The sequence below is a fragment of the Streptomyces sp. RLA012 genome, assembly GCF_056270325.1.
The window spans coordinates 8,355,634-8,411,720 of record NZ_JBWDPA010000002.1 but is presented as its reverse complement, the minus strand read 5'-3'; the positions used below and the strand labels follow the sequence as shown (position 1 = coordinate 8,411,720).

Below are 56,087 nucleotides of genomic sequence, written 5' to 3'. Positions count from 1 at the left end.
TCGACGAAGGTGTCCGCGTCGGCACGGGCGGTGAACCGGATGACGGTCAGGGAGTCGAAGGTCTCGTCCCCGCGGGTCAGATCGAGTTCGATCCCGTAGTGGTGGACGTCGAGGAGCTGGGCACGGGTCTGCGCTTCGTCGCGCGTCAGTACGGACATGGGGACATGCTGCCTGATGGCTCCGACAGGGCACAGAGGTGGACCGGTATGCGATGTTTGCCCCTGCCCTTTCACGCCGGGTGCGTCCGGTGGTCAGGGGGTGCGCCCCTGTTCCCGTGCGCCGGTGTGGCCGTCGCGTTGCCCGGGGACGCGGGTGTCGGGGTGCGGGCGGCCCGGGGCGGGCGGCGCCGTGTGTTCCTTGAGCCGGGTGCGCAGCTCGCGCACCTCCTCCTCCAGGGCCCGGCGGCGCTGGTGGGTGTCGTACAGGTAGCGGACCTTGGTGCGCAGGGCCCAGGGGTCGACGGGTTTCATGACGAGGTCGGCGACGCCGAGGCCGAAGGCGGTGGCGGACAGTTCGGTGTCCGGGCCGAAACCGGTGAGCAGGATGATCGGAATGTGCTGGGTCTGTTCCAGGCGGCGCATGTAGCGCACGACGTCGAGGCCGCTGACGCCGGGCATGCGCACATCGAGGAGGAGCAGTCCGACGTGGCCGCGCAGGACTTCCTTGAGGGCGCCGTCGCCGCTGGTGGCGCGGGTCATGAGGTGGCCGAGCGGGGCGAGGGCGCTTTCGAGCGCGTAGAGCGTGTCCTCATGGTCGTCGACGATGAGGATCCTGGCATCCGACGGCATGGCCCGACATCCCCTCGATCGGGCACACACCGGCCTGGGCCGTACGGACGGCCGGCGTGCGCCCTCGGGCCCGTACGGACGGGTGGCATGTGCCCCTGGCCTGATACCTGACAGGGAGTGCTCACGCAGGATGCACGCTGGGGGCGCCCGGTGTCACTCCCCCGTGGCCGTGCCGGGCTGTCCGGCGCCGTCCGCGATGCGCTCGTGGTGGCGGATGACCTCGGCGATGATGAAATTCAGCAACTTTTCCGCGAAGGCCGGATCCAGCTTGGCGTTCTCGGCGAGGCTGCGCAGCCGGGCGATCTGGTGGGCCTCACGGGACGGGTCGGCGGGCGGCAGCTGGTGCGCGGCCTTGAGATGGCCGACCTGCTGGGTGCATTTGAAGCGTTCGGCGAGCATGTGGACGACGGCGGCGTCGATGTTGTCGATGCTGTCGCGCAGCCGGGCGAGTTCGGCCCGCACGGCGGGATCGACCTCGCCGCCCGGCCCGTCGGCCGCGTCATGGGTGCCGTTGGTGTTGCTGGTGGTCATGAGGACCCACCCTACGTGGCGTGCAGGCGCTCGATCATGGGCGGATCGTCGGGGTCGGGTATGCGGTGGCTCCAGCCGCCGGGGAGGGTGCGGCCCTGCTGTTCGCGGAAGCGGACCGGGGGGATGCCGACGCGACGGGTGAACAGCCGGGAGAAGTAGGCGGGGTCGTCGTAGCCGACCCGTCGGGCGACGGCGCCGACGGGCAGTTCGGTGGCGGCGAGGAGTTCCTTGGCGCGGCCCAGGCGGATGCCGAGGAGGTAGTCCTTGGGGCTGCAGCCGGCGCCGCGCCGGACCGCGGCGCGCAGTTCGGCGGGGGTCATGCCGTGCCGGGCCGCGTGTTCGGCGACGGACAGGGGCTGGAAGGCGTCGCGGGCGAGGGCGTGCAGGACCGGGTCGCCGTCCGGGGCGAGGTCGGCGCGGGCGCGGCGCAGGGCGACGAGGAGTTCGTGGACGGCGGCGCCGGTCTCGACTTCGAGGAGGGGGTTGCCGCGGCGGGCGGCACGGGCGATGCGGCCGACGGTGGCGCGGGCTCCGGCCGCGTCGGAGAGCGGCACGACGGGACGGTCGGGTTCGATGTAGCCGAGTTCGGTGTACGTGGCGGTGGCGGGCCCGGTGAAGTCGACGAAGCACTCGTCCCAGCTCGGGTCGGGCCCGTAGTGGTGGGGTACGCCGGGGGTGAGCCAGAGCAGGGCGGGCGCGGTGACGGCGTGGCGCTGTCCGTTCGGGGCGCGGAACCAGCCGCCGCCCGCGCTGACGACGACGGCCACGTGGTGGTCGAGGGTGCGGGGGCCGACCGTGGGCAGTTCGCCGTGCTGGAGGCCGACGCCGAGGCAGGCGAGGCCGAGCCGGTGGTGGGCGGGAGCGGGCGTGAAATACCGCATCCAGGTGTGGTACATCGCGCTCCCCCTCCTCCCACCCCCGCGGCCGGCGTCCGGCTTCCCCGTCCTCGCCCTCGCCCTCACGTCCGGCGCCCTCGTCCCGCTCGCGCCGTCGGCGTCACTCTTTGGTCCAACCAGAGCCGATCTTTGTCCATGGACGCGGTCACCGCCAGGGGTGAGGGTTGGGCGCATGAGCGAGTTCACGGTGGGGGACACGGATTTTCTGCTGGACGGGCGACCGGTGCGGCTGCTGTCCGGCGCGCTGCACTACTTCCGGGTGCGTGAGGAGCAGTGGGGGCATCGGCTGGGGATGCTGCGGGCGATGGGGCTCAACTGTGTGGAGACGTACGTCCCGTGGAATCTGCACGAGCCGCGCCCGGGCGAGTTCCGTGACGTCCGGGCGTTGGGCCGGTTCCTGGACGCGGCGCGGGAGGCGGGGCTGTGGGCGATCGTGCGCCCGGGCCCGTACATCTGCGGGGAGTGGGAGAACGGCGGGCTGCCGCACTGGCTGACGGGGCAGCCGCGCACCCGGGACGAGGAGTATCTGGGGCATGTGGAGCGCTGGTTCCACCAGGTGCTGCGCGAGATCGTGCCGCGGCAGATCGACCGCGGTGGCCCGGTGCTGATGGTGCAGGTGGAGAACGAGTACGGCAGTTACGGCTCCGACCAGGTGTATCTGCGCCGTCTGGCGGAGGTGCTGCGCGCCGAGGGGGTGAGCGTCCCGTTGTTCACCTCGGACGGCCCCGAGGACCACATGCTCGGCGGCGGCTCGATCCCCGGCGTCCTCGCGACGGCCAACTTCGGCTCCCGCGCGCGTGAGGCCTTCGAGATCCTGCGCCGGCACCGGCCCGAGGGTCCGTTGATGTGCATGGAGTTCTGGTGCGGCTGGTTCGACCACTGGGGTGGCGAGCACGTGGTGCGGGATGCCGGGGACGCGGCGGAGGCGCTGCGCGAGATCCTGGAGTGCGGGGCTTCGGTCAACCTCTACATGGCGCACGGGGGGACGAACTTCGCGGGCTGGGCGGGCGCGAACCGGGGTGGCGGCGCGCTGCACGAGGGTCCGCTGGAGCCGGACGTCACTTCGTACGACTACGACGCGCCCGTCGACGAGCTCGGGCGCCCCACGGAGAAGTTCTGGCGCTTCCGGGAGATCCTGGCCGAGTACGCGGACGGGCCGTTGCCCGATCTGCCGCCCGCGCCGACGCCGCTCGGCGCGTCGGCGGCGGTGGCGCTTCGGGAGTGGGCGTCCCTGGACGCCGTACTGGAGACGCTGGGGGGCCCGGCGGCCGAGTACCCCGTCCCGCCGACCTTCGAGGAGCTGGACGTGGACCGGGGCCTGGTGAAGTACGAGGTGACCGTCCCCGGCCCGCGACAGCCGTACCCGCTGCTTCTGCGCGGGCTGCGGGATCTGGCGGTGGTGTACGTCGACGGGGTGGCGGCCGGGGTGCTCACCGAGGACGAACCGCGGCTCAAGGAGCCCGTCGCGGGGCACGCGCGCGTGGAGATGTGGGTGGAGTCCCTGGGGAGGGTCAACTACGGGCCGCGCTCGGGCGAGCCGAAGGGCATCACCGGGGGGCTGCTGCACGAGCGGCAGTATCTGCACGGGGTACGGGCACGGGGGCTGCGACTGGACTCGCTGGACTCACTGGACGACGTCGACCCGGTCCCGTTCGGCGAACTCCCCGCGGACGGCGCCCGCGGCCTGTACCGGGGCACCGTCACGGTGCGCGGCGCCGGGGACGCCCTGCTCGAACTCCCGGGCTGGACCAGGGGGTTCGTGTGGATCAACGGCTTCGATCTGGGCCGCTACTGGTCCGTGGGCCCGCAGCGCTCGCTGTACGTCCCGGGTCCTGTGCTGCGCGAGGGTGTCAACGAGGTGTGGGTGCTGGAGCTTCAGGAGGCTCCGCGGCTTCCCGAGCCGTCGTCGTCGCCGGTGCTGCGCGGCCCGGCCCGGGGCTGACGGTCGGGGGCCGGGCCCGGACCCACCTCCTTCCGCGCGCACAGCAGGACACGACACGCGCGGCAGGACACGCAGGGCAGGGCGCCCGCGACCGTGGCAGGCCGCGGACGCCCACAAACCCGCGTGTGGCGTCAGAGGGTCAGAGCGTTGCCGCGGCGCTGGCTATGGCCGATGCGAACGTCGAGACCTCGGAGTAGACGCCCGGGGCGTTGGCGCGGGCGCAGCCGATGCCCCAGCTGACGATGCCGACCTGGATCCAGGCGTTGGCGCTGTCCCGGCGGAACATCGGGCCGCCGGAGTCGCCCTGACAGGTGTCGACGCCGCCCGCCGCGTAGCCGGCGCAGATCTCGTCGCTCGCGACGAGGCCGCTGTAGCCGCTGTAGGCACGGCAGGTGGCGTCGCTGACGAACGGCACGGTGGCCTTGAGCAGGTAGCGCTGCTGGGCGCCGCCCTCGGAGGCCGAGCCCCAGCCGGCGATGGTGAAGGTGCCGGTGTTGTACGTCGTGGTGGTGGCGATCTTCAGGGTGGACTGCGTGGTGATGGGCGAGGCGAGCTTGATGAGCGCCCAGTCCTTGCCGTTGCCGTTGTAGCCGGGGGCCCGGTAGACGTAGGTCGACTTGACCTGGACACGGCCGGTGGTGGACTGGAGGTCGACAACACCGGCGGTGGCGGTGATGCTGGTGTTGGCGCCGGTGCCGGTCACGCAGTGCGCGGCGGTGAGCACGATCTGCTGGGTGTAGAGCGCGCCGCCACAGCCCATGGAGAGCCGGACCATGAACGGGAACTCACCCTGCGCGGCGCGGGTGCCGCCGACGACGGGCGCGGGCGCGGCCTGCGCGCTGGAGAGGGGCTGGAGCGAGACGGCCGCGAGGAGGACGGCGCCGACGGCGAGCGCTCTCTTGACGCCGGTGAATCTCTTCAGAAACTTCAACGTGCTTCCCTTCGTGGGGGGTTGAACGTGCGGCGGGGAGCCGCACGTCACGCACAGCACTGGGCCGCGGCACCGGTGGCGCCGACCGACCCGGGCTTATGGCATGTTCCTGCCAAGCTGTTGCGGATTATGGAGAGCACCCCGCAACCCCGGCAAGGGCCCCATTCCGGCCACACCCGGTCCACCGCGCCCGCCCGCACCCCGCCGCCCGGCGGGCCCCGGCCTACAGTGGAAGTCAGTTCCGGCGTCTTCAGGGGGTGCGGACGTGGCGAACGGCGGACCCGTCAAGCACGGCTACCCGCATCTGGACAAGGTGCGGGCCTCGATCACCGCGCTCTACAAACGGCTCTCGTACGACACCGTCCACACCTTCGCGACCAGCCTGACCGGCGCCGCCGTGGCCTTCGGCGACACCGACGACCTGCACCTGGGCGCCCAGCGCGTGGCCCGCGAGATGGTGCATCACTACCACCTCCCGGACGCCCGGATGATCGTCGGCTTCCGTGAGATGGAGCTGGCGGCGAACGTCGAACTGACCGCGGGGCCCGAGTACTTCATCGAACTGAACGACCGCTTCCGCACCCACCGCCGGGACATCGGCGCCGCCCTCGCCCACGAGGTCATGCATGTCTACCTGCACCGCCTCGACCTCTCCTTCCCCGGCACGGCCGACAACGAGATCCTCACGGACACCGCGGCGACGTACCTCGGGGCGGGCTGGCTGCTTCTCGACGCCTACCGCGAGGACGAGATGACCTCGCAGAAGTTCGGCTATCTCACCCCGGAGGAGTTCGGCTACGTCCTCGCCAAACGCGCCCTGGTCTTCGGCGAGGACCCCTCCATCTGGTTCACCAGCCCGCAGGCGCACGACGCGTACAAGAGGGGCATGGCCAAGGCTCTCGGCGACCAGCAGCAGCCCCCGCTGACCGCGGCCGGCTGGGCGGGCCGCCGCCGTTACGCGAAGGACCGCCGCCACGCCCAGGACCACCACGCCCCGGCCCCGCACCCCGGGGTCGCCTACGCGTTCACCCCCGACAGCCGGGGCCCCCTGCGCGTCTCCTTCCCCTGCCCGACCTGCCACCAGCGGATCCGGGTGCCGGTACGCGGCCGGGTACGGGCACGCTGCGCGCTGTGCAGGACGGTGCTGGAGTGCGACACGTAAGGCACGCGGTAAGGCACGTAAGGAACGTGAGGGGTGAGACAGAACACCCCAAAAGGCTTTGCCTCGCGCGTCCTTCGCAAGCGAGGGTCGAAGGATGAGCACGAACGACCCCACGGCGCGCCTCTTCACGGCCGTGTACGAGGGTGACGAGGACACGGTGGTACGGCTGCTGCGCTCCGGCGCGAGTCCGGAGTCGGTGGACGAGGACGGCCAGACGGCGCTGTATCTGGCGGCGGTCAGCGACCGGCCCGGCGTCGTACGACTGCTGCTGGCGGCCGGGGCCGCGCCCGACCGGCTCAGCCAGGGCACCGACGCGCCGCTGTGCGGGGCGGCGTGCGGCGGACACACGGAGGTCGTACGGGCCCTGCTGTCGGCCGGGGCCGGTCCGGACACGGTGGAGGAGTTCGGGTTCACGGCGCTGACGTGGGCGGTACGGCTGGGCCGGGTCGCGGTGGTGAGGGAACTGCTCGCGGCCGGTGCGGCCCCCGACCGGCCGGGCCCGACCGGTGAGCCCCCGCTCGTCGAGGCCGCCCGCCGCGGCTCGCCCGGCTGCGTACGCGCCCTGCTGCGCCAGGGGGCGCGGGCGAGGTCGGCGGCCCTCGCGGAGGCACACCGCTGGCTCGCCCTCGACGTGGAGAGCGAACTGCGCGCGGGTCTGGAGCGGTCCTACGGTCCCGGCCACCCGTCCGCCACCCACTGCCACCGGGAGGACGGCGGCGTCACGGTCACCGTCCAACTCCTCGGCCCGGCGGGCGCCCCCGTCGCCGGCGACGACCAGCAGACGGGCCACGCCGCGATAGTCACTCTGCTCGAAGCCGCCCTCGGCATGGCCGCCCCCGCCGTCGAACTGGCCGCCCGCGCCCTGCGCTGCGCCGACCCCGGCAACGACGACTGGACCGAGGCGGCGACGGCACTCGGCCGTCGTACGGACGACGACACGTTCCGGGCGGCGGTCCAGTGGTGCCGCGGCACCGACCCGCTCCGGCAGGCCTTCGGGGCGGATGTACTGGGGCGCTCGCGCACCCCCCGCGGCCTGCCGGTGCTGCGCGCGCTCTCCCGCGAGACCTCGGTCCCCGCGGTCGCCCGCGCCGCGGTCACAGCCCTCGCCCGGTACGGCGACCCGGCCGCCCTCCCCGAGATCCTCCGCCACGCGGGCCACCCCGAGGCCGAGGTCCGCCGAGCCGTCGCCACCGCCCTGCGCGCCCTGCCGCCCGCCGACCACCCCGAGGCGGTCGAACACCTGCGCGCCCTCGCCGAGGACTCCGACGCGGAGGTCCGCGACCGGGCGACTCGCACGTCGGCGGGACCGGGGCGGGGGATCAGGGAGGCCCGAGAGACCCGGGAGACGCGAGAGGCCCGCGAGGCCAGGGCGGCCCGGGAGGCTCGGGACGTTTGAGGTCGCGCACCCGCGACACCCGCCACACCCGCTACCCCGCCCCGTACACCGCCCCCGGGACCTCCGCCCGCGCCAGCAGTTTCAGCGCCGTGTCACCGGCCTCGGACGGAGTCCAGCGGGCTCCTTTGTCCGCGGTCGGCCCCGGTCGCCAGCCCTCCATGACGGTGATGCGGCCGCCCTCGGTCTCGAAGACGCGGCCGCTGACGCCGGCGCTCGCGTCCGCCCCGAGCCAGACGACCAGCGGCGACACGTTCTCGGGTGCCATCGCGTCGAAGGAACCGGCGTCCGGGGCCGCCATCGTGTCCGCGAAGGCGCGTTCGGTCATCCTGGTGCGGGCCGCGGGGGCGATGGCGTTGACCTGGACGCCGTAGCGCCCCAGCTCGGCCGCGGCGACCAGGGTCAGCCCGATGATCCCGGCCTTGGCGGCGCTGTAGTTCCCCTGCCCGACCGAGCCCAACAGCCCCGCCCCGCTGCTGGTGTTGACGACCCGGGCCCGCGGCGGCCGTCCCGCCTTCGCCTGGGCCCGCCAGTGCGCCGCCGCGTGCTTCAGCGGCAGGAAGTGCCCCTTGAGGTGGACGCGCAGCACCGCGTCCCAGTCGTCCTCGTCGAGGTTGACGAGCATCCGGTCGCGCAGGAACCCGGCGTTGTTGACGAGGGTGTCGAGACGGCCGTACGTGTCCACAGCGGTACGTACGAGGGATGCGGCGCCGTCGGTGGTGGCGATGTCGCCGCCGTGGGCCACCGCTTCCCCGCCCGCGGCACGGATCTCGTCCACGACCCGTCCGGCCGGGCCGTCCGGTCCTGGCGTGCCGTCCAGCCCGACCCCGAGGTCGTTCACGACGACCCGTGCCCCCTCGGCGGCGTACCCGAGGGCGTGCGCGCGGCCGAGTCCGCGCCCCGCGCCCGTGACGATCACGACTCGCCCCTCGCACAGCAGCGGTGCACGTGCACTCATCTCAGTCCTCCTTGTTGGCTGTCGCGGCATCGAGGAAGGCCGGTCGCTCCCCGCCCCCGTGGACGAGCAGGGAGGCTCCGCTGATGTACGCGGCGGCGTCCGAGGCGAGGAACACCGCTGCCTCGCCGATGTCCGAGGGCTGGGCGAGCCGGCCGAGCGGCACGGTCCGGGAGACCGCCGCGATGCCGTCCTCGCCCCCGTAGTGCAGATGGGACAACTCGGTGCGGACCATGCCGACGACGAGGGTGTTGACCCGGACCTCGGGGGCCCACTCGACGGCCATCGAACGGGCCAGGTTCTCCAGCCCCGCCTTGGCCGCCCCGTACGCCGCCGAACCGGGCGACGGACGTGTCCCGCTCACGCTGCCGATCATCACGATCGAGCCCCTGGCCCGCCGCAGGTGCGCGTAGGCGGCGAGCGAGGCGGTCAGCGGGGCGACGAGGTTCAGCTCGATCACCCGTGTGTGCCGCTCGGTGTCCGCCTGGACCAGCGGCCGGTACGGGGCGCCGCCCGCGTTGTTGACCAGCACGTCGAGCCGGGGCAGCGCGTCGAAGAAGTCCTGCACGGCGGCCGGGTCACGGAGGTCCACGGGCGCGAACTCCGTGCCCTGCAGCGGCACTTCGGGCGGCCTGCGCGCGCAGACCAGCACCCGCGCGCCCGCCTCGACGAAGGCTCGCGCGATCCCGGCCCCGACCCCGCGGGTGCCACCCGTGACGACGACGGTCCTGCCGCCGAGATCCATGCCGTCCGCGTTGTCCACAGGGCCTCCCGCGTGGGTGCGATCGCTGCTAACTTCGAGAGTGCACCTAACAAACGTTTGGTGGAACGGTCCTGAGGTGGAAAGGTAGCTGATGCGTCCATGGGTGTCTCCACCTCGTCCCCGGAAAAGGGGATTTCCGTCGTCACGGTCGACTTCCCGCCGGTGAACGCGTTGCCGGTGCGGGGCTGGTTCGACCTGGCCGACGCCGTCCGTGCGGCGGGCCGCGACCCGGCGATCCGGTGTGTCGTGCTGACGGCCGAGGGGCGCGGTTTCAACGCGGGCGTGGACATCAAGGAGATGCAGCGCGACACCCAATACATCGGGAACGGCGGGAACGGCGGGAACGCCGGGGATCCCGAGGGCACCGGAGGCATCGGGGGCCGGCGCGCGCTCATAGGGGCGAACCGCGGCTGCTTCGAGGCCTTCGCCGCGGTGTACGAGTGCGAGGTGCCGGTCGTCGCGGCGGTGCAGGGCTTCTGTCTCGGCGGCGGGATAGGGCTGGTCGGGAACGCGGACGTGATCGTGGCGAGCGAGGACGCCACCTTCGGCCTGCCGGAGCTGGACCGCGGCGCCCTCGGCGCGGCCACGCATCTGTCCCGTCTGGTTCCCCAGCACCTGATGCGCGCCCTGTACTACACCTCGCGCACGGCGACGGCCGCCGAGCTGCACGCACACGGCTCGGTGTGGAAGGTCGTACGGCGCGAGGACCTTCGGGACGCCGCCCTGGAGCTGGCCCGTGAGATAGCCGCCAAGGACGGTCTCCTCATCCGGCTCGCGAAGGCCGCGATCAACGGCATCGACCCCGTCGACGTGCGCCGCAGCTACCGCTTCGAGCAGGGCTTCACCTTCGAGGCGAACCTCAGCGGAGTGGCCGACCGCGTCCGCGACACCTTCGGAAAGGAGGGGGCCCAGAAGTGAGCGACAAGACCATGACGTCCGACGAGGTGGTTTCCCGGCTGCGCAGCGGGATGACCCTGGGCATCGGCGGCTGGGGTGCGCGCCGCAAGCCGATGGCCCTGGTCAGAGCGCTGCTCCGGACCGAGATCACCGATCTCACCGTCGTCGCCTACGGCGGCCCGGACGTCGGGCTGCTCGCCGCCGCCGGCCGGATCCGCAAGCTCGTCACCGCGTTCACCACGCTCGACTCGATCCCCCTCGAACCGCACTACCGCGCGGCCCGCGAGAGCGGGGCCTTCGAGCTGATGGAGGTCGACGAGGCGATGTTCATGTGGGGCCTGCACGCCGCCGCGAACCGCCTGCCCTTCCTCCCCGTCCGCGCCGGGCTCGGCTCGGACGTGATGCGGGTCAACCCCGGCCTGCGGACGGTCACTTCGCCGTACGCCGACGCCTCCTCGGGGGTACGGGAGGAGCTCGTCGCGATGCCCGCCCTGCGGCTGGACGCGGCCCTGGTCCACCTGAACCGCGCCGACCGGCTGGGCAACGGCCAGTATCTGGGCCCGGACCCGTACTTCGACGACCTGTTCTGCGAGGCGGCCGACGCCGCGTATGTCTCCTGCGAGCGGATGGTCGACACGGCGGAGCTCACCAAGGAGGCCGCCCCGCAGACCCTGCTGCTCAAGCGGTCGAGCGTGACGGGCGTGGTCGAGACGCCGAACGGCGCGCACTTCACGTCCTGCGCCCCCGACCACGGACGCGACGAGCCCTTCCAGAAGCTGTACGCCACCACGCCGTACGCCGAGTTCGCCGCACGCTTCCTCGCGGGCGACGAGCAGGCCTACCAGTCCGCCGTACGGACCTGGCACAAGGAGCAGCGTTGAGCGCCGCGCCCGCGTCTTCACCCGCGCTCGGACCCACGCCCCCGGTCACCCGGGCCGAGTACTGCGTGATCGCCTGCGCCGAGGCCTGGCGGGACAACGGCGAGGTGCTCGCCAGTCCCATGGGCCCGATCCCGTCCATCGGCGCCCGCCTCGCCAGGCGCACCTTCTCCCCCGACCTGCTCATGACCGACGGCGAGGCGATGCTCGTGGGCGTGGACGGGACCCCGGAGGGCTGGCTGCCGTACCGGCAGCACCTGACCATGGTGACCGGCGGGCGCCGGCACGTGATGATGGGCGCCAGCCAGCTCGACCGCTTCGGCAACCAGAACATCTCCTGCATCGGCGACTGGTCCCGGCCCACCCGTCAGCTCCTGGGTGTGCGCGGCGCACCGGTCAACACCCTGAACAACCCGACCAGTTACTGGGTCCCGAGACACTCCCCGCGTGTCTTCGTCGCGAAGGTCGACATGGTGTGCGGGGTGGGGTACGACCGTGCCGCCGCCGCGGGCCCGAGCGCCACCCGCTTCCATCGCCTCCCGCGGGTGGTGAGCGACCTCGGTGTCTTCGACTTCGCCACGCCCGACCACTCGATGCGTCTCGCCTCCCTGCACCCGGGCGTGACCGTCGAGCGGGTGCGGGCGGCGACGGGCTTCGAGCTGTCCGTGCCCGAGGAGGTGCCCTTCACCCGTGAACCGACGCCGAAGGAGCTGGAATTGATCCGCGAGGTCATCGATCCGGGCGGCACCAGGGACCGCGAGGTACCCGACCCCGCCGCTCGCACGGGTGGGGCCGGCAGCTGATGGAGACCGCGTTCACCCGTCTCGTCGGCATCCGCCACCCCCTCGTGCAGACCGGCATGGGCTGGGTGGCGGGCCCCCGGCTGGTGTCGGCCACCGCGAACGCGGGAGCGCTGGGCATCCTGGCCTCCGCGACGATGACGCCCGACCACCTGAAGGACGCCATACGCGAGGTCAAGTCCCGCACGGACGCGCCGTTCGGGGTGAATCTGCGCGCCGACGCCGGGGACGCGGGCGAGCGGGTGCGGATCATCATCGACGAGGGCGTACGGGTCGCGTCCTTCGCCCTCGCCCCCTCCCGCGAGCTGATCGCCGAGCTGAAGGAGGCGGGCGTGGTCGTCGTCCCGTCCATCGGGGCGCGCCGGCACGCCGAGAAGGTGGCCGCCTGGGGTGCGGACGCGGTGATCGTGCAGGGCGGCGAGGGCGGTGGCCACACCGGAGAGGTGGCGACGACGGTGCTGCTGCCGCAGGTGGTGGACGCGGTGGACATCCCGGTGGTGGCGGCGGGCGGTTTCCACGACGGGCGGGGGCTGGTCGCGGCGCTGGCTTACGGGGCGGCGGGCGTCGCCATGGGCACCCGTTTTCTGCTCACCTCGGACTCGACGGTCCCGGCGGCGGTGAAGGCGAAGTACCTGGCGGCGACGGTCAGGGACATCACGGTCACGACGGCCGTGGACGGCCTCCCGCACCGCATGCTGCGAACGGACTTCGTGGACACCTTGGAGAGGGCGGGCCGTACGAGGGCCCTCATCCAGGCCGTCCGCCGGGCCGCGGGCTTCCGGCGGATCTCCGGGTTGTCCTGGTCGCGGATGGTCCGCGACGGTCTCGCCATGAAGCACGGCAAGGAGCTGACCTGGAGCCAGGTGCTGCTCGCCGCGAACACACCGATGCTCCTCAAGTCGTCGATGGTGGACGGGCGTACGGACTTGGGGGTGATGGCGTCGGGGCAGGTCGCCGGAGTGATCGACGACCTGCCGTCGTGCGCGGAGCTGGTCGAGCGGGTGATGGCCGAGGCCCGGGAAACTCTCGACGCCCTGGCGGTCGTGGGTGCTTCAATGCCCGGGTGACTCAGACCATAAGAGAGCCTTGGGGCCTCAGTGTGTTCGGTGCGGGAAGCGTGCGGGCGGAACCTCAGCTGGTGCGGGTGAAGTTGGCGGTCGATGTGCTGGAGCCGTCGCCCGACAAGGCGTTCCAGGAGGCGGGCTCGGCGGTGTCCCGCCTGCGCGAGACACTGCGCGGTCACGGGATACCGGACGCGTCGGTCTCCGGATCCAAGCTGTCGCTCCACTCCGAGTACGACGGCTACGGAACCGGCCGGAAGTTCCTCGGCTACCGCTGCCAGGCCTCGTACGTCATCGAGATCGAGACGATCGACGACCTGCAGCGGCTCATCGTCGACGCGGTCGACGCGGGCGCGAACCGGGTCGACGACGTCGTCTTCGACGTACGCGACAAGCCCGCGCTGCGCGACGAGGCCCGGCGCCGGGCGGTGGACGCGGCCCGCCGCAAGGCGGAGGTGTACGCGGAGGCGGCGGGCGTCCCGCTGGGCACGGTGCTGCACATCCAGGACGTGGACGCCGAGTCATGGGAAATACGCAGTCACCGGGGACACGGCGGTGGGGGCGGAAGCTCGGAAGGCGACCTGGCACCCGGCATGGTCGAGGTCCACGCGGGCGTACTGCTGGGCTTCTCGCTCGGCCGCTGACGCCCGCGCCCGGCCTCAGAGCCGTTCGATGATCGTCACGTTCGCCTGGCCGCCGCCCTCGCACATGGTCTGGAGGCCGAACCGGCCGCCGGTGCGCTCCAGTTCGTGCAGGAGGGTGGTCATCAGCTTCACGCCGGTGGCGCCGAGGGGGTGGCCGAGGGCGATCGCACCGCCGTTGACGTTGACCTTCTCCGGGTCGGCGCCGGTCTCCTTCAGCCAGGCGAGGACGACCGGGGCGAAGGCCTCGTTGATCTCGACGAGATCGATGTCGTCGAGGGACATGCCGGTCTTCTTCAGGGCGTACGCGGTGGCCGGGATGGGGGCCGACAGCATGCGGATGGGGTCCTCGCCCCGCACGGAGAGGTGGTGGACACGGGCACGCGGGGTCAGCCCGTGCTCCCGTACCGCCCGCTCCGAGGCCAGCAGCATCGCGGCCGCACCGTCGGAGACCTGGGAGGAGCAGGCGGCGGTGATGGTGCCGCCCTCCGCGACCGGCTTCAGGCCCGCCATCTTCTCCAGCGAGGTGTCCCGGCGCGGGCCCTCGTCGACCGTCACCTCGCCGTACACCACGGTCTCGCGCGCGAAGCGGCCCTCGTCGATGGCGCGGATCGCCCGCCGGTGCGAGCGGAGGGCGAACTCCTCCTGGTCACGGCGGCTGATGCCCCACTTGGCGGCGATCATCTCGGCACCGAAGAACTGGTTGACGGGCCGGTCGCCGTAGCGGGCCCGCCAGCCCTCGCTGCCGGCGAAGGGGCCCTCGGTGAGGCCCAGCGGTTCGGCGGCCTGGCGGGAGGCGAAGGCGATGGGTACCTGGCTCATGTTCTGGACGCCGCCCGCGACCACCAGGTCCTGGGTGCCGGACAGGACGCCCTGCGCCGCGAAGTGCACGGCCTGCTGCGAGGACCCGCACTGCCGGTCGACGGTGACGCCCGGTACCTCCTCGGGGAGTCCGGCCGCCAGCCAGCAGGTGCGGGCGATGTCCCCGGCCTGCGGCCCTACCGTGTCCAGGCAGCCGAAGACGACGTCCTCGACGGCCGCCGGGTCCACGCCGGAGCGCTCGACCAGCGCCTTGAGGACATGCGCGCCGAGGTCGGCGGGGTGGACACCGCTCAGACCTCCCCCGCGTCGCCCGACGGGCGTGCGGACCGCTTCGACGATATAGGCCTCGGCCATGTCAACTCCCGTGTCGATAAGGGTTGATAAGGGTTGTTCCCGGCGGTTCCGGCGGTTCCGGCGGTTCCGGCGGTTCCGGCGGTTCCGGCGGTTCCGGCGGTTCCGGCGGTTCCGGCGGTTCCGGCGGTTCCGGCGGTTCCGGCGGTTCCGGCGGTTCCGGCGGTTCCGGTGCTCGTCACTCCCGTACGGAGATCCCGTCCAGCACCATCGACAGGTACTGCCGGGCGATCTCCTCGGGGCTGTGCTGTCCGCCGGGCCGGTACCAGGACGCGGCGACCCACACGGTGTCGCGCACGAACCGGTAGGTGAGCCGGATGTCGAGGTCGGCCCGGAAGACCTCGGCGGCCACGCCGCGCTCCAGCGTGCTCAGCCACGCCTTCTCGAAGTTGCGCTGCGACTCGGCGAGGAACGCGAAACGCTGCTGGGCGGCGAGGTGCTTCGACTCCTTCTGGTAGATCGCGACGGCGGCGCGATGCCGGTCGATCTCCCGGAAGGACTCGGTGACCAGGGCCGCCAGGGTCTCCCGGGGGCCGAGTTCGGCCTCCAGGACGGCGTCGTAACCGTCCCAGAGCTCGTCGAGGAAGGTCCGCAGGATCTCCTCCAGCATCGATTCCTTGGAGTCGAAGTGGTAGTAGAGGCTGCCCGCGAGCATCCCGGCCTGGTCCGCGATCTTGCGTACGGTCGTGGCGTTGTAGCCCTGCTCGGCGAAGACCTCGGCCGCGGTGCCGAGGAGTTCACGGCGCCGCTCGGGGGTGGCGGTCACCTGGGGCTTCTTCTTGGTAGGCACGGTTCCATTGTGGTCCCAGGGGTGCCGACCGCCCGCGCCCTAGGCATGTTGGCTGCTGACGGAGACCACTTCGCCCGTCATGTACGAGGAGTAGCCGGACGCCAGGAAGACGATCACGTTGGCCACCTCCCAGGGCTCCGCGTACCGCCCGTAGGCCTCTCGACCCGCCAGTTCGTCGAGCAGTTCGGGGGTGGTCACCTTGACCAGATGCGGGTGCATGGCGAGGCTCGGTGACACCGCGTTGACACGCACCCCGTACGCGGCGGCCTCGACGGCCGCACACCGGGTGAGCGCCATGACCCCGGCCTTGGCGGCGGCGTAGTGCGCCTGACCGGCCTGGGCGCGCCAGCCGATGACGGAGGCGTTGTTGACGATCACTCCGCCGCCGGTTTCCCTCATCGCGCGCAGCGCCGCCCTCGTACACCGGAACGTGCCGTTCAGTGTCACGTCGAGCACCTTCGACCACTGCTCGTCGGTCATGTCGACGAGAGCCGAAGTGCCGCCGAGGCCCGCGTTGTTGACGACGATGTCCGGACCGCCGTGCAGATCGGCGGCCGTGTCGAAGAGGGCCTGGACCTGTTCCTCGTCGGTGACGTCACAGGGCAGCGAGGCGATCCGCGCGGCGCCGAACTCCTCGGCCAGGGCCGCCGCGCTCTCCTTGAGCCGCCGCGCGTGCGCGTCACTGATCAGTACGCGCGCCCCCTCCTCCAGGAACCTGCGCGCCGTGGCCCCGCCGATGCCCGCGCCCGCGGCCGCCGTGATGACGGCGGTGCGCCCTTTCAGCAGCCCGTGCCCGGTGACATACGCCGGACTCTCGACGTCGTTCATGACTCCACGCTAACCTACCAAACACTTGTTAGGGAAGGTTGCCGCCGAGACCGCCCGAAGGGTGCCGCGATGGACCTCACGCACTCCCCCGCCGACGAGGCCTTCCGCGCCGAGGCCCGGGCCTGGCTGACCGCCCATGTGCCGTCCGTGCCCCTGCCCTCCCTCGAAACCGAGGAGGGCTTCGCGGCGCACCGCGCATGGGAGGCCGAACTCGCCGCGGACCGCTGGTCGGTGGTGTCCTGGCCGGCGGCGTACGGCGGCCGGGACGCGGACATCGTGCGGTGGCTGGTCTTCGAGGAGGAGTACTACGCGGCGGGCGCGCCGGGCCGGGTCGGCCAGAACGGCATCAGCCTGCTGGCGCCCACCCTCTTCGACCACGGCACGCGGGAGCAGTGCGCCCGGCTGCTCCCCTCGATGGCCACCGGAGAGGTCGTCTGGGCGCAGGCGTGGTCCGAGCCGGAGGCGGGGTCCGACCTGGCCTCGCTCACCTCCCGGGCGGTGCGTACGGACGGGGGCTGGCTGCTGAGCGGACAGAAGACGTGGTCGTCGCGGGCCGCCTTCGCCGACCGCGCGTTCGGCCTCTTCCGCAGCGAGCCGGACACGCCGAGGCCCCACCAGGGCCTGACCTATCTGATGTTCGATCTGCGCGCGCCCGGTGTCACCGTCCGCCCCATCGGCCGTCTCGACGGCAGACCGGCCTTCGCCGAACTCTTCCTCGACGAGGTCTTCGTCCCGGACCAGGACGTGATCGGCGAGCCGGGCGGGGGCTGGCGGGTCGCCATGTCGACGGCGGGCAACGAACGCGGTCTGACGCTGCGTTCACCGGGCCGTTTCCTCGCCGCCGCCGACCGGCTGGTGGCCCTCTGGCGCGCCCGCGCGGACCCCTCGGACACGGCGCTGCGCGACCGGGTGGCCGACGCGGTGATCGGTGCCCGCGCCTACCAGCTCTTCACCTACGCGGGCGCCTCCCGCTTCCTCGACGGCGAGAGCATCGGCCCGGAGGCCAGTCTGAACAAGGTCTTCTGGTCCGAGTACGACATCGCGCTGCACGAGACGGCACTCGATCTCCTCGGCGCGGAGGGCGAGCCGGCCGACACGGACTGGTGCGAGGGATACGTCTTCTCGCTGGCCGGACCGATCTACGCCGGCACCAACGAGATCCAGCGCGACATCATCGCCGAGCGCCTGCTCGGTCTCCCGAAGGGCCGCCGCTGATGCGTTTCCTCCTCGACGCCGAGCAGCAGGCCTTCGCCCGCTCGCTGGACGCGCTGCTCACCGCGGCGGACACCCCCGCGGTCGTACGGGCCTGGAGCACGGGCGATCACGCACCCGGTCGCGCCCTGTGGTCCCGCCTCGCGGACATGGGCGTCTTCGCGCTGGCCGTACCGGAGACGTACGAGGGAGTGGGCCCCCTTCCGGTGGACCTCGCCGTCGCCTTCGTGGAACTGGGCCGGCACGGGGTGCCGGGCCCGCTGGTGGAGACGGTCGCCGCCGCCGCGCTGCTCACCGGACTGGGCGGACCGGACGGGTCGGGCCCGGCCAAGCGGCTGCTCCCGCCGCTGGCCGCGGGCGGGACCGTCGTGACGCTGGCCCTGCCGGGCGGGGGGCCGTACGTCCTGGACGGGGACGCGGCGGATGTGGAGCTGACGGTGACGGGAGGCGGCGAGCACGCGGAACTGCACCTGGCGCAGGGGCGGGAGCCCGCACGGCAGCGAGAGCGGGCGGGAAAGCCGGAGCAGGCGCGCGACCAGGTGCGGGCAGAGGCCCGGGAGCAGGCGGGGGCACGGGCGTCGGTTCGCACACCCGCACCACCCGCACTCCCCGCGCCACAGGCACCGAAAGCACCGCAGGCACTGCAGGCACCACAGGCACCGCAGGCGCCAGTTGCGCTACCTGCACCACCGGCACCCTCCGCCCCACCAGATCGTCCGGCCCCCCGTCCAGCCCCCCGTCCCTCCCTCGACCCGGCCCGGCGGCTCACCCTCCCCCACCCCGGCCGTGAACTGCTCGCCATCGGCGCCCCTGTCGACCGTGCCGCCGCCCGGGCTCTCATCTGGGCCCGGCTGGCCACCGCCGCGCAGGCCCTCGGCGTAGGACTCGCCCTGCTCGACCGGACGGTGGCCTACGTGCGCCGGCGCACGCAGTTCGGTGTCCCCGTGGGCTCGTTCCAGGCGGTCAAGCATCGCCTCGCCGATGCGAAGATCGCCCTGGAGTTCGCGCGGCCGCTGCTCTTCGGCGCGGCCCTGACCATGACGTCCGCCGACGTGGCCGCCGCCAAGGTCGCGGCCTGCGAGGCGGCGTACGCCACCGCGCGCTCGGCGCTGCAGCTGCACGGAGCGATCGGCTACACCGCGGAGTACGACCTGTCGCTGTGGCTGACCAAGGCGCGTGCCCTGCGCACCGCGTGGGGCAGCCCGGCCGAGTGCAGGGCGGCCGTGCTCGGGGGGGATGCGCGCCGCTGGTGACTTCCTGGGGGCTCCGCCCCAGACCTCGGGTGTGCACTTTGGGTGCGGGCGGGTGCGGGCGGGTGGGGGCCGTTCGCGCGGTTCCCCGCGCCTCTGAGGCCGGGGCTGCGCCCCGGATCGCCCTGCCCGTCCGGGTTTGTTTGTCTGCGGGCCGGTGGGGGCTGGTCGCGCGGTTCTCCGCGCCTCTGAAAGCCCTGCGCGGCCTCGCGCCTCAGCCTGTCCCGACGGGCGCTCAGGCTCCCGGTGTCAGGGCGACCACGGCGGTATGACCCGTCGCGTGCAGCACGGCTTCCTCACCGGTCAGCAACACGGCGTCGTACCGCCGAAGAAGCGCCCCGGCCACCTCGGCGCTCCCGTCGAGCGCGACGACCAGCACGGCCGGGCCCGCCGGGACGGCGAGGGGGCGCCGGGAGTCGGCGACCGTGACGGTCGGGGCCACCCCGCCGCCCCTGCGCCACATGACGTTGAGGTTCACCACCGGGCCCCCGATCAGCCGGCAGTCGGTCGGCAGGTCACCCGGGAAGCCCTGCGGCACGAACCGTGTGTCGACACGGCGGTGCGCGCCGCCGACGGTCAGCTCCATCCCCTCGCCCTCGACCATGGTGAGGATCCGGTCCACCCCGGCGAACGCCGAGAACGGCCCGTCGGCGTCGACGTCGGCCAGGCTCACCCGCCACACGAAGTCACCCATGTCCGCGCCCTCGGGCCGGGCCGTGATCTCGCGCGTCACCCCGCCGCCGTTCCTCCAGGGCACGGCGATCCGCCCGGCGGCGGGCAGCGCGCGCACGGTCACTGGACGATCCCCCGCGCCCGCGCCGCCGTCAGCCACTGGGGGAAGTCGCCCACGATCCGGTCGTACAGCTCGGCGTCGGAGACCTTCCGAGGGTCCGTACCGGCGTGGAAGAACCCGGCGTTGTCGACGACCCGCTTCTGCGGCACCGGCAGCTCGTCGAGTTTGCGCAGGAATTCGAACTGCCGGCTCTCCGGGTCGCCGAACCCTATGAACTGCCAGAACAGCGGGAGCTTCGCCGCCTTGCACAAGTACCGTTCGGCGGCGAGCTTGTTGATGGGGCCGCCGTCGGTCTGGAAGACGACGAGGGCGGGGTCCTTGGAGCCGCTGTCCAGGTAGTGGTCGATGACGGCGTCCATGGCCAGGTGGTAGCTGGTCTTGCCCATGTGGCCGAGACCCGCCACGATCTTCTCCACCCGCCCCTGGTGGTTGTCGAGCGCGATGTCCGTCACCGCGTCGATGTCCGTGGAGAAGAAGACGACCGGGACGGTGCCGTCGTCGTCGAGATGCGCCGACAGGCCGAGCACCCGGTCCGCCAGCGCCTGCACGCTGCCGTCCCGGTAGTACGGCTTCATCGAGCCGGAGTGGTCGACCACGAGATACACCGCGGCCCGCTGTCCGCTCAGCCCGTGCTTGGTGAGGGAGACACCGGCGCTCTTGTACAGACTGACCAGCGCGGGCGCGGTCTCCTCCACCTTGGTGAGGCTGATTCCGGCCATGCGGGGCTCCCATCGCGCGAGGGTTGCGGAAACGCCGAGATGCCGAGATTACGGCACCGGCAACCCCTGCTGTCCCACCCTCACCCCGACGTTCGCTATTTTGTTCGCCGCCGACCCCACCGGCTCATCGTCCCCCTGATCTACGTACCCGCGAGGAGCCGGCCGTGGAATCCGAGCCCACCGAATCCACCGAATCCACCGAATCCGCCGTCACCACCTGCTATCGCCATCCCAAGGTGGAGTCCCATGTCCGCTGCACCCGGTGCGACCGCTACATCTGCCCCGACTGCATGCGCGAGGCGTCTGTCGGACACCAGTGCGTGGAGTGTGTGAAGGAGGGCGCCCGGTCGATCCGGCAGGCCCGCACCACGTTCGGCGGCCGGATCTCGACCGTGCCCGTGGTGACGTACATACTGATCGCGCTCAACGTGCTGGCCTACGTGGGCGAGGTGGTGCGTCCCGCGATCGTGGACCGGTTCGAGATGCTGGGCGCGGGGCTGGCGGGGCCCGACGGCGGGCACTACGTCTGGCAGACGCAGTACCCCTCCGACTTCCACCCGGAAGGGGTGGTCGACGGGGAGTGGTACCGGCTGCTGACCGGCGCGTTCCTCCACCTGCCCCCCACCGAGGGCACCTTCGGGATTCTGCACATCGTGATGAACATGGTCTCGCTGTGGAACCTGGGCCGGGTGGTGGAGGCCCAGCTCGGCCGGGTCCGCTACCTCGCGCTCTATCTGCTCTCGGCGTTCGGCGGTTCGGTCCTCGTGCTGGTGATCGCGCCGGACACGCCCACGCTCGGCGCGTCGGGCGCCGTCTTCGGGCTGGGCGCCGCGTACTACGTGATGGCCCGCCGTCTCGGTGCCGACATGGCCGCGGTCAACCGTTTCATGGCGGGTCTGCTGCTCTGGCTGCTCATCTCGGCGGGGCTCACCTCCTGGCAGGGCCACCTCGGCGGGCTGCTGGCGGGCGGCGTCGTCACCCTCGCGTACGCGTACGCGCCGCGGGACCGCCGCCGCAACCTGGTCCAAGGGGCCGCGTGCGTGGGGCTGTTGGTGCTGCTGGTCGTGCTGACCGTCGGGAAGGTGTCCGCGCTGACGAGCGGAGCGGCCTGAGCGCTCCCTAGGCTGAGCCCATGAAACGTGCTCGGCTGCTCCTGCTCGCGGTCCTCCCCCTGGTCGCGGCGGCGGTCTACTTCTTCACCCCCGGCCTCTCGGACGCGAGCGGGGCCGCCGGGCGGGCGGCGGGCGCCGGCCTCGCCGCGCCGGACAAGAAGGAGTTGGCCCAGCGACTCGTGGCGAGCGCCGAGAACTCCACGCTCAACTGGCGCAGCGCGTACGCCTACATCGAGGACATCGGCGACGGCCAGGGTTACACCGCGGGCCTCATCGGCTTCTGCACCGGCACCCACGACCTGCTCGTCCTGGTGGAGAAGTACACGAAGGACCATCCGGACAACGGCCTCGCCCGCTATCTCCCCGCCCTGCGCAAGGTCGACGGCACGGACTCCCACGAGGGCCTCGACCCCGGGTTCACCGCGGCCTGGCGCAAGGAGGCCTCGGTGGCCGCCTTCCGCAAGGCCCAGGACGCCGAGCGGGACCGTGTCTACTTCGACCCCGCGGTCCGCCGCGCCAAACTCGACGGCCTCGGCACACTGGGGCAGTTCATCTACTACGACGCCATGGTCATGCACGGGCCCGGCACGAGCGCCAACAGCTTCTACGGGCTGCGCCGACGCGCCATGGCCCAGGCCGACACCCCGGCGGAGGGCGGCTCCGAGAAGTCGTACCTCGACATCTTCCTGGACATCCGCCGCGCCGCCATGAAGTCCACGAACGCCCACCGCGACACGACCCGCGTCGACACCGCCCAGCGGAAGTTCCTCTACGACGGCAACCTGGACCTGCGTACACCACTGGAGTGGAAGGTGTACGGGGAGACGTACAAGGTGCCATAACGGCAGGGCACGGCTTGGGGCACCCCCAGCCCGTCCGGCGTTTGAGGACGAGCCCTTGAGGCGATCACCCGCACAACCGCCGGAGGTACGACGCACCACGGCGCCCACCGTCCGGTCGGGGACAAGGCAGGCGCCGCGTTCAGTTCCGTACGCCGTTGTACGGGACGTCTGTTGGGGTGGAGCGTCGGACCGCTTGTGGCCGTCGGACCCCTTGTGGCCGTCGGACCCCTTGTGGCCGTCGGACCCCTTGTGGCCGTCAGACCATCAGGGAACGGTCCGTGGGGCGGATCGGGGCCGGCAGGTCGCTCGCTCCGGTGAGGAAGCGGTCGACCCCGCGGGCGGCCGAGCGGCCCTCCGCGATGGCCCAGACGATCAACGACTGGCCGCGGCCCGCGTCACCGGCGACGTACACGCCGGGGACGTTGGTCGCGAAATCGGCGTCACGGGCGATGTTGCCGCGCGCGTCGAGCTCCAGGCCGAACTGCGAGACCAGGCCGTTCTCCACGTCGGTCCCGGTGAAGCCCATGGCCAGCGTCACCAGCTGGGCGGGGATCCTGCGCTCCGTGCCCGGCTTCTGGGTCAGCTTGCCGTCGACGAACTCGACCTCGACGAGGTGCAGCCACTGGACGTTGCCGTCCTCGTCGCCCTCGAAGTGGGTGGTGTTGACGGAGTAGACCCGCTCGCCGCCCTCCTCGTGCGCGGAGGTGACCTTGTAGAGCATCGGGAACGTCGGCCAGGGCTGGCCCGGGTTCCGCTCCTCGCCCGGTCGCGGCATGATCTCCAGCTGGGTGACCGAGGCCGCGCCCTGGCGGTGGGCGGTGCCCACGCAGTCCGCGCCCGTGTCGCCGCCGCCGATGACCACGACGTGCCTGCCCTCGGCGGTGATCGGGGGCGCCACGTAGTCGCCCTCCTGCACCTTGTTGGCCAGCGGCAGGTACTCCATGGCCTGGTGGATGCCCTTGAGCTCGCGGCCGGGGGCCGGGAGGTCACGCGCGGTCGTCGCACCGGCGGCGATGACCACGGCGTCGTACCGCTTGCGCAGGTCCGTCGCCTTGAGGTCGCGGCCGATCTCGATGCCCGTACGGAAGCGGGTGCCCTCCGCGCGCATCTGCTCGATACGGCGGTTGATGTGCCGCTTCTCCATCTTGAACTCGGGGATGCCGTAGCGCAGCAGGCCGCCGACGCGGTCGGCGCGCTCGTACACGGCGACCGTGTGGCCCGCCCGGGTGAGCTGCTGGGCGGCGGCCAGACCGGAGGGCCCGGAGCCGATGACCGCGACCGTCTTGCCCGACAGGCGCTCGGGGATCTGCGGGGCGACATCGCCCGTGTCCCACGCCTTGTCGATGATCGAGACCTCGACGTTCTTGATGGTCACGGCGGGCTGGTTGATGCCGAGCACACACGCCGACTCGCACGGGGCCGGGCACAGCCGACCCGTGAACTCCGGGAAGTTGTTCGTGGCGTGCAGACGCTCCGAGGCGGCGGACCAGTCCTCGCGGTAGGCGTAGTCGTTCCACTCGGGGATCAGGTTCCCCAGCGGACAGCCGTTGTGGCAGAACGGGATGCCGCAGTCCATGCAACGGCCGGCCTGCTTGGAGATGATCGGGAGCAGCGAGCCCGGGACGTAGACCTCGTTCCAGTCCTTGACCCGCTCGGCGACCGGACGGGTCCTGGCGACCTCGCGGCCGTGGGTCAGAAAGCCCTTGGGATCAGCCATTGGTCGCCGCCTCCATCATCTTCTCGGTGATCTCGGACTCGGAGAGTCCGGCTCGCTCGGCGGCGTCCTTGGCGGCGAGCACTGCCTTGTACGTGCTGGGGATGATCTTGCTGAAGCGGGCCGCACCTCCATCGGGGCTGTCCCACTCGGCCAGGAGCTTCTCGGCGACGGTCGAGCCGGTGTCCTCCTGGTGGCGGCGCACCACGTCGTGCAGCCACTGCTTGTCGGTGTCGTCGAGCGCCTCGACGGCGCCCAGGTTGCCGACGTTGACGTTGTCGCGGTTCAGGTCGACGACGTACGCGATGCCGCCGGACATACCGGCCGCGAAGTTGCGTCCCGTCTCGCCCAGCACGACCGCGTGACCGCCGGTCATGTACTCGCAGCCGTGGTCGCCCACGCCCTCGGAGACCACCGTCGCGCCGGAGTTGCGGACGCAGAAGCGCTCGCCGGTGCGGCCGCGCAGGAAGAGCTCGCCGCCCGTCGCGCCGTACGCGATGGTGTTGCCCGCGATCGTCGAGTACTCGGCGAGGTGGTCGGCGCCCCGGTCGGGACGGACGATCACCCGGCCGCCGGAGAGGCCCTTGCCGACGTAGTCGTTGGCGTCGCCCTCCAGGCGCAGCGTGACACCGCGCGGCAGGAAGGCGCCGAAGGACTGGCCCGCGGAGCCGGTGAAGGTGATGTCGATGGTGTCGTCGGGCAGCCCCGCGCCACCGAACTTCTTGGTGACCTCGTGGCCGAGCATGGTGCCGACCGTGCGGTTGATGTTGCGGATCGCGACCTGGGCGCGCACCGGCTGGGCGTCGGCCTGCGAGTTCGCGGCGAGCGCGTCGGCGGCGAGCTTGATCAGCTCGTTGTCGAGCGCCTTCTCCAGGCCGTGGTCCTGCGCGATGACCTGGTGGCGCACCGCGCCCTCGGGCAGCTCGGGCACGTGGAAGAGCGGGGACAGGTCCAGGCCCTGCGCCTTCCAGTGGGTGATCGCCCGCTCCACGTCGAGGTTCTCGGCGTGGCCGACGGCCTCCTCGATGGTGCGCAGGCCCAGCTCGGCGAGGATCTCGCGGACCTCTTCGGCGATGAACTTGAAGAAGTTCACGACGTACTCGGCCTTGCCGGCGAAGCGCTCGCGCAGCACCGGGTTCTGGGTGGCGATGCCGACCGGACAGGTGTCGAGGTGGCAGACGCGCATCATGACGCAGCCGGAGACGACGAGCGGCGCGGTCGCGAAACCGAACTCCTCGGCGCCGAGCAGCGCGGCGATGACGACGTCACGGCCGGTCTTCAGCTGGCCGTCGGTCTGTACGACGATGCGGTCGCGCAGGCCGTTGAGCAGCAGCGTCTGCTGGGTCTCGGCGAGGCCGAGCTCCCAGGGGCCGCCCGCGTGCTTCAGCGAGGTCAGCGGGGAGGCGCCCGTACCGCCGTCGTGGCCGGAAATGAGCACCACGTCCGCGTGTGCCTTGGAGACGCCCGCGGCGACCGTGCCGACGCCGACCTCCGAGACCAGCTTCACGTGAATCCGCGCCTGCGGGTTCGCGTTCTTCAGGTCGTGGATCAGCTGGGCCAGGTCCTCGATGGAGTAGATGTCGTGGTGCGGGGGCGGGGAGATGAGGCCCACGCCCGGGGTGCTGTGCCGGGTCTTGGCGACCCAGGGGTAGACCTTGTGGCCGGGCAGCTGGCCGCCCTCGCCGGGCTTGGCGCCCTGCGCCATCTTGATCTGGATGTCGTCGGCGTTGACCAGGTATTCGGAGGTCACCCCGAAGCGGCCGGAGGCGACCTGCTTGATCGACGAACGGCGGGCCGGGTCGTAGAGCCGGTCGGCGTCCTCGCCGCCCTCACCGGTGTTGGACTTGCCGCCCAGCTGGTTCATGGCGATGGCGAGGGTCTCGTGCGCCTCCTTGGAGATGGAGCCGTACGACATGGCGCCGGTGGAGAAGCGCTTGACGATCTCGGAGACGGGCTCGACCTCGTCGATCGGGATCGGCTGCCGGTCGGACGTGAAGGCGAACAGGCCACGGAGCGTCATCAGGCGCTCGGACTGCTCGTTCACCCGGTCGGTGTACTTCTTGAAGATGTCGTAGCTGCCGGAGCGCGTCGAGTGCTGGAGGCGGAAGACCGTCTCCGGGTCGAACAGGTGCGGCTCGCCCTCGCGGCGCCACTGGTACTCGCCGCCGATGTCGAGGGCCCGGTGGGCCGGGGCGATGCCGGAGGCCGGGTAGGCCTTGGCGTGCCGTGCCGCGACCTCCTTGGCGACGACGTCGAGGCCGGCGCCGCCGATCTTCGTGGCCGTGCCGCTGAAGTACTTCTCGACGAAGGCCTGGTCGAGGCCGACGGCCTCGAAGACCTGGGCGCCGCGGTAGGAGGCGACGGTCGAGATGCCCATCTTGGACATGACCTTGAGGACGCCCTTGCCGAGCGCGTAGATCAGGTTGCGGATGGCCTGCTCGGGCTCGATGTCGGTCAGGAAGGTGCCGGCCCGGACCAGGTCCTCGACCGACTCCATCGCCAGGTAGGGGTTGACCGCGGCGGCGCCGAAGCCGATGAGCAGGGCCACGTGGTGGACCTCGCGGACGTCGCCCGCCTCGACCAGCAGGCCCACCTGGGTGCGCTGCTTGGTGCGGATGAGGTGGTGGTGGACGGCCGCGGTGAGCAGCAGCGAGGGGATCGGCGCATGCTCGGCGTCGGAGTGCCGGTCCGAGAGGACGATCAGACGGGCGCCGTTGTCTATGGCGGCGTCGGCCTCAGAGCAGATCTCCTCGATGCGCGCGGCCAGCGAGTCGCCGCCGCCGGAGACCCGGTACAGACCGGACAGCGTCGCGGCCTTCATGCCGGGCATGTCGCCGTCGGCGTTGATGTGGATGAGCTTGGCCAGCTCGTCGTTGTCGATCACCGGGAAGGGCAACGTGACGCTGCGGCAGGACGCGGCGGTCGGCTCCAGCAGGTTGCCCTGCGGGCCCAGCGAGGAGCGCAGCGAGGTGACGAGCTCCTCGCGGATCGCGTCCAGCGGCGGGTTGGTGACCTGCGCGAACAGCTGGGTGAAGTAGTCGAAGAGCAGGCGAGGGCGCGCGGACAGGGCCGCGATCGGGGAGTCCGTGCCCATGGAGCCCAGCGGCTCGCCGCCGCTCTTGGCCATCGGCGCGAGGATGACGCGCAGCTCTTCCTCGGTGTAGCCGAAGGTCTGCTGGCGGCGGGTGACCGAGGCGTGGGTGTGCACGATGTGCTCGCGCTCGGGCAGGTCGGAGAGCTCGATCTCGCCGGCTTCCAGCCAGTCCGCGTACGGCTTGTCGACGGCGAGGGCGGCCTTGATCTCGTCGTCCTCGATGATGCGGTGCTCGGCGGTGTCGACGAGGAACATCTTGCCTGGCTGCAGGCGGCCCTTGCGGACGACCTTCGCGGGGTCGATGTCGAGGACGCCGACCTCGGAGCCGAGGACGACGAGGCCCTCGTCGGTGACCCAGTAGCGGCCGGGGCGCAGACCGTTGCGGTCGAGGACCGCGCCGACCTGGACGCCGTCGGTGAAGGTGACGCAGGCCGGGCCGTCCCAGGGCTCCATCATCGTGGCGTGGAACTGGTAGAAGGCGCGGCGGTCCGCGTCCATGGAGTCGTGGTTCTCCCACGCCTCCGGGATCATCATCAGCACGGAGTGCGGGAGCGAGCGGCCGCCGAGGTGGAGGAGTTCCAGCACCTCGTCGAAGGAGGCGGAGTCGGACGCCTCGGGCGTACAGATCGGGAAGACCCGCTCCAGGCCCTTGCCCCCGCCGTGTCCGTTGTCGCCGGAGCCGAACGCGTCGGAGACGAGCTGGGACTCGCGGGCCTTCATCCAGTTGCGGTTGCCCTTGACCGTGTTGATCTCGCCGTTGTGCGCGACGAAGCGGTACGGGTGGGCGAGCGGCCAGCTCGGGAAGGTGTTGGTGGAGAACCGGGAGTGCACGAGCGCGATCGCGGAGGCGAAGCGGCGGTCGGACAGGTCCGGGAAGAAGGGCTCCAGCTGGCCGGTGGTCAGCATGCCCTTGTACACGATGGTGCGGGCGGAGAGCGAGGGGAAGTAGGCACCGGCCTCGCGCTCGGCGCGCTTGCGCAGCACGAACGCCTTGCGGTCCAGGTCGATGCCGGTCGAGGCGCCGTCCGTGACGAAGATCTGCCGGAAGGCGGGCATCGTGGAGCGGGCGGTGGCGCCGAGGAGTTCGGGGGCGACGGGCACCTGGCGCCAGCCGAGGACGGTCAGGTCCTCGTCGGCGGCGATCGTCTCGATCCGTGAGACGGCGTCCTCGATGCCCTCCTCGGGCAGGAAGGCGATGCCGACCGCGTAGGCGCCGGCCGCGGGCAGCTCGAATTCGGCCACCTCACGGAAGAACGCGTCGGGGACCTGGGACAGGATGCCCGCACCGTCGCCCGAGTCGGGCTCGGCGCCGGTGGCACCCCGGTGCTCCAGGTTGCGCAGCACGGTGAGCGCCTGCTCGACCAGCGCGTAGCTCGCCTCACCGGTGAGGGTGGCCACGAAGCCGACGCCGCAGGCGTCGTGCTCGTTGCGGGGGTCGTACATACCCTGCGCAGCAGGGCGAGCATCCATGAAGGACCACTTCTGGCCATTCGCGGAGTGCTGGGACGGCTGGCGCGGCGTACGCATCGGCTCTCCCGTCGTCGTCGTGGCATATGCGATTGCCGAGGGACGACGTTGGCCCTCTGCTGAAAGGTGCAAAATTTCGTGCAGGTTACATGATGGAATGCTTCTCGGGAACCGGATACTACGTTCCAGCATGCGGACACCGAGGGGTGGCGTGGGGGTACCGCGCACGACGGTGGAGTTAAGGGGACCTAAGCGGACAGATCAATGCCCGTGGGCCCGGAGCTCGGCGGGCAACGTCGCTCACCGTGCTGACGCGGCGCAGGCCTCATTGCCCACGGCGCTTACGGCTCATGCCCAGTGGTTAAGCGATCGAAACCAGCGAGTAACGGCTACTTATGCAGTCCCTTGCATAAGTGCTCGGCCATCATCCTACGGCGGTACCGAACAGACCGCCCAGGACGTAGGTCACACCCGCCGCGGCACCGCCGAGCGCGAGCTGCCGGATTCCGCTGTACCACCAGGATCGAGCCGTCACCCGGGCCACGATCGCGCCGCACGCGAAGAGCCCGATCAGCGCGAGCAGCAGCGCGGGCCACAGGACGGTCGCACCGAGCAGATACGGCAGTACGGGGAGCAGCGCGCCCAGGGCGAAGGAGCCGAAGCTGGACACGGCGGCGACGGCCGGGGAGGGCAGGTCGCCCGGGTCGATGCCGAGCTCCTCGCGGGCATGTATCTCCAGGGCCTGCTCGGGGTCGCGCGAGAGTTGTCCGGCCACTTCGCGGGCGAGCGCGGGTTCCACGCCGCGCGCCTCGTACAGCGCGGCGAGCTCGCGCTCCTCGTCCTTCGGGTGCTTTCTCAACTCCCGGCGTTCGACGTCGAGTTCGGCCTCGACGAGTTCGCGCTGGGAGGCGACGGAGGTGTATTCGCCGGCGGCCATGGAGAAGGCGCCGGCGGCCAGGCCCGCGAGCCCGGTGATGACGATCGTCCGGTGGGAGACGGACCCGCCCGCGACACCCGTCATCAGGGCGAGGTTGGACACGAGCCCGTCCATCGCGCCGAACACGGCCGGGCGCAGCCATCCGCCGTTCACATCCCGGTGGGTGTGGTTGTCGCGGTGCGCCTCGTGCAGTGTCGCCTTGGTGTCGATGATGGACATACCGGTCCCCCAGTGGTGCGGTTGGACTGTTTCTACTTTTTGACAACTCCAAAAGTACGCCGGTAATTTCCCGCTCGCCAGCAAGGAAAGGCTGGGCTAACCTGCGGCTTTACCCTTTCGTGCTCATCCGTGTATGAGCCCGCACAGATGTCGACCGGGTGAATGCGGGGCCGCGCGAGGCTCTCCCGGGCCCCTGCGGTGGGACACATCCCCAAAGGGCTCTGCGCCCTGAGAGGAGAGGCACCGTATGGCTTCCATCGCCTGCATTCCCTCCGTCCCGGCCCCCGGGGACGCCGCCGGTCTCCGCGATCGGGCGCGCGGCGCGCTGCTCGGTCTCGCCGTCGGGGACGCGCTGGGCGCGCCCGCCGAGAACATGAAGCCGTCGGAGATCCGTGCGAAATGGGGCCGGATCACGGGCTACGTCACCGAGCACCCGGCCGGCACGGACGACACGGAGTACGCGATCTTCTCGGGGCTGCTGCTGGCCCGGCACGGTTCGGCGCTCACCGTGACGCATGTCGAGTCGGCCTGGCACCAGTGGATCGCGGACCGCGACGAGGGTCCGTTCCGCGGCGCGGGCTTCAGCGAGCGCGGCACCCTGGAGAACCTGCGCCGGGGTCTGGCGGCACCCATCTCGGCCCAGCACCGGCACGCCTGGAGCGACGGCCTGGCGATGCGCGCGGCCCCTTTCGGCGTGTTCGCGGCGGGCCGTCCGGCGGAGGCCGCCCGGCTGGTGGCGATCGACGGCTCGGTGAGCCACGACGGCGAGGGCATCTACGGCGGCCAGGCGGTCGCGGCGGGCGTCGCGGCGGCGATGGCGGGGGCCTCCACGATCGCGGTGGTCGCCTCCGCGCTGGCCGTGGTCCCGGACGACTCCTGGACGGCCCGCTCGCTGCGCCGCGCGGTCGCGGTCGCCCACCGCGGGGAACGCGCGGTCCGCTCCGCGGTCGTCATCGGCGGCTACCCCTGGACGGACCTGGCCCCGGAGGCCGTCGCCCTCGCCTTCGGGGCGTACGCCGCCGCCGACGGGGACTTCACCGAGTCCGTCCTCACCGCCGTCAACATGGGCCGCGACGCCGACACCACGGCGGCGGTGGCGGGCGCGCTGGCGGGCGCGACCCGGGGTGCCACCTCGATCCCGGCCCCCTGGGCGGCCGCCATCGGCCCGGCGCGCGGCAGCTGCCTCCCCTCCATGGCGGGCCACCACGTACTGGACGTGGCGGAGCTGCTGACGCCGGGGGACGACGGAAAGTGGGGGACCAGGGGCCCGGCACGGGACCGGGTACGACTCGTACGCGACCCCGGCTCTCTGACGCCGACCCCACCCCTGGCCCCGCCCCCGGACCTGTACACCCTGGCCGGCGACTACGTCCTGATCACCGATGACGACGAGGTGCAGCCATGAGACCCGGACTGGTGGGAGACGAACCCGGTGCCGGGTCGGCCGCGGCGCCCGACCTCGGCAGACCGGTGGCGGACCCGGACGCGGAACCGGACGCGGAGGCCGGCGTCCCCGCCCCCGACGCGCGCCCCCGCCGTATCGAGGGCCTCCTCCTCGGCCTCGCGGCGGGCGACGCCGCGGGCTGGCCCGCCGCCCGGCACCGCGCCGCCCGCATGCCCGAGTGGACCCGCCGGCTGACCCGTGAGCTGGACACGTTCGCGGAACAGAACGCGACCACGACGCTGCCCGTGCCGATCGCCCTGAACCAGCCGCCGGAACCACTGCGGCTCGGCCCGTCGGACGACGCGGAATGGGCGGCCTTCGCGGCGGAGGCCGTCCTGCGCGGCGGGGACAGCAGCGCGCTCGGCGATCTGAGCCGGGAGCGCCGGATGCGGGCGTCCATCGACCTGTCCTGGAACGCCGTCGCCAGCGAGGTCGCCGCGGCCGCCGAACGCGCCCCCGAGGTCGAGTCCGCGCTGCTCCCGCTGCGCGCCCGGATCTCCGTACGGGCCGGGCTCGGCAACCTCGCCACCGGTCTGCGCCCGCCCGCCACCGGCCACGACAACCCCCACTACTTCGACGACGCGGCCTGCGTACGGGCCTGTGTGCTCGCCGTGGCGCACCCGGGAGACCCCCGACTCGCCGCCGAGCTCGCCGAGTTCGACGCCCGCTACACCCAGGACGGCGACGGTGTGCACGGCGCCCGCGCCATGGCCGCCGCCCTCGCGCTCGCCCTCGCCGGGGCCGATGTCGAGGCCTGCGTGGACGCCGCCCTCGCCGAACTGCCCAAGGCGACGGAGATCGGCCGCAACGCCCGGCACGCGCTGAAGCTCGCCCGCGCCAGCGCGGACACCTTCGCCCTGGTCCCCCTGCTGGAGCACCAGATCGTCGACCACGTCTACAGCTACGGCATCGCGGCGGCGGAGACCGTCCCGGTCGCCCTCGCCCTCGCCCTCGCCGCGCGCGGCCGGATCGCGGAGGCGGTGCCGGCCGCCGCCTGTCTGTCCCGGGTCGCGGACTCGGCCCCGGCCCTGGCGGGCGCGCTCACCGGCGCGCTCGGCGGCGGCGCCGCGATCCCGGCCTCCTGGCGCGACGCCTGCCGTGTCCTGTCGGGGTGCGCGCTCCCCCGTCTCACCGGCACCGACCTCGTCGGACTCGCCGACTTGCTGGAAGCGACGGGACTGGCCACCCCAGAGGGATGATTCGGGCATGACGCCCAAAGGAGAAGGATCGGCAACCCTCGACGAACGGATCACCGGAGCGCTCGTCGGAGCCGCCGTCGGCGACGCGCTCGGCGGCCCCGTCGAGGGCTACACCCCCGAGCAGATCACCGAACGGCACGGCGGCCGCGTCCACGGCGTCGTCGGCCCCTGGAACGGCGACGCCTGGCGCACCGCCCGCCCCATCGCCCCGTACCACAAGGGCGACGGGCACGTCACCGACGACACCCTGATGACCCACGCGCTGGTACGGGTGTACGCCACCGTCCGCGACCACCTCGACGCCTACGCCGTCGCCGGGCACCTGGTGCCCGACCTGATGACCAACCCGCGCTGGATCCCGGAGCTGGAGGCCGAGGCGCTCCCCCTCCAACGCGTCTTCCTCGCCGAGAAGTGGCTGGTGGCCCGCCTCCACTACGGCCATGTGGACCCCCGGGAGGCGGGCACCGGCAACATCGTCAACTGCGGCGCCGCGATGTACATGGCGCCCGTCGGCCTGGTCAACGCCGCCAACCCGGCCGGCGCCTACGCCGAGGCGCTCGACATCGCGGGCGCCCACCAGTCGTCGTACGGGCGGGAGGCGGCGGGCGTCTTCGCGGCGGGCGTCGCGGCGGCGTGCGCGCCCGGGTCGACCCCGGACTCGGTCGTGGCGGCCTGTCTGTCGGTGGCGAAGGACGGCACCCGGTCGGCCGTCGAGGCGGTCTGCGAAGTCGCCGCCCGGCACACGGACTTCGAGTCGGCGCTGCGCCCGCTCCGGGAGGCGGTGACGCCCTACGACACGGTGGGCCCGGACTACCGCGCCCCGTCCCTCGGCGCCCGCCGCCCCTCCCGTCTGCACTCCATCGAGGAACTCCCCGTCGCCCTGGGCATGTTGGTGGTGGCCGGCGGCGACTACCGGCACGCGGTCCTCGGCTCGGTGAACTACGGCCGCGACTGCGACTCCATCGCCACCATGGCCGGCGCCCTCGCCGGCGCCCTCGGCTCCGAGGTCCCCCACGACTGGGCCAAGACGGTCGCCGAGTCCAGCCGTCTGGACCTGCACGCCCCGGCGGCGGCCCTCACCGCGGTGGCCCGGGAGATCTTCGAACGGGACGTACGCCGCCGCCGTGCCCACGAGTCGGCGTACGCCGAGCTGACGGGGACCCCGCCGTGCTCCGACTGACCTGGGTCCAACCGGAGGACCTCCTCGGCCACGAACTCGCCCAGGCCCACCAGGACGGCCGCGCACCGGAGGCGATCGCCGCCCGCTGGCGCGCGGTCGGCGGTCCGGAGGCCCCACCGCGCGCGGGCGCGTCCGCGACCGCGGCCTCGCGGTATGTGCGCACACTGGCCCGGGACCTCCTGGACGAACTGGCGGAGCTGCCCAACGCGTTGGCGGACACGGAGCCGACGGACCTCGCAGGGATCAGAGCCCACTGCCCGGACTGGCCCTCGCCCCCGGCGGGAGGCGGCACCCGCCCCGCGGCAGGCGGCCGGTCGGCGCCGGTGAGCGCGCCCCCCTCGGCCCCCACCCGGGAAGGCCTGGAGGCCGCCTGGCTGGGCAGAGCCGCAGGATGCCTCCTCGGCAAACCGGTGGAAAAGCTCCCCCTGGACGGCATCCGCCGACTGGCCCGAGCCACCGGCAACTGGCCCCTGCACACCTGGTTCACCGCCCGAGGAGTCCCCGCCGAGCTCCTTCGCACCCACCCCTGGAACAGACGCTCGGCCCCCACCTCCCTCGCCGAGAACATCGACGGCATGCCCGAGGACGACGACCTCAACTACCCCCTCCTGAACCTCCTGTTGCTTCAGCGCCACGGCACCCGCTTCACCACCACCGACGTGGCCCGCCTCTGGCTCGACGAACTCCCCGCCGGCCGCACCTTCACCGCCGAACGCATCGCCTACCGCAACCTCCTCACCGGCATCGAGCCCCCGCACACGGCCCGCCACCGCAACCCCTTCCGCGAATGGATCGGCGCCCTGATCCGCGCCGACGTACACGGCTGGACCAACCCCGGCGACCCGGGAGCCGCCGCGGAACAGGCCCACCGCGACGCCACCCTCACCCACACCGCGAACGGCGTGTACGCGGCGATGTTCACGGCGGCCACCATCGCCGCGGCGGCCACCGGCGACAGCGACGTCCACGCCTGCCTCCGCACCGGTCTCACCGTCGTACCCCCCGCCTCCCGGCTGGCCGGGGCGGTCACCCACGCCGTCCGTCTCGCCCGCACCACCGCCGACTTCGACACGGTCGTCGACGAGCTGCACGCCACCCACCGCACCTACCACTGGGTCCACGCCGTCCCCAACACCGCCCTGATCGCCGCCGCCCTCACCCACGCGGACGGCGACTTCTCCGGCTCCATCTGCCGCGCGGTGTCCGGCGGCTGGGACACCGACTCCAACGGCGCGACGGCGGGCAGCGTCGCGGGCCTGCTCGCCGGCACCCCCACCGCGCTCCCCGACCGCTGGACCGCCCCCCTCAAGAACCGGCTCGCCACCTCCGTCGCCGACTTCGACGGCATCGGCTTCGACACCCTCGCCCAGCTGACCCACCGGCTGGCCCACCAGCTCACGCACCGGGAGACCCGTCACCCATGACCCATATCGCCGTGCTCGGCAGCACGAACATGGACCTCGTCGCGTACGTCGCGAAGGCCCCGCAGCGCGGAGAGACCGTGACGGGACGGGAGTTCCGTACGATCCCCGGCGGCAAGGGCGCCAACCAGGCGGTGGCCGCGGCCCACGCCGGTGCCGATGTGTCGATGATCGGCGCGGTGGGCGCCGACGCCTTCGGCTCCCAGCTCCGTACGACCCTGGAGCTCCCCCAAGCTCTCGGCTTCGCTCGAGCAGGGGGGACCCCCATGGGCGTGGACACCGATCACCTGCGCACCACCGAGGGCCCCTCCGGCACCGCGCACATCGTGGTGGACGACGAGGGCGGCAACGCGATCGTCGTCGTCCCCGGCGCCAACGGCACCGTCGACCACCTCGCCCCCGGCGACGAGGGCCTCATCGCCAGTGCCGACGCGCTGCTGCTGCAGCTGGAGATCCCGATGGACGCCGTTCTCGCCGGCGCCGAGGCCGCGCGCCGCCACGGCGTCCGGACCATCCTGACCCCTTCCCCCGTACAGTCCCTGCCGCCCGAACTCCTCGCCTCCATCGACCTGTTGGTGCCCAACGAGCACGAGGCCGCCGCGCTGACCGGCGCCCCCGACCCCCGCAAGGCGGCCGCCCTGCTGCTCAACCAGGTGCCGGAGGTCGTCGTCACCCTGGGCGCGGCCGGCAGCCTGTACGCGGCCCGGGGCGCCGAACCCCTCACCGTGCCCGCGCCCCGCGTCACCGCCGTGGACTCGACCGGTGCGGGCGACACGTTCGCCGGCACCCTCGCGGGTGGGGGTCCCCCCGCTCGAGCGAAGCCGAGAGTGGGGGAACTCGCCGAGGGCCGGCCGATGCCCGCCGCCCTCGCCTGGGCGTCGACGGCGGCGTCACTGTCGGTGCAGCGGGTCGGCGCCTCGTCCTCGATGCCGTACCGCTCCGAGATCGACGCCCAGGCCGCCTCGCCCACACGGCACACGTCATGAGCGGGCACACAGAGCCGTACACGCGACGGCCCGACACACAGCGACCGTCCACGCGGCGGCCGTCCGCGGAGCCCGGCCCGCTCCACGGCCTGCGCGTCCTCGACCTCGCCACCCTCTTCGCCGGGCCGCTCGCCGCCACCATGCTCGGCGACTTCGGGGCGGAGGTCGTCAAGGTCGAGCACCCGGCCAAGCCCGACCCGTCCCGGGGCCACGGCCCGTCGAAGGACGGCATCGGCCTGTGGTGGAAACTCCTCGGCCGCAACAAGCGCACCATCACCCTCGACCTGTCCAGACCCGGCGGGCGCACCACCCTCCTGCGCCTCGCCGCCACCGCGGATGTGATCATCGAGAACTTCCGCCCCGGCACCCTGGAGAAGTGGGACCTCGGCTGGGCGGAGCTGTCGGCCGCCAACCCCCGTCTGGTCCTCGCCCGCGTCACCGGATTCGGCCAGTTCGGGCCGTACGCGCACCGCCCCGGTTTCGGCACCCTCGCCGAGGCGATGAGCGGCTTCGCGGCGATCACCGGCGAACCGGACGCGCCCCCGACCCTGCCGCCCTTCGGCCTGGCCGACTCGATCGCGGGTCTCGCGACGGCGTACGCCGTGATGACCGCGCTCCGGGCCCGCGACGCATCGGGCCACGGCCAGGTGGTCGACATGGCGATCATCGAGCCGATCCTCACCGTGCTCGGCCCGCAGCCGCTCTGGTACGACCAGTTGGGCCACGTCCAGCCCCGCACCGGCAACCGCTCCGCGAACAACGCGCCCCGCAACACCTACCGCACGGCGGACGGTTCGTGGGTCGCCGTCTCGACCTCCGCCCAGTCGATCGCCGAGCGGCTGATGCGGCTGGTCGGGCGCCCGGAGCTGATCGAGGAGCCCTGGTTCGCGACCGGCGCGGACCGGGCCCGCCACACGGACGTCCTGGACGAGGCGGTCGGCGCGTGGATCGCCCGGCACAGCCGCGCCGAGGTCCTGGCGGCCTTCGAGAAGGCGCAGGCGGCGGTGGCGCCGATCCAGGACGTACGGGATGTGATGACCGATCCGCAGTACGCCGCCCTGGACACGGTCACCACCGTCGACGACCCCGAACTCGGCCCCCTGCGCATGCAGAACGTCCTCTTCCGGCTCTCCGACACGCCCGGCGGGATCCGCTGGGCGGGCCGCCCGCACGGCGCCGACACGGACGCGGTCCTGGGCGAACTCGGCCTGTCCGACGCCGAGATCACCACCCTCAGATCGGAAGGCGCCCTATGAGGATCCCGGCCCTCCCGCTCACCTGGCTGTACGCCCCCGGGGACCGCCCGGAGGTGGTGGCCAAGGCCCTCGTCTGCGGCGCGGACATCGTCCTGATCGACCTGGAGGACGCGGTCGCCCCGCACCGCAAGGAGTACGCCCGCGCCGCCACCGCGGAACTGCTCACGAACCCTCCCCCGGTCCCGGTCCACGTCCGCGTGAACGCCCTGGACGGCCCGCTCGCCGAGGCCGACCTCAAGACGCTCTCCCCGCTCCCCGGCCTCTCCGGCCTGCGCCTGCCCAAGGTGATCTCCCCCTCCGACGTCGTACGGGTCGCGGAACACGCCGCCCCCGCCGAGGGAGGCGCGATCCCCCTGTACGCCCTCCTGGAGACCGCCCTCGGTGTCGAACACGCCTTCACCATCGCCGCGGCCCACCCCGCGGTGCGCGGGATCGGGCTGGGGGAGGCGGATCTCCGGGCCGACCTGGGCGTTCGGGAGGACGCGGGCCTGGACTGGGCCCGCGCCCGGATCGTGGTCGCCGCCCGGGCCGCCGGCCTCGCGCCGCCCACCCAGTCGATCTTCCCGGACATCCGGGACCTGGAAGGCCTGGCCGCCTCCTGCGCCCACGGGCGCACCCTGGGCTTCCTCGGCCGCGCGGCCATCCACCCCCGCCAGCTCCCGGTGATCGAACGCGCCTATCTCCCGACCCCGGCCGAGATCGACACCGCGGAGGTCATCATCGAGGCCGCCTGCACCGAGCCGGGCGCCCAGGCCCTCCCCGACGGCCGCTTCGTGGACGCGGCGGTCGTGGCGGGCGCCCATCGCACGCTGGCGCTGGCCCGCCGGAGGTAGCGCTCCTGGCCGGGCACACGAAGGGGGCGCCGCATCCTCGGACGCGGCGCCCCCTTCGACGTACCGGAAGGACTCAGCCCTTCTTGGCCGACTCGGCCTCACCCTTCGCCGAGTCCAGGGACCCCACGGACTCCACGGACCCCACGGACCCCACCGGCTCCTCGGGCTCCGAGGGCTTCACGGGCTCCTCGGCCACCGCGGATTCCTTGGCCTGCGTGGGCACGTCGGACTCGGCGGCCGCGTCGGACTCGGCCGTCTCGGTGTCCGCCTTCTTGTCGAGCTTGTCGAGCTTGTCGAGCTTCTTGCCGTCGGTCTTCGTGTCCGCCTTGCCGTCGGCCGTGTCGTCGTCCTTCTTGCCGAGGGCGTCGGCCTTCTTGTCGAGAGCGACGGCGTCACCGTCGGACTGGTCCTCGGACCCGCTCCCGCCCTCGCCGGAGGCGGTCCCGTCCGCGGCGGCCCCTTCCGAGGCATCGCCCGCGGGCTCCACGACCGTCTCGCGCCCCGGCCGCAGCCGCGCGGACAGCACGATGTAGATCACCGCGAGGAGGAAGACCACCATCGCGGTCCAGTCGTTGAGACGCAGGCCCAGGATGTGGTGGGCGTCGTCGACGCGCATGTACTCGATCCAGCCGCGGCCCACGCAGTACGCCGCGACGTACAGCGCGAACGCCCGCCCGTGGCCCAGGGTGAAGCGGCGGTCCGCCCAGATGACGAGGAAGCCGACGCCGACGCACCACAGGGACTCGTAGAGGAACGTCGGGTGGTAGTACCCCGGCACGCGCCCGTCGGTCGAGGAGGTGATGTGCAGCGCCCAGGGGACGTCCGTCGCCTTGCCGTACAGCTCCTGGTTGAACCAGTTGCCCCAGCGCCCGATGGCCTGCGCGAAGACGATGCCGGGTGCGAGGGCGTCGGCCCAGGCGGGGAGCGGGATGCCGCGTCGGCGGCAGCCGATCCACGCGCCCACCGCACCGAGTGCGATCGCTCCCCAGATGCCGAGGCCGCCCTGCCACACCTTGAAGGCGTCCACCCAGTCACGGCCGTCGCTGAAGTACAGCTCGTAGTCCGTGATCACGTGGTACAGCCGACCGCCGACGAGGCCGAACGGCACGGCCCACACCGCGATGTCGGCCACCGTGCCGGGCCGTCCGCCCCGGGCGATCCAGCGTTTGTTGCCGAGCCAGACGGCTACGAAGACACCGATGATGATGCAGAACGCGTAGCCGCGCAGCGGAACGGGGCCGAGGTGCAGCACACCGTGCGACGGGCTGGGAATGTAGGCAAGTTTCATGGCAGGGTCGACGCTACCCTGCCGGACCGGACCCACGGCAGGCAGCCCGGCTACGGGTCCATAACGGGGCCCGTCACCGGCGGGGCTCAGCCCTTGTTCTCCGCCTCGACCAGCTGCTTGAGCTTCGCCGGGGTCATCGTCTGGTCGGCGGAGATGTTCCGGCTGCCCAGCAGCAGGGTCGGCGTGCCCCTGAAACCGCTGGTCTGGAAGGCGTCGTTCGACTTCACGACCCAGCTGTTGTGCGTGCCGTCGGTGACACACTTCCGGAAGGCCGGCGTGTCGAGGCCGTCGACCTTGCCCGCCAGCTCGATGAGCTTGCTGTCGTTCTTGAAGTCGTCGCTGGTTTCCTGGGGCTGGTTGTCGTACAGCACGTCGTGGTACGCGGCGAACTTGCCCGCGTCCTGGGCGCAGGCGGCGGCGTTGGCCGCGTGCCGGGAGCCGCTGCCTCTCGTGTTCCCGTCGATGAGCGTGACCAGGTGGTACTCGACCTTGAGCCGGCCCGCGTCCACCAGCTCCTTGATCGTCGGACGGTAGGAAACCTCGAAGGCCTGGCAGGCCGGGCAGCGGAAGTCCTCCCAGACCGTGAGGGTCGACTTGGCGCTGTCCTTGCCCACGGGAATCGCGAGGCCGTCCTTGCCGGTCGCACCCGAGGGCGACGTGACCGGGCCCGACGCGGCGCTCTTCTTGTCCTTGCCTGCGTTGGCGGCCAGGACGCCCACCACTCCGGCCAGACCCAGGACGCACACCACCGACGCGCCCACGATCAGCGCCCGGCGACGCCTGTCCGCGGCCTTCTGCTTCTCTCGCTCGACCGCAATCCGCTCGCGGGCGGTGCGCTTTCCGTCACGGTTCTTCTCGCTCACAACCGGCAGAACGAACCGGGGAGGCGCAGCGCGCCTCCCCGGTCCCAGGTCCACCCGTTCGAGTGAGCGGATTGTCCGTTACGTACCCAACCGGAGGTGTCCCACCCACATCGGCGAGCGTCCCACCCGCATCGGGAGGCGTCTCACACCGTGCCGCGCACGCCCTTCGCCAGGTCGCCCGCGAGTGCGCGTACGGCGTCGAGCCCCGCGGCCTCGTCCTGCGCGTCCAGCATCCGCTTCACGAAGGCCGAGCCGACGATCACACCGTCGGCGAAGCCGGCCACCTCGGCGGCCTGAGTGGCGTTGGACACGCCGAGTCCGACACAGACCGGCAGTTCGGTGCTGGCCTTGGTGCGCCGCACCAGATCCTGGGCCTGGGCCCCCACCGACTCCCGGGTCCCCGTGACCCCCATCAGCGAGGCGGCGTACACGAACCCGCTGCCCGCCGCGGTGATCTCGGCGAGCCGGGCGTCCTTGCTGCTGGGCGCGACGACGAAGACGGTCGCGAGCCCGTGCTTCTCGGCGTGCTCCCTCCACAGCGCCGACTCCTGGACGGGCAGGTCGGGCAGGATGCATCCGGCCCCGCCCGCCTCCGCCAGCTCGGCGGTGAAGCGCTCGACGCCGTAGCGGTCGATCGGGTTCCAGTACGTCATCACGAGTACGGGCTTGCCGGTGGCCCGGTGTGCCTCGTCGACCGTACGCATGACGTCGGCGATCTTGACGCCGCCCCGCAGGGCGATGTCGTCGGCGGTCTGGATGACGGGCCCGTCGAGGACGGGGTCGCTGTGCGGCAGCCCCACCTCGACGATGTCCGCGCCGCCCTCGAAGACGGCCTTGACGGCCGCGATCCCGCCGTCGACGGTCGGGAAGCCGGCCGGCAGGTACGCGATGAGGGCGGCGCGCCCCTCCGCCTTCGCCGCGGCGAGGGTGTCGCTCAACAGCTGGATGTTGCCGCTCACTTGACGTCCCCCTCGATCTCGGCGTTCCCGCTGTCGGCATCCGCCTCGACGACGGCGTCGGCGCCGGTGTCGTACAGACCGAAGTAACGGGCGGCCGTGTCCATGTCCTTGTCGCCGCGGCCGGACAGGTTGACGATGATCAGCCCGTCCTTGCCCAGCTCCTTGCCGACCTCCAGGGCCCCGGCGAGCGCGTGGGCGCTCTCGATCGCCGGGATGATGCCCTCGGTACGGGAGAGCAGGCGCAGTGCCTGCATGGCCGCGTCGTCGGTGACCGCGCGGTACTCGGCGCGGCCGGTGTCCTTGAGATAGGAGTGCTCGGGCCCGATGCCCGGGTAGTCGAGCCCCGCCGAGATCGAGTAGGGCTCGGTGATCTGCCCCTCCTCGTCCTGCAGGACGTACGAACGCGACCCGTGCAGGATCCCGGGTTCACCGGCGGTCAGGGTCGCGGCGTGCTCCCCGCTCTCGACTCCGTGTCCGGCGGGCTCGCAGCCGACGAGGCGTACGTCCGCGTCCGGGATGAAGGCGTGGAAGAGACCGATGGCGTTGGAGCCGCCGCCGACGCAGGCGACGGCGGCGTCGGGGAGACGGCCGGCGCGCTCGATGATCTGCCGCCGGGCCTCCACCCCGATGACCCGGTGGAAGTCGCGGACCATGGCGGGGAAGGGGTGCGGACCGGCGACGGTCCCGAAGAGGTAGTGGGTGCGGTCGACGTTCGCCACCCAGTCCCGGAACGCCTCGTTGATGGCGTCCTTGAGGGTGCGGGAGCCGGACTTCACGGCGATGACCTCGGCGCCGAGCATGCGCATACGGGCCACGTTGAGGGCCTGGCGCCGGGTGTCGATCTCCCCCATGTAGATCGTGCACTCAAGGCCGAAGAGCGCGCAGGCGGTGGCTGTCGCGACGCCGTGCTGGCCCGCGCCGGTCTCGGCGATGACGCGGGTCTTGCCCATGCGCTTGGTCAGCAGGGCCTGGCCGAGCACGTTGTTGATCTTGTGGGAGCCGGTGTGGTTGAGATCCTCCCGCTTCAGGAACACCCGGGCGCCGCCGGCGTGTTCGGCGAAGCGGGACACCTCGGTGAGTGAGCTCGGGCGTCCGGTGTAGTTGACGAGCAGGTCGTCGAGCTCGCGGGCGAACTCCGGGTCCGCCTTCGCCTTGTCGTACTCGACGGCGACCTCGTCCACGGCGGCGACCAGCGCCTCCGGGATGAACTTGCCGCCGAACGCGCCGAAGTAGCCCTCGGCGCTGGGCACTTGACCCTCGGGGTCGGGAATGAAGAACTCGCTGGGCATGCGGTTACCTCGCAGGGGCGACAGCCCCGGTTGCAGGTCGGACAGGGGTCACGTTCACCAGATGCACAGGCGCGCCGCGTCTGGCGGGGAACCCGTACGGACCCCACGGAGTGGACCCGCTCAGCTCAGTTCGGTGCAGCTCGATGCCGCTCGGTGCGGCTCAGTGGAGCTCAGTGCAGCCGAAAGGTGAAGGAGTCCGGAGAAGGCGCGAGCGCGCGTGCGCGCCCGGGCCATCGCATGCCGTTGACCTGTCCCGGCTCGTCGCCGATGACATAGCGGACCCGGCGCCCATGGACACGGCGGGCCGGCGCCCGGCAGCCACGCGGCCTGCAGCCGCGGGCCAGGCGGGCGTAGGGATTGCGCGACCCGGCGGCGGCTGCCGCCCGCACGCACGCCGGTCCACCGTCCGGGCGCGGGCCCGGACGGGTGGCGGCGGTGGCGCGGGAGGCGGTGTGCACCGGGGTGTCAGCTCCGTCCGTGGCGCAGCGCTGGGTGGGCCCCGGCCGCTACGAGGTCGGCGACCGCCGTCTTCGGGTCGCGGCCGGTGACGAGGGACTCGCCCACCAGGACCGCGTCGGCGCCGGCGTTGGCGTACGCGATCAGGTCGTGCGGCCCGCGGACACCGGACTCGGCGACCTTGACGAGGCCGGCCGGGATCTCGGGAGCGACCCGCTCGAAGGTGGAGCGGTCCACCTTCAGGGTCTTCAGGTTGCGTGCGTTGACGCCGATGACCTTCGCTCCGGCGTCCACCGCCCGCTCGGCCTCTTCCTCGTCGTGCACCTCGACGAGCGGCGTGAGTCCGATGGACTCGGCGCGCTCGATGAGGGACTCCAGAGCGGGCTGGTCGAGGGCGGCCACGATCAGCAGCGCGAGGTCGGCGCCGTACGCACGGGCCTCCCACAGCTGGTACGACGTGACGATGAAGTCCTTGCGGAGCACCGGGATGTCGACCCTGGCGCGGACGGCCTCCAGGTCGGCCAGCGAACCGCCGAAGCGCCGCTCCTCGGTGAGGACCGAGATGACGGCCGCGCCGCCCGCCTCGTAGTCCGCGGCCAGGCCGGCGGGGTCCGCGATGGCGGCGAGGGCGCCCTTGGACGGGCTGGAGCGCTTGACCTCACAGATGACCTTGACGCCGTCGCCGCGCAGTGCGGCCACGCCGTCCTTGGCAGCCGGAGCCTTCGCCGCGCGCTCCTTCAGCTCGTCGAGGCTGACGCGCGCCTGCCGTTCCGCGAGGTCGGCACGGACTCCGTCGATGATCTCGTCGAGCACACTCACGCGAGCGGCCCCCTTCCCTGACGGTGAACGGTTGAGGCGGTTGAAGCGGTTGAGCCGGTGACCCCGGGCCGCCTTCCCGGCGGTCGAGAGGGGTCACTCCGATGGTATCCGGAGGAAGGGCTAGGCCTCACATCCGGTTGACGCCGGTCCCACTACCTGGACATTTGTCATTTCAAGGGTGTAGCCAGCCACCGAAGGGCAAGTTCCGGACAACCGTGAAGACCAGCAGCAAAGCGCCGACGCTCCACAGGTGCACCGGCCCCAGGTCGATCCGCAGCGGCCGTCCGCGCACCGAGCGGACCACCCACACGATCCACACCACCCCGAGAACCAGGTATCCGACGACGGCGAGCGCGTTGTCCGTGAGCGCCGTCGCGAAGTCCCCGTGCACGAGGGCGTGCGCGCCGCGCAGACCGCCGCAGCCGGGGCAGTACAGGCCCGTGTAGCGCAGCAGCGGGCAGACGGGGTAGTGCCCGGGTTGGTTGGGGTCGACGGTTCCGACGTACGCGAAGGCGCCGAGGACGGCCGCGAGCACACCGGCGGGGACGGCGAGCCGCCGCAGCACGGCACCTTCACCGGCGACGCCGACCGCGTCGACGCCTGCTTCGGCGCCTGCCTCCGCACCGGCCACGGAGGGGCCGGAATCGCGCCGTGTCACCCTCTGGGTTTCGCTGTTCACGCCACGCATTCTGCCCCTCCCCCACCTGGACCGCGCCCCGCGGACGTGCCGAGGCGGCCCCGACATCGTGTCGGGGCCGCCTCTCATCGAGCTATACGGAGCTGTACGGGGTCAGCTCTCGGCGCCCACGGCCTCGCGGATCGGGTGCCCGGGCACCGTCGCGGTCTTCTTCGGCTGGCCCATGCCCGCCGCGCGCATGGCCGTGCCGACCACACCGCCGAGAACGACGATGACCATGCCGGCCCAGAAGCCCAGCGGGTTCGCCATCACCATGAAGGCACCCGCGACGCAGAAACCGATGAAAGCGATGATGACACCGGTCCAGGCGGCCGGGGTGTGACCGTGGCTGCTGCCCGCCATGACTTGCTCCTCGTTGCTGTTTGCGTGTGTGAGTCGATTGCGTGGATGAGTCGGACGCTCACCGTCCATTGTCCCGTACGCGGACGCATGTTCTGAGCGGGGGGTGGCCCCTCGCGCGTCGCCCACGGCACCTCAGGACCAAGGTCCCGGGCCCTGGGGCCCCGTCCGCGTCGGCCGGTCCGGGTCCTAGGTCCCGGCGGGGTTCGGTCCCGTCGGGTCCTCGCCCCGGTCGAGGGCCTTCCAGATGTCCTCGGGCCGGTCCGGGTCGACGGGTCTGGCCTTGCGCGGCCGGGGTGTCCCGTCGCGCTCGTAGCGGCCGGACATCGCGGGCCACAGCCGTCCGTAGCGCAGCGCGAGCAGGCCCGCGAGCAGGATGAGCGCCCCGCCCACCGCGGCGACATACGGCCAGGCGGTGTGGCTGAGGGCGTGCGCGGTGGCGGCGGTGTCGCCGGAGGCCGCGGCGGCCTTCTCGTCGAGGGCGGAGCTGTCGCTCGCGCCGAGCACCGCCGCGACGACCGTGCCCGCGCCGGAGAGCGCGAGCAGCGCGGAGACCAGGAAGCGCCCGGAGCTGCGGACGGCGAAGACGGCGACGAGCGCGGCGAGGCCCACTATGGCGAGCGCCGCGGGCACGCCCGTGACGTCACTGCCCTTGGCGGTCAGCGGGAAGGCGCCGCCGGCCACTGTCGCGGTCCCCTCCGACCAGCTCTGCCGGGTGGAGAGCAGCGCCACGGCCGCGCCGAGGGCGCCGCTGCACAGGGCGACGGCGAGGCTGCGGCGGGCGGACCGAGCGGGTCCGGCGGCTTCGGATCGGGGGTGAGGTACAGCTGTCACGTAGTCCACTATCGCCTGAACCCCGGGCGAACCGTCACCCGGGGTTCACGTGAGACTTGTCCTATTTCCCGAGCCGGTTGGCCGTGTGCACCGCGCGCAGGACTGCGGCCGCCTTGTTGCGGCATTCGTCGTCCTCGGCGACGGGGTTCGAGTCGGCGACGATTCCGGCGCCCGCCTGGACGTACGCGGTGCCGTCGCGCAGCAGCGCCGTACGGATGGCGATGGCGGTGTCGGAGTCGCCCGCGAAGTCGAGATAGCCGACGCAGCCGCCGTACAAGCCCCTCCTGGACGGCTCCAGTTCGTCGATGATCTGCATCGCGCGCGGCTTGGGCGCTCCGGAGAGGGTGCCGGCCGGGAAGCAGGCCGTGAGGACGTCGAAGGCCGTACGGCCCGCCGCGACCCGCCCGGTGACGGTCGAGACGATGTGCATCACGTGCGAGTACCGCTCGACGGACATGAAGTCGACGACCTCGACGGAGCCGGGCTCGCAGACCCTTCCGAGGTCGTTGCGTCCCAGGTCGACGAGCATCAGGTGCTCGGCGCGCTCCTTGGGGTCGGCGAGCAGCTCCTCGGCGAGGGCCTGGTCCTCCTGGACGGTGGCGCCGCGCGGCCGGGTGCCCGCGATGGGGTGCACCATCGCCTGCCCGTCCTCGACCTTGACCAGGGCCTCCGGGGACGAGCCGACGACATCGAAGCCGTCGAAACGGAAGAGGTACATGTACGGCGACGGGTTGGTCGCCCGGAGCACGCGGTAGACGTCCAGCGCGCCGGCCGTGCAGGGCGTCTCGAAGCGCTGGGAGGGGACGACCTGGAAGGCCTCGCCCGCCCGGATGCGCTCCTTGATGTCCTCGACGGCGTCCTGGAAGTCCGGGCCGCCCCACAGAGCGGTGTACTCGGGCAGCTCGGAGGGCGGGAGCGCGACGGGTGGCTGGGAGATCGCGCGCGAGAGGTCGGCCTCCATGGCGTCGAGGCGGGCGACCGCGTCCGCGTAGGCCTCGTCGACGCCCGTGTCGAGGTCGTTGTGGTTGATCGCGTTGGCGATCAGCTGGACCGAGCCCTCCCAGTGGTCCATGACCGCGAGGTCGCTGGTGAGCAGCATGGTCAGCTCGGGCAGTTTCAGGTCGTCGCGCTCGCCGGGGCCGATCTTCTCCAGGCGGCGCACGATGTCGTAGCCGAGATAACCGACCATGCCGCCGGTGAACGGGGGCAGGCCCTCTCCGTGGGGCGTGTGCAGGGCCTCGATGGTGGCGCGCAGGGCGGCCAGCGGGTCGCCGTCGACCGGGACCCCCACGGGCGGCGTGCCGAGCCAGTGGGCCTGTCCGTCGCGCTCGGTGAGGGTGGCCTGACTGCGGACGCCGACGAAGGAGTACCTGGACCAGGAGCGGCCGTTCTCGGCGGACTCCAGCAGGAAGGTGCCGGGGCGCTCGGCGGCCAGCTTGCGGTAGAGCGCGACCGGCGTGTCGCCGTCGGCGAGGAGCTTGCGGCTGACGGGGATGACACGGCGGTCGGTGGCCAGCTTGCGGAACGTCTCGAGGTCCATGGCGGCTGACCTTACTGATCCAGTGCCGGTACGCCGGAATCGGCGCCGTGGGTGTCCGCGGAGGCCGTTTCCTTGAGGAGCACGTCCTCGTCGAAGCAGGTGCGGGCGCCCGTGTGACAGGCGGCGCCCACCTGGTCGACCCGGACCAGGACCGTGTCGGCGTCGCAGTCCAGGGCCACGGACTTCACCCACTGGAAGTGGCCGGAGGTGTCGCCCTTCACCCAGTACTCCTGGCGGCTGCGCGACCAGTACGTGCAGCGGCCCGTGGTGAGCGTGCGGTGCAGCGCCTCGTCGTCCATCCAGCCGAGCATCAGCACCTCACCGGTGTCGTACTGCTGGGCGATGGCGGGGACGAGCCCGTCGGCGCCGCGCTTGAGGCGCGCGGCGATCTCGGGATCCAGGCCGCTGGGGCTGCCGGGGTTGCCGGGGTTGCCGGGTGGAGGCGTGCTGGTCATGCCGACCATTGTGCCGCGCCGGTGGGACACGCCCGCCGGTTGTCCACAGGCCGGACCGTGGCCCCCCCCGCCCGCCCTTGTCCACTGTGCGGACTCCTGGGGCGGTCGTAGGCTTGCAGACATGTCGACCCATGCCAAGCGTGAACGACTTCTCCTCGCCGACCTGTTGGAGGCCGAGGGCCCGGACGCCCCGACCCTGTGCGAGGGCTGGAACACCCGTGATCTCGCCGCGCACGTGGTGGTGCGCGAGCGCCGCGCGGACGCCGCGGGCGGGCTCCTGATCAAGCAGCTCGCGCCACGTCTGGAGCGGGTGCAGGCGGAGTTCGCCGAGAAGCCGTACGAGGAGCTGATCCAGCTGATCCGTACCGGTCCACCGCGCTTCTCGCCCTTCTCCCTGAAGCAGATCGACGAGGCCTCGAACACGGTCGAGTTCTACGTCCACACCGAGGACGTACGGCGGGCTCGGCCGGACTGGACGCCGCGCGCGCTGGACCCGGTCTTCCAGGACGCTCTCTGGTCCCGGCTGGAGCGCACGGCGCGCCTCGCCGGCCGGGGCGCCCCGACCGGCCTGGTGCTGCGCCGCCCGGACGGGCAGACGGCGGTCGCCCACCGGGGCACGCCGGTCGTGACGGCGACCGGCGAGCCCTCGGAACTGCTGATGTTCGCACTCGGGCGGCAGCAGGCGGCCGATGTGGAGCTGGAGGGCGACAAGGAAGCGATCGCAAAGCTGCACGAGACGAAGCAGCTGGGCCTCTGATCCAACGGGGCCGCCGACGAAGCCGGGGCTGCCGAGGGACGCGCCGACCGCGAGGGCGGCCGGGCGGCGCGTGGTGTCGCTGCCGTCGACGGCCTTCCGCGGCCGAACCGGTCGGCGAGCGGCGCGAGTCGTTCTCGGTCCCGTCGAACCGACGGCCGCCCAGGGGCGTGGCCTCCCGTCCGGGGCGTCCCCGGGACTCCCGCTGCGGGGGCGTCTCCGAGACTCCTGCTGCGGGGGCGTCCCGGAGCCCCCGCGGCGGGGATCGGCTGAGCCCCGGCCACTGGAACTCAAGCCGTCGGCCGGGGCTCGGTGGCGTGCGTCGACGTCAGCGAACGGGATGCCCCGCGCCCCGCAGGGTCTCCTTCACCTGGCCGATCCGCAGATCCCCGAAGTGGAAGACCGACGCGGCGAGCACCGCGTCGGCGCCCGCGGCGACGGCGGGCGGGAAGTCGGCCAGCCGGCCCGCACCGCCGCTGGCGATGAGCGGCACGGTGACGTGCTTCCGGACGGCCTCGATCATCTCGATGTCGTAGCCGTCCTTCGTGCCGTCCGCGTCCATCGAGTTGAGCAGGATCTCGCCCGCGCCCAGCTCGGCGGCCCGGTGCGCCCATTCGACGGCGTCGATGCCGGTGCCCTTGCGCCCGCCGTGCGTGGTGACCTCGAAGGACCCGCTCTCCGTGCGGCGCGCGTCCACCGACAGGACCAGCACCTGGCGCCCGAACCGCTCCGCGATCTCCCGGATGAGATCGGGCCGGGCGATCGCGGCCGTATTGACCCCGACCTTGTCGGCACCCGCCCGCAGCAGCCTGTCGACGTCCTCGGCGGTGCGCACGCCGCCGCCCACGGTGAGCGGGATGAAGACCTGCTCGGCCGTGCGGCGCACCACGTCGTAGGTGGTCTCGCGGTTGCCGGAGGAGGCGGTGATGTCCAGGAACGTCAGCTCGTCGGCGCCCTCGGCGTCGTACACCTTGGCCATCTCGACGGGGTCGCCCGCGTCGCGCAGGTTCTGGAAGTTGACACCCTTGACGACCCGGCCGTTGTCCACGTCCAGGCAGGGGATGACTCGTACGGCGAGGGTCATGCTGCGGACGCTCCCGGTTCTCCGCCGGGGCGGAACGCCTCCACCTCGACCTCGACGACCAGTCGCGGATCCACGAAGCCGGAGACGATGATCATCGACGCGGCGGGGCGGACGGTGTCGAACAGCTCCTTGTGGGCGCGTCCGACCTCCTCCACGTCCCGGGCATGGGTGAGGTACATGCGCGTACGGACGACGTCGTCACGGCCGAGGCCGAGCTGCTTCAGCGCGGCGAACGCGACGTTGAAGGAGTTGATCGCCTGCTCGTACGGATCGCCGTCGACGATCGCTCCGTCGATCACGGAGGTGCAGCCGGCGACCAGCACCAGGCCGTTGGCCAGTTCGACCGCGCGGGAGTAGCCGAAGACGTCCTCCCAGGGTGCGCCGGTCGAGACGCGTCGTACGTCGCTCACCGGGCCACCGCCTCCAATGCCTCTTCCAGCGTGAACGCCTTGGCGTACAGCGCCTTGCCGACGATGGAGCCCTCGACGCCCAGCGGAACCAGTTCGGCGATGGCGCGCAGGTCGTCCAGGGACGAGACGCCACCGGAGGCGACCACCGGGCGGTCCGTCGAGGCGCACACGTTCTTCAGCAGCTCCAGGTTCGGGCCCTGCAGCGTGCCGTCCTTCGCGATGTCCGTGACGACGTACCGCGCGCAGCCCTCGGAGTCGAGGCGCTCCAGCGTCTCGTAGAGGTCGCCGCCGTCGCGGGTCCAGCCGCGGCCGCGCAGGGTCGTACCGCGGACGTCGAGACCGACCGCGATCCGGTCGCCGTGCCTGCCGATGACCTCGGCGACCCATGCGGGGGTCTCCAGGGCGGCGGTGCCGAGGTTGACTCGGGTGCAGCCGGTGGCGAGGGCGGCGGCCAGGGTCTCGTCGTCGCGGATGCCGCCGGACAGCTCGACCTTGATGTCCATGGCGCCGGTGACCTCGGCGATCAGCTTGCGGTTGTCGCCGGTGCCGAAGGCGGCGTCCAGGTCGACGAGGTGCAGCCACTCGGCGCCCGAGCTCTGCCAGGCGAGGGCGGCCTCAAGGGGGGAGCCGTAAGAAGTTTCGGTCCCGGACTCGCCGTGCACGAGGCGGACGGCCTGGCCGTCGCGGACGTCGACGGCGGGAAGGAGTTCGAGCTTGCTCACAGTGTTCCGATCCAGTTGGTGAGGAGCTGGGCTCCGGCGTCGCCGGACTTCTCGGGGTGGAACTGCGTGGCCCACAGGGCGCCGTTCTCGACGGCCGCCACGAAGGGCTTGCCGTGCGTCGACCAGGTGACCAGGGGGGCGCGCATCGCCGGGTTCGTGACGTCCAGGGACCAGTCGTGGACGGCGTACGAGTGCACGAAGTAGAAGCGCGCGTCGGCGTCGAGCCCCGCGAAGAGCCGCGAGCCGGCCGGCGCCTCGACCGTGTTCCAGCCCATGTGGGGCACGATGTCGGCCTGCAGCGGCTCGACCGTGCCGGGCCATTCGTCGAGGCCCTCGGCCTCCGTGCCGTGCTCGATGCCCCGCGCGAACAGGATCTGCATGCCGACACAGATGCCCATCACCGGTCGGCCACCGGACAGCCGGCGATCGATGATCCAGTCGCCGCGGGCGTCCTTCAGGCCCTTCATGCAGGCGGCGAAGGCGCCGACGCCGGGCACCAGCAGCCCGTCCGCGTTCATCGCCGTGTCGTAGTCACGCGTGATCTCGACCTCGGCTCCCGCGCGCGCGAGGGCACGCTCGGCGGAGCGCACGTTCCCGAAGCCGTAGTCGAAGACGACGACCTTCTTCGAATCGCTCAATTCCACACCTCCAGCCTCATGACGCCCGCGACCAGACACATCGCGGCGCCGAAGGAGAGCAGCACGATGAGGCTCGCGGGCATCTTCTGCTTGACGAAGGAGTAGACACCGCCCAGGAGGAAGAGCCCGACGACGATCAGGATGGTGTTGAGGCCTGTCATGGCTTTACAGCGCGCCCTTCGTGGAGGGGAGGATGCCCGCGGCGCGCGGGTCGCGTTCGGAGGCGTAGCGCAGGGCACGGGCCAGCGCCTTGAACTGGCACTCCACGATGTGGTGCGCGTTGCGCCCGTAGGGCACGTGCACGTGCAGCGCGATCTGGGCCTGGGCGACGAAGGACTCCAGGATGTGCCGGGTCATCGTCGTGTCGTACGCGCCGATCATGGGCGCCATGTTCTCGGGCTCGGTGTGCACGAGGTAGGGGCGGCCCGACAGGTCGACGGTCACCTGGGCGAGCGACTCGTCCAGCGGGACCGTGCAGTTGCCGAACCGGTAGATCCCCACCTTGTCGCCGAGCGCCTGCTTGAAGGCGGCGCCCAGCGCGAGGGCGCTGTCCTCGATGGTGTGGTGCGAGTCGATGTGCAGGTCGCCCTCGGTCTTCACGGTCAGGTCGAACAGACCGTGCCGGCCGAGCTGGTCGAGCATGTGGTCGTAGAAACCGACGCCCGTCGACACGTCGACCGTGCCGGACCCGTCGAGGTCTATCTCGACGAGGACGGAGGTCTCCTTGGTCACCCGTTCCACTCTTCCGACGCGGCTCATGCGCTCTGCTCCTTCGGGGGTCTGGGGGTGTCCCCCACACGACTCGGCAACTCACGGACCGCGTCCAGGAACGCGTCGTTCTCGGCCGGGGTGCCCGCGGAGACCCGCAGCCATCCCGGTACACCGTTGTCCCGGACCAGGACGCCCTGGTCGAGGATCTTCTGCCAGGCCGTGTGGGAGTCCTCGAATCGCCCGAACTGGACGAAGTTCGCGTCGGACTCGATCACTTCGTACCCGATCGCGCGCAGTTCGGTGACCAGCCGGTCCCGCTCGGCCTTCAGCTGCTCCACGTACCCGAGCAGGGTGTCGGTGTGCTCCAGGGCGGCCAGGGCCGTGGCCTGCGCGACGGCCGACAGGTGGTACGGCAGCCGTACGAGCTGGACCGCGTCCACGACGGCGGGGTGCGCGGCGAGGTAGCCGAGGCGCAGTCCGGCCGCGCCGAACGCCTTCGACATCGTCCGCGAGACGACGAGATTCGGCCGACCTTCGATCAGCGGCAGCAGCGAGTCGCCGTGGCTGAACTCGATGTACGCCTCGTCGACCACGACCATCGACGGCCTGGCGGCCTGCGCGGCCTCGTACAGCCCGAGAACCGTCTCGGGCGGCACCGCGTTGCCCGTGGGGTTGTTGGGGGTGGTGATGAAGACGACGTCCGGGCGGCTCTCGGTGACGGCCCGCTCGGCGGCGGCCCGGTCGATCGTGAAGTCCTCGCTCCGGGGACCCGAGATCCAGGCCGTGCCGGTGCCGCGCGCGATGAGCGCGTGCATCGAGTACGAGGGCTCGAAGCCGATCGCCGTACGGCCGGGGCCGCCGAAGGTCTGCAACAGCTGCTGGATGACCTCGTTCGAGCCGTTGGCCGCCCAGACGTTCTCGATGCCGACCTGGTGACCGCCGGTCCTCGTCAGGTACTTGGCCAGCTCGGTGCGCAGCTCCACCGCGTCCCGGTCGGGGTAGCGGTTGAGGGTCCGCGCGGCCTCGCGGACCCGCTCGGCGATCCGCTCGACGAGGGGTTCGGGCAGCGGGTACGGGTTCTCGTTGGTGTTCAGCCGTACGGGCACGTCGAGTTGGGGCGCGCCGTAGGGGGACTTGCCGCGCAGCTCGTCCCGTACGGGAAGATCGTCGATTCCAAAGGTCACTTGCCGGGCACCTTCCAACCGAACCTTGCCTTGATCGCCGCCCCGTGGGCCGGCAGGTCCTCCGCCTCCGCGAGCGTCACCACGTGGCGCGCCACCTCGGCGAGGGCGTCGCGCGTGTAGTCCACGACGTGGATCCCGCGCAGGAAGGACTGGACGCTCAGCCCCGAGGAGTGGCAGGCGCAGCCGCCGGTGGGCAGGACGTGGTTGGAGCCCGCGCAGTAGTCGCCCAGCGACACCGGCGCCCAGGGACCGACGAAGATCGCTCCCGCGTTCTTCACCCGGTCCGCGACGGCGGCCGCGTCCGCCGTCTGGATCTCCAGGTGCTCGGCGCCGTACGCGTCCACCACCCGCAGACCCTCGTCGACGCCGTCGACCAGCACGATCGCCGACTGCCGGCCGCTGAGCGCCGGGACGATCCGGTCCTCGATGTGCTTGGTGGCCGCGACCTGCGCCTCCAGCTCCTTCTCGACCGCCCCGGCCAGCTCGACGGAGTCCGTGACGAGGACGGCGGCGGCCAGCGGGTCGTGCTCGGCCTGGCTGATCAGGTCGGAGGCCACGTGCGCCGGGTCGGCGGTCTCGTCCGCGAGGATCGCGATCTCGGTCGGACCGGCCTCGGTGTCGATGCCGATCTTGCCCGCGAAGTAGCGCTTGGCGGCGGCGACCCAGATGTTGCCGGGACCCATGACCATGTTCGTGGGGGCGCAGGACTCGGTGCCGTACGCGAACATCGCGACGGCGGTCGCGCCACCGGCCGCGTACACCTCGTCGACGCCGAGCAGCGCGCAGGCGGCGAGGATCGTCGGGTGCGGCAGACCGCCGAACTCCGATTGCGCCGGGGACGCGAGGGCGATCGACTCGACGCCCGCCTCCTGCGCCGGGACCACGTTCATGACCACGGTCGACGGATACACGGACCGGCCACCGGGCGCGTACAGCCCCACGCGCTCCACCGGCACCCACTTCTCGGTGACCGAGCCGCCGGGCGCGACCTGCGTGGTGTGCGTGGTGCGGCGCTGCTCGCGGTGGACCAGGCGGGCGCGGCGGACGGACTCCTCCAGGGCCGCGCGCACGGCCGGGTCGAGCTGCTCCAGGGCCTCGGTGAGGGCCCGGGCCGGGACCCGTACGGACTCCAGCCGTACCCCGTCGAACTTCTCCGCGTAGTCGATCAGCGCCGCGTCCCCCCGATGATGCACGGCCTCGCAGATCGGACGCACCTTCTCCAGTGCGGCCTGTACGTCGAAGTCGGCTCGGGGCAGCAGGTCGCGCAGGGCGGAACCCTCGGGGAGGGCGTCGCCGCGCAGATCGATTCGGGAGATCACGGCGTCAATTCTCTCAGACGGCGACAAGGCGCCGGACGCCTGTATCAATGGCTGATACAAGCCGTCCCGGACTCCCCCTGAAGATCCCCGTCACCAGTAGCGTTCGACCCGTCACACAGCGGGCATGAACGGCTGTACGAAACCCGCGAGTAGTTGGGGAGGAAGGGACGTGCCGTGACCGAGGGTGCCGGCATCCGCACCGGGGACCTGCCGGACGAGTTGACCGCCGCCGAGGCCGGGATGTGGCAGGCCTTCCGCAACGGCAGCGTGTACGACCTGCGCAGCGGGGACATGACCGTGGACGATCCGCACGGCGGTCACCCCTGGGGGCCCGAGCGCAGTGTCCGGGCGCGGATCGTGGCGTGGCTGCTGCTCGACGGGCCGCCCGCCCTCCAGGGCCGGGTCGCCTCCCTGAAGCTGACCGGCGTGCTGATCACCGACGTCCTCGACCTGGCGGGCGGCACGGTGGTGCCGTACGTCGAGCTGAAGGGCTGCCGGTTCGAGAAGGAGATCCTGTTCCCGGAGGCCCGCTTCACGACCGTGCGCCTGGTCAACTGCTCGGTGCCGCGCCTGGAGGCGGCCCGGGTGCACACCGAGGGGGATCTGCATCTGCCGCGCTGCCGCTTCCACAACGGGGTGCGGCTGACCGACGCGCACATCGGTACGGATCTGCTGCTCAACCAGGCCGTGGTCTACCGGGACCGGCGCGGCCGTTCGCTCACCGGCGACGGCATGACCGTGGGGCAGGACCTGCAGGCCGAGATGCTGGAGTCGCACGGCGAGCTGAGCCTGCGCGGCGCCACCGTCGGCGTCTCGCTCAGCCTGCGCGGCAGCAAGCTGAACAACCCGTACTCGCGGCTCGCTCTGAACGCCCCCCAGCTGACCGTCAACCGCACGCTCTACATGACCCCCGCGGGCCTCGGCAATCCACTGCTGACCGGCGGCACCACCCCGGCGCGCGGGACGCTGGTGCAGCGCTTCGAGTGCCGGGGCGGGATCCGCCTCGACGACGGGCGGTTCGGGGACGCGGTCGACTTCGAGCGGGCCCGTTTCACCTTCGAGGACGACCAGGAGCTGTCGCTGCTGCGCGTCCAGACGCCGGAGCTGCGTTTCCTCGGGGAGCCTCCCGAGCGGGGCAAGGTGATCCTGTCGGGCGCGCGGATCGTCAATCTCGTCGACCGGGCGGACAGCTGGCCGGGCCCGGGCAATCTGCACATGGGCGGCTTCAGCTACGAGAACCTGGTGCCGCAGGGCGCGTTCCCGCTGACCCGGCGGCTGGAGTGGGTGATGGCGGCGACCGCCGAGTACAGCCCGGAGCCGTACGAACGCCTCGCCACCGTGCTGCGCGACTCCGGCGAGGACGAGGACGCCCGCGAGGTGCTGCTCGCCAAGCAGCGCCGCCGCCGCGAGACCCTGCCGTTCGCGGCCAAGCTGTGGGGGTACGCGCAGGACTGGACGGTCGCCTACGGATACCGGCCCGGCCGGGCCGCCCTGTGGATGGCGGTGCTGTGGGCGGCGACCTCGATCGCCTTCTCGCACGCGAGCCATCCGCCGGTCGACAGCGACCGGCATCCGCCGTGGAACGCCGCCCTGTTCGCCCTGGACCTGCTGCTGCCGGT

At 72.1% G+C, this 56,087-nt stretch carries 55 protein-coding genes (2 of these 55 only partly in view); 21 read left to right on the top strand and 34 right to left on the bottom strand.

What is annotated here, in order from left to right; translation table 11 throughout:
* The 4 genes from pepN to RV986_RS38580 all read right to left on the bottom strand — a co-directional run.
* Window positions 1-158, bottom strand: the 5' portion of a protein-coding gene (pepN, locus tag RV986_RS38595; RefSeq protein ID WP_475921822.1) for an aminopeptidase N. Its footprint begins 2,335 nt before the window's first position; 158 of the gene's 2,493 nt are visible here — the first part of the coding sequence; its start codon is at window positions 156-158; the stop codon falls past the left edge of the window.
* Between the two features lie 93 nt (window positions 159-251).
* Complete coding sequence (locus RV986_RS38590; RefSeq protein WP_475921821.1) at window positions 252-788, bottom strand: response regulator; 537 nt, start codon at window positions 786-788, stop codon at window positions 252-254.
* Between the two features lie 153 nt (window positions 789-941).
* The gene (locus RV986_RS38585; RefSeq protein ID WP_475921820.1) at window positions 942-1,319 is read right to left on the bottom strand and encodes a chorismate mutase; all 378 of its coding nucleotides are present in this window, start codon (window positions 1,317-1,319) and stop codon (window positions 942-944) included.
* Between the two features lie 11 nt (window positions 1,320-1,330).
* Window positions 1,331-2,215 (bottom strand): helix-turn-helix domain-containing protein, encoded by an 885-nt coding sequence (locus tag RV986_RS38580; protein ID WP_475921819.1) that lies wholly within the window; start codon window positions 2,213-2,215, stop codon window positions 1,331-1,333.
* 172 nt (window positions 2,216-2,387) lie between these two features.
* Between RV986_RS38580 and RV986_RS38575 the strand changes: the two genes are divergently transcribed.
* Entirely contained in the window at window positions 2,388-4,157 is a 1,770-nt protein-coding gene (locus tag RV986_RS38575; protein ID WP_475921818.1) for a glycoside hydrolase family 35 protein, read from the top strand.
* A gap of 139 nt (window positions 4,158-4,296) precedes the next feature.
* Here the strand turns inward: RV986_RS38575 and RV986_RS38570 are convergent, their stop codons facing one another.
* On the bottom strand, window positions 4,297-5,079 hold the full coding sequence (locus RV986_RS38570; RefSeq protein ID WP_475924585.1) for a S1 family peptidase: 783 nt from the start codon (window positions 5,077-5,079) through the stop codon (window positions 4,297-4,299).
* Between the two features lie 274 nt (window positions 5,080-5,353).
* Between RV986_RS38570 and RV986_RS38565 the strand changes: the two genes are divergently transcribed.
* Entirely contained in the window at window positions 5,354-6,250 is an 897-nt protein-coding gene (locus RV986_RS38565) for a hypothetical protein (RefSeq protein ID WP_475921817.1), read from the top strand.
* 94 nt (window positions 6,251-6,344) lie between these two features.
* Window positions 6,345-7,646, top strand: a complete 1,302-nt coding sequence (locus tag RV986_RS38560) for an ankyrin repeat domain-containing protein (protein WP_475921816.1) — start codon at window positions 6,345-6,347, stop codon at window positions 7,644-7,646.
* Between the two features lie 31 nt (window positions 7,647-7,677).
* On the opposite strand, the gene RV986_RS38555 is transcribed toward RV986_RS38560, so the two are convergent.
* Window positions 7,678-8,601, bottom strand: coding sequence for an SDR family oxidoreductase (locus tag RV986_RS38555; protein WP_475921815.1), 924 nt, complete (start codon window positions 8,599-8,601; stop codon window positions 7,678-7,680).
* A gap of 1 nt (window position 8,602) precedes the next feature.
* Window positions 8,603-9,343 (bottom strand): SDR family oxidoreductase, encoded by a 741-nt coding sequence (locus tag RV986_RS38550; RefSeq protein WP_475924584.1) that lies wholly within the window; start codon window positions 9,341-9,343, stop codon window positions 8,603-8,605.
* A 117-nt stretch (window positions 9,344-9,460) separates the two neighbouring features.
* On the opposite strand from RV986_RS38550, the gene RV986_RS38545 reads away from it, so the two are divergent.
* Genes RV986_RS38545 through RV986_RS38525 form a run of 5 tightly spaced genes read left to right on the top strand, consistent with a single transcriptional unit; the run spans window position 9,461 to window position 13,641 of the window.
* Window positions 9,461-10,279, top strand: coding sequence for an enoyl-CoA hydratase family protein (locus RV986_RS38545; protein ID WP_475921814.1), 819 nt, complete (start codon window positions 9,461-9,463; stop codon window positions 10,277-10,279).
* A complete protein-coding gene (locus RV986_RS38540) occupies window positions 10,276-11,139 on the top strand; it encodes a CoA transferase subunit A (RefSeq protein ID WP_475921813.1) in 864 nt (287 codons plus the stop codon). Before RV986_RS38545 ends, RV986_RS38540 begins: the two co-directional genes overlap by 4 nt.
* Complete coding sequence (locus tag RV986_RS38535) at window positions 11,136-11,939, top strand: CoA-transferase subunit beta (RefSeq protein WP_475921812.1); 804 nt, start codon at window positions 11,136-11,138, stop codon at window positions 11,937-11,939. The genes RV986_RS38540 and RV986_RS38535 overlap by 4 nt, the downstream gene beginning before the upstream one ends.
* Window positions 11,939-13,003, top strand: coding sequence for an NAD(P)H-dependent flavin oxidoreductase (locus RV986_RS38530; RefSeq protein WP_475921811.1), 1,065 nt, complete (start codon window positions 11,939-11,941; stop codon window positions 13,001-13,003). Before RV986_RS38535 ends, RV986_RS38530 begins: the two co-directional genes overlap by 1 nt.
* Window positions 13,000-13,641: an SIMPL domain-containing protein gene (locus tag RV986_RS38525; RefSeq protein WP_475921810.1), complete on the top strand. Its 642-nt coding sequence runs from the start codon at window positions 13,000-13,002 to the stop codon at window positions 13,639-13,641. Before RV986_RS38530 ends, RV986_RS38525 begins: the two co-directional genes overlap by 4 nt.
* Before the next feature lie 15 nt (window positions 13,642-13,656).
* Here the strand turns inward: RV986_RS38525 and RV986_RS38520 are convergent, their stop codons facing one another.
* The 3 genes from RV986_RS38520 to RV986_RS38510 form a co-directional block, all read right to left on the bottom strand.
* Window positions 13,657-14,814: an acetyl-CoA C-acetyltransferase gene (locus tag RV986_RS38520; protein ID WP_475921809.1), complete on the bottom strand. Its 1,158-nt coding sequence runs from the start codon at window positions 14,812-14,814 to the stop codon at window positions 13,657-13,659.
* 175 nt (window positions 14,815-14,989) lie between these two features.
* A complete protein-coding gene (locus RV986_RS38515; protein WP_475921808.1) occupies window positions 14,990-15,601 on the bottom strand; it encodes a TetR/AcrR family transcriptional regulator in 612 nt (203 codons plus the stop codon).
* A gap of 39 nt (window positions 15,602-15,640) precedes the next feature.
* On the bottom strand, window positions 15,641-16,429 hold the full coding sequence (locus RV986_RS38510; protein ID WP_475921807.1) for an SDR family oxidoreductase: 789 nt from the start codon (window positions 16,427-16,429) through the stop codon (window positions 15,641-15,643).
* A 69-nt stretch (window positions 16,430-16,498) separates the two neighbouring features.
* Here RV986_RS38510 and RV986_RS38505 point away from each other — a divergent pair, with 69 nt between their 5' ends.
* Entirely contained in the window at window positions 16,499-17,644 is a 1,146-nt protein-coding gene (locus RV986_RS38505; protein ID WP_475921806.1) for an acyl-CoA dehydrogenase family protein, read from the top strand.
* On the top strand, window positions 17,644-18,894 hold the full coding sequence (locus RV986_RS38500; RefSeq protein WP_475921805.1) for an acyl-CoA dehydrogenase family protein: 1,251 nt from the start codon (window positions 17,644-17,646) through the stop codon (window positions 18,892-18,894). Before RV986_RS38505 ends, RV986_RS38500 begins: the two co-directional genes overlap by 1 nt.
* 232 nt (window positions 18,895-19,126) lie before the next feature.
* On the opposite strand, the gene RV986_RS38495 is transcribed toward RV986_RS38500, so the two are convergent.
* On the bottom strand, window positions 19,127-19,687 hold the full coding sequence (locus RV986_RS38495; RefSeq protein WP_475921804.1) for a HutD/Ves family protein: 561 nt from the start codon (window positions 19,685-19,687) through the stop codon (window positions 19,127-19,129).
* Entirely contained in the window at window positions 19,684-20,403 is a 720-nt protein-coding gene (locus RV986_RS38490) for a vWA domain-containing protein (protein WP_475921803.1), read from the bottom strand. The genes RV986_RS38495 and RV986_RS38490 overlap by 4 nt, the downstream gene beginning before the upstream one ends.
* 164 nt (window positions 20,404-20,567) lie before the next feature.
* On the opposite strand from RV986_RS38490, the gene RV986_RS38485 reads away from it, so the two are divergent.
* Entirely contained in the window at window positions 20,568-21,515 is a 948-nt protein-coding gene (locus RV986_RS38485; RefSeq protein WP_475921802.1) for a rhomboid family intramembrane serine protease, read from the top strand.
* A gap of 20 nt (window positions 21,516-21,535) precedes the next feature.
* Window positions 21,536-22,357, top strand: coding sequence for a chitosanase (locus RV986_RS38480; protein ID WP_475921801.1), 822 nt, complete (start codon window positions 21,536-21,538; stop codon window positions 22,355-22,357).
* Window positions 22,358-22,613: 256 nt separating this feature from the next.
* Here the strand turns inward: RV986_RS38480 and RV986_RS38475 are convergent, their stop codons facing one another.
* The 3 genes from RV986_RS38475 to RV986_RS38465 form a co-directional block, all read right to left on the bottom strand.
* Window positions 22,614-24,074 (bottom strand): glutamate synthase subunit beta, encoded by a 1,461-nt coding sequence (locus RV986_RS38475; protein WP_475921800.1) that lies wholly within the window; start codon window positions 24,072-24,074, stop codon window positions 22,614-22,616.
* Window positions 24,067-28,692 (bottom strand): glutamate synthase large subunit, encoded by a 4,626-nt coding sequence (gene gltB, locus RV986_RS38470; protein ID WP_475921799.1) that lies wholly within the window; start codon window positions 28,690-28,692, stop codon window positions 24,067-24,069. The genes RV986_RS38475 and gltB overlap by 8 nt, the downstream gene beginning before the upstream one ends.
* A 364-nt stretch (window positions 28,693-29,056) precedes the next feature.
* Window positions 29,057-29,788, bottom strand: coding sequence for a VIT1/CCC1 transporter family protein (locus RV986_RS38465; RefSeq protein ID WP_475921798.1), 732 nt, complete (start codon window positions 29,786-29,788; stop codon window positions 29,057-29,059).
* Window positions 29,789-30,035: 247 nt separating this feature from the next.
* Between RV986_RS38465 and RV986_RS38460 the strand changes: the two genes are divergently transcribed.
* The 7 genes from RV986_RS38460 to RV986_RS38430 are packed head-to-tail and all read left to right on the top strand — an operon-like array spanning window position 30,036 to window position 38,107.
* Window positions 30,036-31,193 (top strand): ADP-ribosylglycohydrolase family protein, encoded by a 1,158-nt coding sequence (locus RV986_RS38460; protein WP_475921797.1) that lies wholly within the window; start codon window positions 30,036-30,038, stop codon window positions 31,191-31,193.
* A complete protein-coding gene (locus tag RV986_RS38455) occupies window positions 31,190-32,431 on the top strand; it encodes an ADP-ribosylglycohydrolase family protein (protein WP_475921796.1) in 1,242 nt (413 codons plus the stop codon). Before RV986_RS38460 ends, RV986_RS38455 begins: the two co-directional genes overlap by 4 nt.
* Window positions 32,432-32,438: 7 nt before the next feature.
* On the top strand, window positions 32,439-33,611 hold the full coding sequence (locus RV986_RS38450) for an ADP-ribosylglycohydrolase family protein (RefSeq protein WP_475921795.1): 1,173 nt from the start codon (window positions 32,439-32,441) through the stop codon (window positions 33,609-33,611).
* The gene (locus tag RV986_RS38445) at window positions 33,599-35,035 is read left to right on the top strand and encodes an ADP-ribosylglycohydrolase family protein (protein WP_475921794.1); all 1,437 of its coding nucleotides are present in this window, start codon (window positions 33,599-33,601) and stop codon (window positions 35,033-35,035) included. Before RV986_RS38450 ends, RV986_RS38445 begins: the two co-directional genes overlap by 13 nt.
* Window positions 35,032-36,018 (top strand): ribokinase, encoded by a 987-nt coding sequence (locus RV986_RS38440; protein ID WP_475921793.1) that lies wholly within the window; start codon window positions 35,032-35,034, stop codon window positions 36,016-36,018. Before RV986_RS38445 ends, RV986_RS38440 begins: the two co-directional genes overlap by 4 nt.
* A complete protein-coding gene (locus RV986_RS38435) occupies window positions 36,015-37,274 on the top strand; it encodes a CaiB/BaiF CoA transferase family protein (RefSeq protein ID WP_475921792.1) in 1,260 nt (419 codons plus the stop codon). The genes RV986_RS38440 and RV986_RS38435 overlap by 4 nt, the downstream gene beginning before the upstream one ends.
* On the top strand, window positions 37,271-38,107 hold the full coding sequence (locus RV986_RS38430; protein ID WP_475921791.1) for an HpcH/HpaI aldolase/citrate lyase family protein: 837 nt from the start codon (window positions 37,271-37,273) through the stop codon (window positions 38,105-38,107). The genes RV986_RS38435 and RV986_RS38430 overlap by 4 nt, the downstream gene beginning before the upstream one ends.
* A gap of 73 nt (window positions 38,108-38,180) precedes the next feature.
* Here RV986_RS38430 and lgt read toward each other — a convergent pair whose 3' ends face one another.
* The 11 genes from lgt to hisI form a co-directional block, all read right to left on the bottom strand.
* Window positions 38,181-39,395 carry a prolipoprotein diacylglyceryl transferase gene (gene lgt, locus RV986_RS38425; RefSeq protein ID WP_475921790.1) on the bottom strand — a complete coding sequence of 405 codons (1,215 nt, stop codon included), beginning with the start codon at window positions 39,393-39,395 and terminating at the stop codon, window positions 38,181-38,183.
* A gap of 86 nt (window positions 39,396-39,481) precedes the next feature.
* Window positions 39,482-40,258 (bottom strand): DsbA family protein, encoded by a 777-nt coding sequence (locus tag RV986_RS38420; protein ID WP_475921789.1) that lies wholly within the window; start codon window positions 40,256-40,258, stop codon window positions 39,482-39,484.
* Between the two features lie 143 nt (window positions 40,259-40,401).
* A complete protein-coding gene (gene trpA / locus RV986_RS38415; RefSeq protein ID WP_475921788.1) occupies window positions 40,402-41,217 on the bottom strand; it encodes a tryptophan synthase subunit alpha in 816 nt (271 codons plus the stop codon).
* The gene (gene trpB / locus RV986_RS38410; protein ID WP_475921787.1) at window positions 41,214-42,506 is read right to left on the bottom strand and encodes a tryptophan synthase subunit beta; all 1,293 of its coding nucleotides are present in this window, start codon (window positions 42,504-42,506) and stop codon (window positions 41,214-41,216) included. The genes trpA and trpB overlap by 4 nt, the downstream gene beginning before the upstream one ends.
* A 170-nt stretch (window positions 42,507-42,676) precedes the next feature.
* Window positions 42,677-42,964 (bottom strand): tryptophan biosynthesis modulator TrpM, encoded by a 288-nt coding sequence (trpM, locus tag RV986_RS38405; protein ID WP_475921786.1) that lies wholly within the window; start codon window positions 42,962-42,964, stop codon window positions 42,677-42,679.
* Between the two features lie 7 nt (window positions 42,965-42,971).
* Entirely contained in the window at window positions 42,972-43,781 is an 810-nt protein-coding gene (gene trpC, locus RV986_RS38400) for an indole-3-glycerol phosphate synthase TrpC (RefSeq protein WP_475921785.1), read from the bottom strand.
* A 172-nt stretch (window positions 43,782-43,953) separates the two neighbouring features.
* Window positions 43,954-44,469, bottom strand: coding sequence for a DUF2752 domain-containing protein (locus tag RV986_RS38395; protein WP_475921784.1), 516 nt, complete (start codon window positions 44,467-44,469; stop codon window positions 43,954-43,956).
* Window positions 44,470-44,571: 102 nt separating this feature from the next.
* A complete protein-coding gene (locus tag RV986_RS38390; RefSeq protein ID WP_475921783.1) occupies window positions 44,572-44,820 on the bottom strand; it encodes an HGxxPAAW family protein in 249 nt (82 codons plus the stop codon).
* Between the two features lie 186 nt (window positions 44,821-45,006).
* Window positions 45,007-45,660 carry a TIGR02234 family membrane protein gene (locus RV986_RS38385; protein ID WP_475921782.1) on the bottom strand — a complete coding sequence of 218 codons (654 nt, stop codon included), beginning with the start codon at window positions 45,658-45,660 and terminating at the stop codon, window positions 45,007-45,009.
* Window positions 45,661-45,712: 52 nt separating this feature from the next.
* Window positions 45,713-47,191 (bottom strand): anthranilate synthase component I, encoded by a 1,479-nt coding sequence (locus tag RV986_RS38380; RefSeq protein ID WP_475921781.1) that lies wholly within the window; start codon window positions 47,189-47,191, stop codon window positions 45,713-45,715.
* Between the two features lie 11 nt (window positions 47,192-47,202).
* The gene (gene hisI / locus RV986_RS38375; RefSeq protein WP_475921780.1) at window positions 47,203-47,646 is read right to left on the bottom strand and encodes a phosphoribosyl-AMP cyclohydrolase; all 444 of its coding nucleotides are present in this window, start codon (window positions 47,644-47,646) and stop codon (window positions 47,203-47,205) included.
* 121 nt (window positions 47,647-47,767) lie between these two features.
* On the opposite strand from hisI, the gene RV986_RS38370 reads away from it, so the two are divergent.
* Complete coding sequence (locus tag RV986_RS38370; protein WP_475921779.1) at window positions 47,768-48,403, top strand: TIGR03085 family metal-binding protein; 636 nt, start codon at window positions 47,768-47,770, stop codon at window positions 48,401-48,403.
* Between the two features lie 325 nt (window positions 48,404-48,728).
* Here RV986_RS38370 and hisF read toward each other — a convergent pair whose 3' ends face one another.
* Genes hisF through hisD form a run of 8 tightly spaced genes read right to left on the bottom strand, consistent with a single transcriptional unit; the run spans window position 48,729 to window position 54,468 of the window.
* Window positions 48,729-49,484, bottom strand: a complete 756-nt coding sequence (gene hisF / locus RV986_RS38365; protein ID WP_475921778.1) for an imidazole glycerol phosphate synthase subunit HisF — start codon at window positions 49,482-49,484, stop codon at window positions 48,729-48,731.
* The gene (locus tag RV986_RS38360; protein ID WP_475921777.1) at window positions 49,481-49,894 is read right to left on the bottom strand and encodes a RidA family protein; all 414 of its coding nucleotides are present in this window, start codon (window positions 49,892-49,894) and stop codon (window positions 49,481-49,483) included. The genes hisF and RV986_RS38360 overlap by 4 nt, the downstream gene beginning before the upstream one ends.
* Complete coding sequence (priA, locus tag RV986_RS38355; RefSeq protein WP_475921776.1) at window positions 49,891-50,616, bottom strand: bifunctional 1-(5-phosphoribosyl)-5-((5-phosphoribosylamino)methylideneamino)imidazole-4-carboxamide isomerase/phosphoribosylanthranilate isomerase PriA; 726 nt, start codon at window positions 50,614-50,616, stop codon at window positions 49,891-49,893. Before priA ends, RV986_RS38360 begins: the two co-directional genes overlap by 4 nt.
* Complete coding sequence (hisH, locus tag RV986_RS38350; protein ID WP_475921775.1) at window positions 50,613-51,260, bottom strand: imidazole glycerol phosphate synthase subunit HisH; 648 nt, start codon at window positions 51,258-51,260, stop codon at window positions 50,613-50,615. The genes priA and hisH overlap by 4 nt, the downstream gene beginning before the upstream one ends.
* On the bottom strand, window positions 51,251-51,415 hold the full coding sequence (locus RV986_RS38345; protein ID WP_475921774.1) for a hypothetical protein: 165 nt from the start codon (window positions 51,413-51,415) through the stop codon (window positions 51,251-51,253). The genes hisH and RV986_RS38345 overlap by 10 nt, the downstream gene beginning before the upstream one ends.
* A gap of 4 nt (window positions 51,416-51,419) precedes the next feature.
* Window positions 51,420-52,013 carry an imidazoleglycerol-phosphate dehydratase HisB gene (gene hisB, locus RV986_RS38340; RefSeq protein WP_475921773.1) on the bottom strand — a complete coding sequence of 198 codons (594 nt, stop codon included), beginning with the start codon at window positions 52,011-52,013 and terminating at the stop codon, window positions 51,420-51,422.
* Window positions 52,010-53,149, bottom strand: a complete 1,140-nt coding sequence (locus RV986_RS38335) for a histidinol-phosphate transaminase (RefSeq protein ID WP_475921772.1) — start codon at window positions 53,147-53,149, stop codon at window positions 52,010-52,012. The genes hisB and RV986_RS38335 overlap by 4 nt, the downstream gene beginning before the upstream one ends.
* Window positions 53,146-54,468: a histidinol dehydrogenase gene (gene hisD, locus RV986_RS38330; RefSeq protein WP_475921771.1), complete on the bottom strand. Its 1,323-nt coding sequence runs from the start codon at window positions 54,466-54,468 to the stop codon at window positions 53,146-53,148. Before hisD ends, RV986_RS38335 begins: the two co-directional genes overlap by 4 nt.
* 174 nt (window positions 54,469-54,642) lie before the next feature.
* Between hisD and RV986_RS38325 the strand changes: the two genes are divergently transcribed.
* A protein-coding gene (locus RV986_RS38325; protein WP_475921770.1) for an oxidoreductase crosses the window boundary here: on the top strand, window positions 54,643-56,087 show its 5' portion. The gene runs 136 nt beyond the window's last position; the window shows 1,445 of its 1,581 coding nt (coding positions 1-1,445); it begins with the start codon at window positions 54,643-54,645; the stop codon falls past the right edge of the window.

Bases quoted from the DNA above. Each gene is read 5' to 3' on its own strand.
- RV986_RS38480 (WP_475921801.1), top strand. From the start codon at position 21,536: ATGAAACGTGCTCGGCTGCTCCTGCTCGCGGTCCTCCCCCTGGTCGCG.
- RV986_RS38560 (WP_475921816.1), top strand. From the start codon at position 6,345: ATGAGCACGAACGACCCCACGGCGCGCCTCTTCACGGCCGTGTACGAG.
- RV986_RS38530 (WP_475921811.1), top strand. From the start codon at position 11,939: ATGGAGACCGCGTTCACCCGTCTCGTCGGCATCCGCCACCCCCTCGTG.
- RV986_RS38585 (WP_475921820.1), bottom strand. From the start codon at position 1,319: ATGACCACCAGCAACACCAACGGCACCCATGACGCGGCCGACGGGCCG.
- trpB (WP_475921787.1), bottom strand. From the start codon at position 42,506: ATGCCCAGCGAGTTCTTCATTCCCGACCCCGAGGGTCAAGTGCCCAGC.
- RV986_RS38390 (WP_475921783.1), bottom strand. From the start codon at position 44,820: ATGGCGGGCAGCAGCCACGGTCACACCCCGGCCGCCTGGACCGGTGTC.
- RV986_RS38550 (WP_475924584.1), bottom strand. From the start codon at position 9,343: ATGGATCTCGGCGGCAGGACCGTCGTCGTCACGGGTGGCACCCGCGGG.
- hisI (WP_475921780.1), bottom strand. From the start codon at position 47,646: ATGACCAGCACGCCTCCACCCGGCAACCCCGGCAACCCCGGCAGCCCC.
- RV986_RS38465 (WP_475921798.1), bottom strand. From the start codon at position 29,788: ATGTCCATCATCGACACCAAGGCGACACTGCACGAGGCGCACCGCGAC.
- RV986_RS38555 (WP_475921815.1), bottom strand. From the start codon at position 8,601: ATGAGTGCACGTGCACCGCTGCTGTGCGAGGGGCGAGTCGTGATCGTC.
- RV986_RS38380 (WP_475921781.1), bottom strand. From the start codon at position 47,191: ATGGACCTCGAGACGTTCCGCAAGCTGGCCACCGACCGCCGTGTCATC.
- RV986_RS38505 (WP_475921806.1), top strand. From the start codon at position 16,499: ATGGACCTCACGCACTCCCCCGCCGACGAGGCCTTCCGCGCCGAGGCC.
- RV986_RS38435 (WP_475921792.1), top strand. From the start codon at position 36,015: ATGAGCGGGCACACAGAGCCGTACACGCGACGGCCCGACACACAGCGA.
- lgt (WP_475921790.1), bottom strand. From the start codon at position 39,395: ATGAAACTTGCCTACATTCCCAGCCCGTCGCACGGTGTGCTGCACCTC.
- RV986_RS38500 (WP_475921805.1), top strand. From the start codon at position 17,644: ATGCGTTTCCTCCTCGACGCCGAGCAGCAGGCCTTCGCCCGCTCGCTG.
- hisB (WP_475921773.1), bottom strand. From the start codon at position 52,013: ATGAGCCGCGTCGGAAGAGTGGAACGGGTGACCAAGGAGACCTCCGTC.
- RV986_RS38510 (WP_475921807.1), bottom strand. From the start codon at position 16,429: ATGAACGACGTCGAGAGTCCGGCGTATGTCACCGGGCACGGGCTGCTG.
- RV986_RS38490 (WP_475921803.1), bottom strand. From the start codon at position 20,403: ATGGCCGGAATCAGCCTCACCAAGGTGGAGGAGACCGCGCCCGCGCTG.
- RV986_RS38455 (WP_475921796.1), top strand. From the start codon at position 31,190: ATGAGACCCGGACTGGTGGGAGACGAACCCGGTGCCGGGTCGGCCGCG.
- RV986_RS38590 (WP_475921821.1), bottom strand. From the start codon at position 788: ATGCCGTCGGATGCCAGGATCCTCATCGTCGACGACCATGAGGACACG.
- RV986_RS38545 (WP_475921814.1), top strand. From the start codon at position 9,461: ATGGGTGTCTCCACCTCGTCCCCGGAAAAGGGGATTTCCGTCGTCACG.
- hisF (WP_475921778.1), bottom strand. From the start codon at position 49,484: ATGACCCTCGCCGTACGAGTCATCCCCTGCCTGGACGTGGACAACGGC.
- RV986_RS38440 (WP_475921793.1), top strand. From the start codon at position 35,032: ATGACCCATATCGCCGTGCTCGGCAGCACGAACATGGACCTCGTCGCG.
- RV986_RS38475 (WP_475921800.1), bottom strand. From the start codon at position 24,074: ATGGCTGATCCCAAGGGCTTTCTGACCCACGGCCGCGAGGTCGCCAGG.
- RV986_RS38450 (WP_475921795.1), top strand. From the start codon at position 32,439: ATGACGCCCAAAGGAGAAGGATCGGCAACCCTCGACGAACGGATCACC.
- RV986_RS38370 (WP_475921779.1), top strand. From the start codon at position 47,768: ATGTCGACCCATGCCAAGCGTGAACGACTTCTCCTCGCCGACCTGTTG.
- gltB (WP_475921799.1), bottom strand. From the start codon at position 28,692: ATGCGTACGCCGCGCCAGCCGTCCCAGCACTCCGCGAATGGCCAGAAG.
- RV986_RS38575 (WP_475921818.1), top strand. From the start codon at position 2,388: ATGAGCGAGTTCACGGTGGGGGACACGGATTTTCTGCTGGACGGGCGA.
- RV986_RS38345 (WP_475921774.1), bottom strand. From the start codon at position 51,415: ATGACAGGCCTCAACACCATCCTGATCGTCGTCGGGCTCTTCCTCCTG.
- RV986_RS38520 (WP_475921809.1), bottom strand. From the start codon at position 14,814: ATGGCCGAGGCCTATATCGTCGAAGCGGTCCGCACGCCCGTCGGGCGA.
- RV986_RS38430 (WP_475921791.1), top strand. From the start codon at position 37,271: ATGAGGATCCCGGCCCTCCCGCTCACCTGGCTGTACGCCCCCGGGGAC.
- RV986_RS38395 (WP_475921784.1), bottom strand. From the start codon at position 44,469: ATGCGTGGCGTGAACAGCGAAACCCAGAGGGTGACACGGCGCGATTCC.
- RV986_RS38580 (WP_475921819.1), bottom strand. From the start codon at position 2,215: ATGTACCACACCTGGATGCGGTATTTCACGCCCGCTCCCGCCCACCAC.
- RV986_RS38460 (WP_475921797.1), top strand. From the start codon at position 30,036: ATGGCTTCCATCGCCTGCATTCCCTCCGTCCCGGCCCCCGGGGACGCC.